This window comes from Streptomyces sp. NPDC053755, assembly GCF_040677675.1.
Classification (GTDB): domain Bacteria; phylum Actinomycetota; class Actinomycetes; order Streptomycetales; family Streptomycetaceae; genus Streptomyces.
This window is the reverse complement of record NZ_JBFASK010000004.1, coordinates 240806-298001: the sequence shown is the minus strand read 5'-3', so window position 1 is coordinate 298001 and position 57196 is coordinate 240806. Positions and strand designations below refer to the sequence as shown.

The following is a 57196-nucleotide window of genomic DNA, read 5'->3' as shown; positions in this document are numbered from 1 at the left end:
GTGCCGCCACAGGGGTTCATGCCCGTGCGGCCTCCGGACGGCGGGAACGCTGCGGTGTTCACCGTCGGGGCTGTGGCAATCGGGGCTGAGACCGTGATCGCCGCGCTGGTCGCCGTCCTGTACAGCTTGCGGTCCGAGTCCCACGGAGGCGAAGGCGGCCTCGGATGGCTGTTCGGCACCGTATTCGCGCTCGTGCTGGTGGCGGTCATTTCGGTGATCGCAGGGCTGGCCGGTTCGGCGATGGCGGTGCTTCCCCTCGTCTTCCTCGGGCGGGCGGTGGCCCGCCGTACCGGGCGGCGCGACAGCTGGCAGCTCACCCTGGCCACTGTGGCGGTCGTTGCCGCCGCCCTGGCGCTGCTCATCGGCTCCTGCATGCTCCTGGCCGGCTTCGACGGCCCCGGCGACCTGCTCGTTTATCCCGTCCTTGCCCTCAGCCTCATCGTCGGGCTGGCACCCGCGACCCTGTGCGCCCGGGCGGCGGGGAACCCCGGAAGGCCCGGGGCCCGATGGCGGGTGCTCGGGGGCGTGGCGCTGGGCGGTCTGGGGCTGCTCGCGGCGACGCTTGCGGTCGGGGTCGCGGCGTACAGCTCGGGGATCCTCAAGATCTACGAACCGCCCCGGCTCACCGAAGCCGACATGGTCGGCACCTGGACGGACGGCGACGGCGGAAGCCTCCGCTTCGAGGCGGACGGCACGGTGACGGCTAAGGGCGTCAACGAGCACGAGGCCACGGGTGAGCAGTCCGGTGCCTCCAACTGCACCGGGACATGGCAGCTGACCGAGAACGACGGTGTCGGTCGGCCGTTCGAGCTCGGCATCGCGGACTGCGAGAACCTGTCCTCCGGCTGGGACATCGGCGGTACGGAGGAACATCCGACGGTCTTCACCTGGATCGGCGAGCCGGATTCGGGTGAGCGGTACATCCTTACGCGGCAGCGGTAAGCCGTCCGGTGCTGAGGTCTCGGGCCCGGCCGGGTGTAGGTGTGCGGTCATGCCGCCCTCGATCCGTAGCCTCCACCGCCACACGGGTCCCAGCCGACTGCTCCGAAGCGACGCCGTAAGCACCACGCAGTACGCCAGGAACGCGGGAAACGATCTCCACCAACGTGGGATGGCCCTGGCTGTCGCAGCTCTCTCACCGCTCGTCAGCGACTTCCGCCGGTGCCCCCCGCAGCCGGCCGTGCAGTTCTTCGATCTGGGTGCGGAGGTCGCCGCCCATGGTCCGGGCGGTGTTCGCAGTCGCGTGACACTCTCGCGCATCTCGTAGGCGCCCTGATGGCCGCCGACCGAGCGGTGCCGGTCCTTCCACGCGGTGATCACCGGCTCGATCAACGCCCCCTGCTACTGCTCGTCCGATAAGTCGCCGGGGTACGGCTTGCGTTCGCTCGTATCATCACACCGGCAGACGGGCGGCTACGGACCGGCGGATTCTGTCCTGCCCCCACACCGTCAGGCGATGACAGAACCTGCCAAAGGCTCATGAACCGGCCTCTCACAGGGCGGGACTCTCCCGACACGGCCTAGGGCAGCAGCCCCGCCCTCCGCGCCGCGACCACCGCCTCCAGCCGGTTGTGCGCCCCCAGCTTCCGCATCGTCGAGCGGAGGTAGCCCTTCACCGTCTCCGGGCGCAGCCCGAGGCGGTGAGCCACCGCCGCGTTGGTCGCCCCGGAGGCCACCGCCGCCAGCACGTCCGTCTCGCGCGGCGTCAGCGTCACCCCCGCCGGCCGCCCCGGCCCGGCCGGCGCCGTCTCCAGGCGCCCGCACACCGCGAGGAGCCGCGCCCGCACCTCCGGGTCACCGATCAGCGGAGCCAGTTCCCGCAGCTCTCCGTGCGCCTGCCGCACCTCCTCCCACGCCGGCCCCGGGGCCGGGCCGCCGCCGGCGAGGAGCCGCGGCGCCTCGTCCCGTACCGCCAGCGCCTGTTCCACGTCGCGGGCCGCCGCCACCGCCGCGTCGAGGACCCGCTCGCCGATCGGAACGGCCTCGCGCAGCGCCCCGTACAGCACACCGCGCACCGTCCGGCGCACGACGACGGGCACGGCGACCACGGAGCGCAGCCCCTCCGCCGCCACCGGCACGTCGTACTCGTGCGTGATGTGGCGGGCGGAGGCGTAGTCCGTGACCGCGCACGGCCGCGACAGGGCCAGGCACCGTCCGCCCAGACCGTTCCCGGCCGTGATCGACAGACCGTGCAGGGCCGGTGTCACGGCGCCGTCCACCTCGGCGATGCGCAGCCGTCGGCCGTCATGGAGCAGGCCGCCGAAGACCACCTGCAGCCCGGTGGTCCGCCGCAGCCGCAGCAGGGCCGCGCGCATCTCCACCTCGTGCGTCCGCCGCGTCTGCTCGGGCACGGAACCACCCCTTCACCCCCGAACGGGGGTAGTGAGACCTGGGTCACCGATTACACGATGTCCCTGACCGGTCCCGCAACGAGGAGGACACATGACGGCCACCAGCGCGACGGAGAGGTTCCGGGCCGCCCGGGACTTCCTGCTGGAGCACCGCGAGGACTACGAGACGGCGTACGAGGGCTTCGCCTGGCCCCGCCCCGACCGTTTCAACTGGGCCCTCGAGTGGTTCGACGTCATCGCCGCCGGCAACGACAGGACGGCCCTGCACCTCGTCGAGGAGGACGGCTCCGAGACGAGGCTGAGCTTCGCCGAGATGTCCGACCGCTCCGCGCGGGCCGCCAACTGGCTGCGTGCGCAGGGCGTGCGCCCCGGCGATCGGATCATCGTCATGCTCGGCAACCAGGCCGAGCTGTGGGAGACGGCCCTCGCCGCCATGAAGCTCCGCGCCGTCGTCATCCCCGCGACCCCTCTGCTCGGCCCCGCCGACCTGCGCGACCGGGTCGAGCGCGGCCGCGCCCGGCACGTGATCGCCCGCGCCGAGGACACGGCCAAGTTCGACGAGGTGCCGGGGGACTACACCCGCGTCGTCGTCGGCGCCGGCGACGGGGAGGCGGGCCCCGACGGCGGCGACCGGCGCGGCCCCGTCGACGGATGGCTCCGCTACGAGCGGGCGTACGACGCCTCGGGGACGTTCGAGCCCGAAGGCGAGACGCTCGCCGACGACCCGTTGATGCTCTACTTCACCTCCGGTACGACCGCCCGCCCCAAACTCGTGGAGCACACCCACACCTCGTATCCGGTGGGCCATCTCGCCACCATGTTCTGGATCGGTCTCCGACCGGGCGACGTGCATCTCAACATCTCCTCGCCCGGCTGGGCCAAGCACGCCTGGTCGAACCTCTTCGCGCCGTGGAACGCCGAGGCGACCGTCTTCCTGCACAACTACACCCGCTTCGAGCCGGCCCGGCTCCTGGCCGAGATGGACCGGCACGGCGTGACCAGCTTCTGCGCGCCGCCCACCGTCTGGCGGATGCTGATCCAGGCCGACCTGACGCAGCTCGCGCACCCTCCGCGTGAGGTCGTCGCCGCCGGCGAGCCGCTCAACCCGGAGGTCATCGAGGCAGTCCGCCGGGCCTGGGGCGTCACCATCCGGGACGGCTTCGGTCAGACGGAGACCGCCGTCCAGGTCTCCAACAGCCCGGGCCAGCGGCTCAAGGAGGGCTCCATGGGCCGGCCGAGCCCCGGCTTCCGGGTCACGCTGGTCGACCCGGTCAGCGGGCGGCCGGACGTGGACGAGGGGGAGATCTGCATCGACCTCTCCAACGACCCGGTGGGCCTGATGACGGGGTACCACGGCGACCCGGAGCGCACGGCCGAGGCGATGGCGGGCGGCTTCTACCGCACCGGGGACATCGGATCGCGGGACGCGGAGGGGTACTTCACCTATGTCGGGCGGGCCGACGACGTCTTCAAGGCCAGTGACTACAAGATCTCCCCGTTCGAACTGGAGAGCGCCCTCCTGGAGCACGAGGCGGTCGTCGAGGCGGCGGTCGTCCCGGCCCCCGACCCGCTGAGGCTCGCGGTCCCCAAGGCCTACGTCGTCCTCGCCGAGGGCTGGGCTCCGGACGCCGAGACGGCGAAGGCGCTCTTCGCCCACTCCCGCGCCGTCCTCGCCCCCTACAAGCGGGTGCGGCGCATCGAGTTCGCCGAGCTGCCGAAGACCGTGTCGGGCAAGATCCGCCGGATCGAGCTGCGCGAGCGCACGGCCAAGGGCGAGGGCAGCGAGTTCACCGAGGGGGACGCGGCATGAGGCCGTCCACGACGCGGAGCCTGTCGTACGCCCACGGCGCGAGCACCACCGAGCTGCTCGGTGACACCATCGGCGCCAACCTGGACCGGACCGTCGCCGCCTGGCCGGACCGGGAGGCACTGGTCGACGTCCCCACCGGCCGCCGCTGGACGTACGCCGAACTCGGCGCGGACGTGGAGCGGCTGGCGGACGCGCTGCTGGGCAGCGGGGTCGCGAAGGGCGACCGGGTGGGGATCTGGGCGGTGAACTGCGCCGAGTGGGTGCTCGTGCAGTACGCGACGGCCCGCATCGGGGCCGTCATGGTGAACATCAACCCGGCCTATCGCGCCCACGAGTTGGCGTACGTCCTCCGGCAGGCCGGGATCTCGCTGCTCTTCGCCTCGGTGAGCCACAAGACGAGCGACTACCGCGCGATGGTCGAGCAGGTGCGTGCCCAGTGCCCGGAGCTGCGCGAGGCGGTGTACTTCGGGGACCCGAGCTGGGACACGCTGCTCGCCCGGCCGGCGGGGGACCGGCGGCCGGCGGAGCTGTCCTGCGACGAGCCGGTCAACATCCAGTACACGTCGGGCACGACGGGGTTCCCCAAGGGTGCCACCTTGTCCCACCACAACATCCTCAACAACGGCTATTTCGTGGGAGAGATGATCGGCTACACGGAGCGGGACCGCGTCTGCGTCCCCGTGCCGTTCTACCACTGCTTCGGCATGGTCATGGGAAACCTCGCGGCCACCTCACACGGCGCCTGTCTGGTCATCCCCGCCCCCTCGTTCGACCCCGGCGCCACCCTGCGCGCGGTCGAGCGGGAGCGGTGCACCTCGCTGTACGGCGTACCGACGATGTTCATCGCCGAGCTGAACCTCCCCGACTTCACGACGTACGACCTCTCGACGCTCCGCACCGGGATCATGGCGGGCTCGCCCTGTCCGGTGGAGGTGATGAAGCGGGTCGTGGCGGAGATGAACATGGCGGAGGTGTCGATCTGTTACGGCATGACCGAGACCTCGCCCGTCTCCACCCAGACCCGCCGTGAGGACGACCTGGAGCGCCGGACGGGGACCGTGGGCCGGGTCATGCCGCACGTCGAGGTGAAGATCGTCGACCCGGCCACCGGCGTCACGGTGCCGCGCGGGACGGCGGGCGAGCTGTGCACCAGGGGCTACAGCGTGATGCTCGGCTACTGGAACGAGCCCGGGAAGACCGCGGAGGCGATCGACGAGGGCCGCTGGATGCACACCGGAGACCTCGCGCTGATGCGGGAGGACGGGTACGTCCGGATCGTCGGCCGCATCAAGGACATGATCATCCGCGGCGGCGAGAACGTGTATCCGAGGGAGATCGAGGAGTTCCTCTACGGCCACGCGAAGATCGCCGACGTCCAGGTGGTGGGCGTCCCCGACGAGCGCTACGGCGAGGAGATCCTCGCCTGCGTGATCCCCCGCGACCCGGCGGACCCGCCCACCCTGGAGGACGTCACCGCCTTCTGCCGCGACCGGCTCGCGCACTACAAGATCCCGCGCCGGGTGGAGATCCTCGCGGAGTTCCCGATGACGGTGAGCGGGAAGGTGCGGAAGGTCGAGCTGCGCCGGAGGTACGGGGACGAGGGCTCGCAGGAGGGGTGACACGGGTATCCGGAGCGGGCTCCGTCGCCCCGGCATGGGGAGGTGAAGGAGGGCGGGGCATTCCCGGAGCGGGCTCCGTCCCCAGGTCCGCTCGTGGACGCGGCGCCGTCACCCGTCCGAGTGGCTCAGGCGGGGGCGGCGCTCAGTTCGCGGCGCATGCACACCCGCGGCCAGGTCGCCAGCCCGTGTGCCGCCTCGGCCCGCTGGATGGCGCGCAGTCCGGCGGTGAGGGCGGGGTCGGTGTCGGTGAGGGCGCGGAAGCCGAGGCGCGTGTAGTACGGGGCGTTCCACGGCACCTGGCTGAAGGTGGTCAGTGTCAGCGCGGTCAGGCCCTGCCGCGCCGCTCCGGTCGCCAGGTGCTCGATGAGCGAGCGTCCGATACCGCGGCGGGCGGCGGCCGGGTGCACCGAGACCTGTTCGATGTGGGCCGCCCCGTCGACGGTGTCGGTGAGCAGATAGCCCACCGGGAGGTCCGCCGCGTCGACCGCCACCCAGGCGCGGCCGGCCCGCCGGTAGGCGTCCAGGACGTCCAGGGGCAGGGGTTCGTCGTCGGCGACGACCGCCATGCCGAGGGAACGGAAGGGCTCGCCCGCGGCCCGCTCGATGTCCTGGAGCAACGGGAGCTCGGCCGGCGCGGCCGCTCGGATGCGCATACGGGAAGTATGGCGCGCGCGCTCACGGACTGTCCCGGGCGAGGAGGCCTCCGTCGCGGGAGAAGCGGGGGAGGAAGAGAGCCAGCGCGGGGTCGCCGTACAGGGCGACGTACAGCTGGACCAGCTCGCCGTCCGTGACCTCGGCGCGGTCCGCCGGCAGCGGGTGGCGCTCGCGCAGCCCCGCGAGAAGCCGGTGCGCGGCCCGCGACGTCGGCGGGAGCAGGAACAGGGCGGCCGCTCCCAGGAGCGGCAGGGTGCCCAGGCCGAGGGCGAGCGCGAGTGCCGCCCCGGACGGCCTGGCCGTCAGCAGCCCGGCGGCGACCGTGAGCGGTACGCAGCCGAGGAGGGCCCGCACGGCCGGTGTCCGTCCCGGCGGGCGCACCAGTCCGGCTCGCCCCAGCTCGGACCGGAGCGCGTCGACGGCCCGGCGCGCCGCCGGCCTGGTGGCCAACACCCTTATGTCCACGGCGCGTTGGAGTGAGCGGTGCACCCCGAGCTGCACCGGGTCGCGGGTCTGCCCGGGCCCGCCGTTGGCGCGAATGGTCCCCTTGCGCCCGGCGGCCACCGCGCCCCGCTGGTGCAGGGCGACGAGGGCCACGGTGACGGCGGCCCGCCGTCCTCCGCGCAGCAGGGCGAGCGCCTGCGGGGAGAGCTCCACCCCTTGCGGGCTGCGGTTTCGCGACAGAAAGGCCGCCAGGGCCAGCTGACCGCAGGCCGCGGCGAGGAACCACCACATCTCGATCGGCATCACGCCCACCCCCCAAGGGAGTTGTGCCCACGAGAAGCTTGATCGTCACGCGCCGCATGGCCGGAACCCATGGCCCGTCATGCCCGCATTTGCGGTGTTATCCACCTGTCCTGAGGTCGGAATCATTTATTCCAGGCACCGCACAACTTACCGGTAGCGTAATTGGGCTATCGCGGGTGGTTGACGGACGGCATTGCCGATCATTAGCTTGTCCGTGCCGCGCACACCATGCCCGGCCGCACTCATCGAAATACTGCTCGACTCCCCGCTGAGGATCACCCCTTCCTCGCAGGTCCGAATACGGTCACCCGCCAGCCGGAGGCAGTACGTTGTATGAACACCCGAAAACGGGTGGGTTTGCGCTCGTGGCGTTCCCCCCACCCGTTCAGTACGTCCTGCACTTTTCTCGCCCCCGCTGGGCTCCACTGATCTCCGCAGTGGCCTCTGAAGCGAACCAGTCGGCGGTGTTCTGAGGGTCGTCCCGAGAGACGGCCCTTCCCCTCTGCGGTCACGGACCTTCCGCGCGTCCGGCGTTTTTCGTGTGCCCTTTTCCGTGCGCCCGCATATGCCCTGAGGCGTGTCATGTCCATGCCCTTCGGGGTGTCTTTTTCCAAGCCTGTCCGCCGCGCTTCGCCCTGCCCGTGCACTCCCTCTCCGGCTAGCCGAATTCCCCTCACCCCTGCCTTGGTCCGGACCTTTTCCGGGCGCAAGTGAATTCAGGCTGCCCGCCCCACACGAGTCGAAAGGTCCCCGCCGAGATGACCCATGCCCCCACGAAGGTGCTCACCCGCAGACGCGTCCTGCCCATCGGCGAGAACGGATCCCTCTGGGCCGCGCGACCGTCCTTCGGGATCTTCGAGTTCCGCGGGAGGAAGCTCCGCATCGGCGTCAGCGACCCCTCCGAGGTGCTCTTCCCCACCGACTGCGGGCTCAGCCTGGTCGCCGCGCTCGACGGTGAGCACGCGCTGGACCTCGACGGCGTGCACGCGCTCGACGTGGGCTGCGGGTCCGGCCTCTACACCGTCGCGCTGCTCGCCGCCGGCGCCGCGCACGTGACCGCGCTGGACATCAACGCGGCCTCGGCCCCCGAGACCCGGTCCAACGTCGAGCTCAACGGCCTGGACACGGGCCGCCTGTCCTGCGTCACCGCCGACCTGGCGCAGTACACGCCGCCCAGGAGGTTCGACCTGGTCGTCACCAACCCGCCGCACCTGCCCCACGACCCGAGCTACGCCACCGACAACGGCCTCGAGACGGCGCTCGTCGCGGGCCGGAACGGCCGGGCCCTGTACGACGCGGTCGTCGCGCGGATGGACGATCTCCTCGCCCCCGGAGGCCGGCTGATCATGGCGCACTCCTCGCTGGCCGATGTCCCGCGCACCATCGCCGACCTCGAGATGCGGGGATACGAGTGGCGCACGCTCGAAGTGTGCGAGATGGACATTCCGCTGCTCGCCTATGCCGAACACAAGGAGACCATGCTCGGCATTCTGGAGGCGCAGCGGGCCGTCGGCAGCGCCGAATTCGAAGGTGAGCGGTTCTCGGTCCACGCACTCGAGTTCCGCCGCCCGGTCGACGCCACCCTGTGAGCCACTGACGTCCCCCCGGTGAAATCCGGGCCCGGACCCGGTATTCCGCACGCAGAGCTCCGCACCGCACACCACACCACGAGGGAAAACAGATGACCGCTGAGGGAAGCACGCTGCGCGTCACGGCAGCCGAGGTGAACGGGCTGCTCGGCCGCCATTTCACGGAGAATTTCGACGGCGAGGCCAAGACCGCGCTGCGCGAACAGTTCGCCTCGGAGCACATCGTCCCGCTCCGGCAGCTCTGTCCGCCCGAACTCTTCGCGCCCATCAAGGACGAGGCCTGCTCCATCATGGACAGGTACGGGGTGAATCACGATCTCGTCTTCGAAATCACCGACAACACCCCGCGCAGTATGACCACGGTCGGACAGCCGGTCATCAAGGACGAGGGTCCGCTGATCGACGCGTTCTACTTCTCCTCCGAACTCCTCGAATTCGTCTCCGGCATCGTGGGCGAACAGGTGCATTCCTGTCCGTACGCCGGCGAGCACTACGTCATCAGCCGTCTCGGGAAGTCGGGCGACACCCATGGCTGGCACTGGGACGACTACACCTACGGCATCATCCTGGTCCTCGAAGCGCCGCCCTACACCGAGGGCGGATTCGTCCAGGCCGTGCCCCACACCTCCTGGGACAAGGAGAATCCGGACGTCTACGGCGCCCTCATCAGCAGCCAGGTCCGCTCGTACGCGCTGGAGGCCGGCGACGCCTACGTCGTGAAGACGAACACCACGATGCACCGCGTGCACCCCATCCGGGGCGAGGGCCGCCGGACCATCGTCAACATGACGCTGGCCAGCACCGAGGACCTGACCAAGCCGATGACCCACGAGACCAACGACACCCTCTTCGGCGGCGTCCGGGACCCCCGAAGTGCCGGCTGACGCGATGCGGCCGTCCACCGAGGAGCCGTCGATGCCCCCACACGAGCACGAGCACGAGCAGACGCGGGCGCCCGAGCCGACACCGCCGGCGGAGGCGAAGGCCCGGGGGACCACGCCCCGTGGGACGACCCAGCCGCGCGAGACGATGCGCGGCCTGCCGCGCGCCCTCCAGCCCTTCCTGACCTGGGTGACCGGCGTCCCGCTGGCCGGGTCCCGGCCACGGGTGCTCTGGCACCCCACGCTGGCCCTGGCCGCCGGAGCCGTCCAGACCGCCTTCGGCATCGCCCTCGGCGTGTACGCGCTCGGCCGCCCCTGGTACGTCCTCGTCCCGCTGGTCCTGCTCTCCTGGCCCACCACGGCCGGCGGCATGCGCCGTCTGGACGTGGTGGTCGTCCACCAGACGCTGCACCGGATGTTCACCGGCTCCACCGCCGGGAACCGCGTCGTCAGCGAGATCGTCACCACCCTGCTGTGGCGCCCGCCCTACGACGGCAACCGTCAGGAGCACCTCACCCACCACGCCTTTCCCTGTTCCCTCAAGGACGGCGACACGCTCTACCTCCAGAGCACCGGCGCCGGCCCCGGCATGAGCCGGCGGGAGTTCCGCCGCTATCTGCTCAAGGCCGTCCTGTCCCCGGCCCACCACGGGGGCTTCCTCGCCGCCCGGATCCGCGCCAACTTCCTCACCAGGTCGCCGCTCTACCGCATGGTCATGGCGTACACCCACCTCGCGGGCACGGCCGTCCTCCTCGCGCTCACCGGCTGGTGGCTTCCCTGGCTGCTCTTCTGGTTCCTGCCCGCCACCTTCTTCTTCCAGAACCAGACGCTGCTCTACACCCTCAGCGAGCACCGCTGGTGGCTGCACGGCAACGCCGAACGGCTCACGAAGGCACAGCGCGACCAGCTCACCTTCGGCCGCTTCTGCGGCGCGCCCGTCCCGGACACCGCCGGCGCCGGGCCGCTCGCCCGCTGCGGCGCCTGGACCGGCTGGTGGCTGCGGATGGTGCTGCTCTACGCGCCGTACCGGATGTGGATCCTCGTCGGCGACACCGTGCAGCACGACCTGCACCACGTCCGCCCCAAGGTCGACTGGGCGAACTCCTCGTGGATACGCAACGAGGACCTGGCGACCGGCAACGCCGACCGCTACTTCGAGGCGTGGGGCGGCCTGCTCACCCACGTGTACGTCGGCAACGGCGTCCGCGACTGGACCGCCGTCCCCTCCGCTCCGCTCACCGCGACCAGGGCGGGGTGACCCGGTGACCCGGACACCCCACGCGGTCCTCGTGGTGGACGGCACCGGACGCGGCCACGCGATCTGCGAGCTGTTCACCCGCACCGACCCGCACGTGACCGTCCACTACGGCCCCGGATGCGACGTCGTCGACCACCCGCGCATCGTGCCCGCCGGATCGGTCCGCCTGGACGACCCGCGCACGGCCCTGGCCTACCTGGCCGTCCACCCCGTCGAGTTCGTCTTCGTCTCCCACATCGACGCCCTCTCCGTGGGGTACGTCGACGAGCTGCGCCGGGCCGGCCACCGGGTCATCGGCCCCACGGCGGCCGCGGCCGCCCTGGAGTCCAGCAAGACCCGCGGCAAGGAGTTCTGCCGCGACCACGGCATCCCGGTCGCCGAGTTCGAGGTGTTCACGGACGCGGCGAAGGCGAAGGAGTACGTCGCCTCACGGCCGTACCGCTGTGTCGTCAAGACGGACGGGCTGACCCCGGACGGCGACGGCTCGGTGGTCTGCGACTCCCCGGGCGAGGCCCTCGCCGCGATCGACCGGTTCGCGGCCGAGGCCGACCGGGCGGCCGGAACGGAACCGGGCGGCGGCGCCGGCTCCGGGCTGCGCCTCGTCGTCGAGGAGCGCCTGACCGGTCGCGAGATCTCGGTGTTCGCCCTCCTCGACGGCGACAGCGCACTCGTCTTCCCGACCGCCATGGACTACAAGCGGACCCTGGAGGCCGACGCCGGCAAGAACTGCGACGGCATGGGGTCCGTGGCCCCGCACCCGTGCGACAGCCCCGCGCTGCGCGAGGAGTTGCGCGCCACGCTGGTCGACCCGCTGGTGCGCGGACTGCGGGCGGAGGGCCTCGACTTCACGGGCTTCGTCTACGTCGGCGCCATGCTCACCCCCCGGGGCCCTGTCGCCATCGAGATCAACGCCCGGTTCGGCGACTCCGAGGCCGAGGTCGTCCTGCCGGGCGTCCGCGGCGACTTCACGCAGCTGTGCCGCGCCGTCCTCGCCCGCGACCTCGCCCGGCACCGGCTCGACACCGACGGGCTCGCCCGCTGCTCCGTCGCCCTCGTCCAGGGCTGCCTCGACCCGGCGGACCCGGACGCCCTGGTGGGCTGGCCCTTCGGCCCGTACGCCACCGGCCAGCCGGTCCACGGCCTCGACGGGCCCCCCACCGCCACCGCCCGGCCCGTCCACGGCCTGGACAGGCCCCCCACCGGCACCGGCCCCGACGGTCCCGACCGCACCTCCGGCCCCGCCGCGGGCGAGGAGGCCGGTCACGCCGGGCCCGGCGCGACCGCAGGCACGCTCGTCTTCTGCGCCAACGTCCGCCGCGACGCCTCCGGCGTCCCGCGGACCACCGGCGGCCGCGTCGTCCATGTCGTCGGCGCCGGACGGACGCCCGAGCAGGCCCGGCGCAGGGCCTACGCCCGCATCGAGCGCATCTCCTTCCCCGGCATGCGCTACCGCACCGACATCGGGACCGAACCGGCCACGGCCGCCGCGCCGCACGCCGACGCCGTCCCCACAGGGAAGTGAGAACGCCATGCCCCGCAGAAGAGCGTTCGTCCTCTTCGAGCTGATGAACGCCATGCTCCACACCGCGCAGGCGGCGAAGGCGCGCGGCTTCGACATCGTCGCCCTCAACCACAACCCGCTGTGCGCCACAGGACCCTTCACCGTCCCGGACGGACTCGTCGACGAACTCGTCCCGATCGCCTCCTGGGCCGACGCCCCCGCCCTCGACACCGTCCTCAAGGACCTGGCCGACCGCTACGACATCGCCGGCACGCACAGCATGTTCGAGCCGACCCTGCCCCACCAGGCCGCCCTGCGCCGGCTCGCCGGGCTCCCGACGACCGACCCCGGCACCCTGCTGGGCATCCTCGACAAGACCAGGGTCCGCGCGACGCTGTACGAGGCCGGGCTCTCCGCCCTGCGCGGGGTCCCGCTCGACGAGGCCCTGGCGTGGCAGGACTGGGAGTTCGCCGGAGCGGCCGTCCTGAAGCCCGCGAACGGCACGGGCAGCGCGCTGTGCTTCGAGGTCTCCACGCTCGCCGGGCTGCACGCCGTCGCGGAGCGCGTCCGTACCGCCGACGTCGTCAACCCGCTGATGCGCGACTACATCCGGGCGCACGGCGGCTTCGTCCTGGAGGAGAAGGCCGAAGGCGAGCTGCTCTCCGTCGAATCCGTGGTGCACCGGGGCGAGGTCGGCTTCGTCACCCTCACCGGGCGCTACGTCCTCGCCTCCGACCCGGTCGTCGAGCAGGGCATGCAGACCCCCTACCACCACCCCCGCCTGCCGCGGCTCGCCGAGACATCGCGGGCGGTCCACGCGTGCCTCGGCTTCCACCACGGCGGTACGCACCTGGAGTTCATGGTCGCCGACGACGGCACCGCCGAACTCATCGACTTCAACCCGCGCCCCGCCGGCTTCGCCTCCCCCGTCTCCATCGGGGAGGCGTACGGGCTCGACTACGCGAACGTGCTCGTGGACGTCGGCTGCGGCATCGCGCCGGACCTCGGCTTCACCGCCCGGCCGCCCCGTTACGCCGTCGAGATGGTGGTGCTGCCCCCGCCGGGCACCACCGAGTTCCGGAGCATCGAGTTCCCCGAGGGCACCATCGCCGCCCGCGCCACCAAGAGCCCGGGAGAGCGGCTCAGCGGCCGTGCCGACCAGCTCGACGCCGTCGGCATGTTCATCGTCACCGCGCCCACGGCCGCCGAGGCGCACCGGCTCGGCCTCGCGGCCCGCCGGGAGGTCGTCGTCAACGGCGTACGGCTCGGCGACAACCCGCACAACATCGTCGCCTTCTCCGAGTACATCGGCCGGGACCTGCCCGCGCCCGACGGACGGCGGCCGTGACCGCATCCGCACCCGCATGCGACAGAGAGGGAACCATGAACCAGGGCCCAGGCCTGGCCGAGGTGTTCGAGGACCGTGAATCGGCGGTCCGCTCGTACACGCGGTCCTTCCCCGCCACCTTCGAGACCGCCAGCGGGGAGTTCCTGGTCAGCGCGGACGGCACCCGCTACCTCGACTTCCTCGCCGGGGCGGGCGCGCTCAACTACGGCCACAACCCGCACTTCGCCAAGCGGGCCCTCATCGACCACATGGAGCGGGACGGGCTGACCCACGGGCTCGACCTGGCGACCACCGCCAAACAGGACTTCCTGGAGGTCTTCCGGGACCTGGTGCTCGCCCCGCGCGGCCTCGACCACAAGGTGCAGTTCTGCAGCCCGTCGGGGACCAACGCGGTGGAGGCGGCGCTGAAGGTCGCCCGCCTGGTCACCGGGCGGACGAACGTCATCGCCTTCGGCGGCGGCTTCCACGGGATGAGCGCCGGCGCGCTCGCCGCGGTCGGCTCCGACTTCTACAAGCAGGGCCTTCGCCCGACGCTGTCCGGCGTGACCCACGTGCCCTACCCGGACTCCCCGATGGGGCCGTTCGACAGCCTCGACCTCCTCGACCGGCTGGTGGGCGACACCAGCTCCGGGGTCGAGAAGCCGGCCGCCGTGCTCCTGGAGACCGTCCAGTGCGAGGGCGGCGTGTACGTCGCACCCGACGCGTTCCTGACCGGGCTGCGCCGCTGGTGCGACACCCACCGGGTGCTCCTCGTCGTCGACGACATCCAGGTCGGCTGCGGCCGTACCGGCTCCTTCTTCTCCTTCGAGCGGGCCGGGATCGAGCCGGACCTGATCACCCTCTCCAAGTCGATCAGCGGATTCGGGCTGCCGATGGCGCTGCTGCTGCTCAAGCCCGCGTACGACATCTGGAAGCCGGGCCAGCACAACGGCACCTTCCGCGGAAACCAGCTCGCGTTCGTCGCGGCCGCGGCCGCCGTCCGCACCCACTGGGCGGACGGCGCCGACCCGGCCTTCGGGGCGGAGGTGCGCCGCAAGGGCGAGCTGGTGGCCGACGTCCTCCGCCGGGAGGTCGTCGCACGGTTCGCAGCGCGGCTGCGGGGCCGCGGCCTCATCCAGGGCGTCGACCTGAGCGCCACGGGCATCTCCGGCGCCAAGGTCTCCCGCCGCTGCTTCGACCACGGACTGATCGTGGAGACCTGCGGCCGCGACAGCGAGGTGGTCAAGATCCTGCCCCCGCTCGTCGCGGAGGACAGCAGCCTGCTGCGGGGCCTGGAGATCCTTATCGAGGCCCTCTACGACGAGGCGGAAGGCGCCGGCCGGCGCCCCGCGACCGACGGACGCGCCGCGGTGGCGGCGACCTCATGACGAGCGAAGGAGCGGCCCCCATGGACACCGACACCCCCCACGCCCCCGGAAACGGCGGGAGCGACGCGCCCGCCACCATCCTCATCATCGGCGGACGCCTGGAGGCGCTGCGGAAGGCCAGGGAACTCGGTCTGCGGACCGTCTTCCTCCAGCACAAGGAGCGCCTGCTGCCCGGCCAGGCCGAGACGGCCGACGTGCTGCTGCTGGTCGACTACCTCGACTGGGAGGTGACCCGCCCGATCGTCCGCGCCGCCCACGAGGCGTACGGCTTCACCGCGGTCATGACCCTGGTGGAGCAGGCCACCGAACTGGCCGGCCGCATCAACGACATGCTGGGCTTCGACGGCACGTCGTACGAGGTGGCGCGCCGCTTCCACGACAAGCTGCGGATGCGCGAGTGGCTGCACAGCACCGGTTTCGAGTCGGTGGGCTGCGCCGAGGTCTCCTCGGCCGCCGACGTGCGCGACTTCGCCGGCCGGTACGGCTTCCCGGTGATCGTCAAGCCGCTCGACGGCACGGCGAGCCGGGGAATCGCCGTCATCCACGGCCCGGAGGAGACGGACCGGGCGTGGGCGGAGCTGACCGGGCTGCGCGGCCGCGACGACCTGCCGATGGCCACCTTCTACCCCGTGGACCGCTTCATCGCCGAGGAGTACATCGACGGGGTCGAGTACAGCGTCGAGAGCTTCTCCTTCGACGGCCGGCACGTCGTCGTCTCGATCACCGACAAGTTCCACGACGGCTGCGTCGAGATGGGGCACGCCCTGCCGGCGATCCTGAGCGACGAGGACGAGTCCGCCATCGTGGACCACGTCGTCGGCTTCCTCACGGCCATGGGTCTGCGGCACGGGGTCGGCCACACCGAGATCAAGCTCTCCTCGAAGGGCCCGCGGATCATCGAGGGCCACGACCGGGTGGCCGGCGACAGACTCCTGGACTTCATGGCCGTCACCCACGGCTTCGACATCGAGCGGTACGCCTCCGGCTGGCCGACGCGCGTCCTGCCCGCCCTCACCGACCGCCCGAGGCCCGTCCTCGGCGCCGCCACCAAGTGGGTCAACGGCGAGCCGGGGACGGTCGAGACCGTCGAAGGCGTCGAGGAACTACGCGCGCAGGAGGGGGTGTTCGGCGTCGACGTCCACGTCCGTCCCGGTGACGTGATCGAGCCGATGAGCGACAACTTCGGCCGCCACGTCCAGGTCCTGGTCACCGCCGACACCACCGCGGCCGCCATCGAGCGCATCGACACGCTCATCGGCCGGGTGCGGGTCGTCACCCGCCCCGCCGCGGGCTGAGCCCGCGACCCCCCACGAGCCGACGAGAGAGAGCCGGGACAGTGGCAACCACCCTCGCACCCGAGACGGTATGGCAGAGACTCGGCATACCCCGACTGAAGGGCAACGGAAGGTTCGTCTCCGCGAGCCTCATCGACAGCCTAGGCACCGGGCTGATCATGGCGTTCACCCTGGTGTACTTCGCCAGGACGACCTCGGTCTCGGTGACGGCGATCGGCGCCGCGATGACCGTCGCCCGGCTGATCGCCCTGCCCGCCTCGCTCGTCGTGGGGCCGCTGATCGACCGCTTCACCGCCCGCCGGACCGCCGCCTGGGGCAACCTCGTCTCGGTCGTCGGCTATCTCGGCTTCCTCATGGCCCACTCCGTCTGGCAGATCGTCGTCGTCGTCTTCCTGGTGCAGGTCGGCCACACCACCTACTGGACCTCCAGCAGCGGTCTGGTGGTGCTCGCCTCGCCGGAGGACCGGCGCACCACGTGGTTCGGCTTCATGACGGCCCTGCGCAACACGGCGATGGGCATCGGGGGCGCGCTCGCCGCCTTCGCCTTCACGCTGGGCGAGGGAACCGCCCTGCACGCCATCGTGGTGGGGAACGCGGTCAGCTACGTCCTGGCCGCCACCCTGCTCTTCCTGTGGAAGCCGGTGCGCCGGGAGCCTCGCGAGCCCACGACGGCCGCCGGCGCCGGGGGGCAGGCGGAGCAGGCCGGGGCGAGCTACGCCACCGTCCTGCGGGACGTCTCGTACACCCTGCTCATCGGGGTCAACGCCACCCTGGTCTTCGGGCAGATGCTGATCAAGGTGCTGCTCGCGATCTACATCGTCGACGCGCTGGACCTGCCCGCCTGGACCGCCGGCACCCTGATCGTGGTCAACGCCGTCCAGGTCTCCCTCACCCAGACCCTCGTCTCCAAGCGGACCGAAGGGTCCCGGATGACCCGGGTCATCATGCTGGCGGCGGTGCTCAACGCGGCCGCCTTCGGCCTCTTCGCGTTCCTCTACACGACGCCCGACGCCGTCACCTACGCGGGACTCCTCCTGGCGATGGTCGTCTTCACGCTTGCCGAGGTCATCGCGTTCCCCGCCGTCGAGACGCTCAGCGTGTCGATGGCCCCCGCCCACATCCGCGGCCGCTATCTGGCCACCTACCAGTTGTCCTGGACCGTCGGCGAGGTCGCCGCGCCAGGTCTGCTCACCTTCCTGCTGGCCAGGGGAGAGGTCCTGCCGATGCTCTTCCTGCTCGGGCTGAGCCTGCTGGCGATCCCGCTGCTGCTGGTGCTGGAACGCCGAGCGCACACCACGAAGACGATCGGAGAGAACGCATGAGGACAGTCGCAGTGATATCGACGCGTGGCTTCGGAGTCTTCCGCCACGACCTGCTGGTCGAGCCGGAGAAGGTCCGCTTCGTCGGGATCTTCTCCGAGCAGGACAGCGCCAACGTCTCGGACGCCGAGCGGGCCTACTTCCACCGGATCCACGTCGTCCCGTGCGGCCTGGAGGACCCGTCGTACACCGAGTCCTCGATCGTCGACCCCGCGGCCACGCGGAGGATCGTCCGGGAGCTGGCCGCCGGAGCCGGCCCCGGCGAGCTGACCCTGCACTGCTTCGACGAGCGCAACCTGCTGCTCACGGCCGAACTGCGCGAGGAACTCGGGCTCCCCGGGCCCACCTACGAGCAGCTGCTGCCCTACCGCGACAAGTGTCTGATGAAGGAGAAACTGGCCGGAACCGGCCTGCGCGTGCCCCGCTTCGGGCGCTTCGACCAGCGGGCCTTCCAGGACGACCCGGCCGCCTGCCTGGACCGTATCGTCGCCGACGTCGGCATGCCGTTCGTGCTCAAGCCGGTCGACGCCGCCTCCGCCGACGGCGTGTACAAGGTCTTCACGGCGGAGGAGTTCCTGGCCCTGCCGCGCGACCTCGGACGCAGCTACGAGTACGAGGAGCACATCGACGGCACCATGTTCAGCGTCAACCTCGTCGTCAAGGACGGGCTGACCGTCTTCGGCGGAGTGACGGAGTACCTGGTCAACTCCACCGAGGTGCAACGCGGCCGGGTCAACGCCGACATCAACCTGATCGACTCCGACCCGCGCGTCCCCCGCATGATCCGCTTCGCCGAGACGGTCCTCGACGCGCTCGGCAGGCTCGACGGCGCCTCCCACCTGGAGCTGTTCCACACCAAGGACGACGAGCTGGTCTTCCTGGAGGTGGGCGCCCGCTTCAAGGGACTCGCCGGGCTCGCCGCCATGCAGCAGAACTACGCCGTCGCCCTCCTCAACCTGGCCTTCGAGATCGAGGCCGGACTGGCGAGCCGCCCCTGGGACCAGGAGCAGATGTACTGCTTCGACGCGGTCATGCCCAAGCGGCCCGGGATCGTCGCCGAACTGATGGCCCCGGACGTGGAGAGCGAGGTCGAGATGAAGTGGAAGGTCCGGGTCGGCGAGGAGATCGGGCAGGGCGCCTCCCTCATCGACAACGGCGGAACGTTCCTCGTCCGCAACCACGACTACGCCACCCTCTACCGCGACTTCGAACGGCTCGCCTCCTACGAGCCCATCCGCTACGAGGACTGACCGTGCTCCGCAGACGACGTCACGACCCCGTCGACATCGAAGCGGTCCGCTCCGCGGTGAAACGCATTGTCGAATCGGACCGGTTCGACGGGTGGCTCACCGAGACGCCGGACCACGTCCTGGTCCAGATGTCCGCCCCGCTGGAGATGCTCGGATTCCACCACTTCCTGACGCCCCCGCAGGACCGTCTGCTGGTCAGGGCCGCGCGGGTGGTGTGGGACGCTGTCGCCGGCCTCCTGGACGACTGTCCGGACGATCTGGCCGCCGCCTTCGCCGCGCTCGGCGCGTCCCTCGCGGACCGTGCCCCCGAGCCGGACCCCGCCACGGCGGGCGGCCAGAGGTGAGCCGCCCACCCCCGGCCCCGGCCCTCGGCGGGGCGAGGAACGACAGGAGAATCTCCGTGCACTACACCGGACTCGACCTCGACCGGGCCGGCGGCCGACGCACCGACGCCGCGTGGATCACGGGCCTCGCCGCCCGGCCCGGCACCCGGGTCGTCCCGCTCTGGCGCGACCAGTGCCTGGTGCGGGGCGGCGCGCCGGTCACCCTCGGAACGGTCGAGGCCCGCGCGCTCCTCGACGCGGCCCCCGAACCGGTGTTCCTGGGCATGGACGGCGAGACCGCGATCCTCGCGGCCGACCTGTCCGGCCTGCCCCGGGAAGAGGCGCTCACCCTGGCGGTCGCGGACGCCGTCCAGGACGTGCGCGCCCTCGTGTCGACCATCGGGACGGCGGAGGCGGGTCTGTTCGCCTACGCCCGGGGCATCACGCACTGGATCCGCGAACAGCGGTTCTGCGGCGCCTGCGGCGGGCCGACCGACGGCCGCGACGGGGGACACGTGCGGGTCTGCCGGGACTGCGGCAAGCTCCTCTTCCCGCGCATCGAGCCCGCGGTGATCGTCCTGGTGGAAGGGTCCGGGGAGCCCCGGCGGTGCCTCCTGGGACGGCACGCCGGCTCCGCACCGGAGGCCTTCACCACCCTCGCCGGGTTCGTCGAGATCGGCGAGAGCCTGGAGGACGCCGTCCGTCGCGAGGTCTTCGAGGAGGCCGGAGCGGTGGTCGAGGACGTCGTCTACCAGGGCTCCCAGGCGTGGCCGTTCCCGGCCGGGCTGATGGTCGCCTTCCGTGCCGAGGCCGTCTCGGACGAGACGGCCGCCGACGGCGAGGAACTGGTCGAGACCCGCTGGTTCACCCCCGCCGAACTGCGCGAGCACATCGAGGCCGGCCACGGCTACCGGCCGGACTCCATCGGCAAATTCCTCATCGAGAGCTGGATTGCGGAGAACGGGAACGCGGATGAGAACACCACGGAGAACACGGCCCCAGGCGGTCCGGAGCGGTGACGACGATGCGGCGGGCGGGAACCCCCCTTCCGGGACTCCCGTCCCCGGGATGCCCGGCTCGCGCGTCCTGGGCGTCCCCGCCGCCGCTCCGGAGACGGCGCTCGGCTACTTCCTCACGGCGCGGCTCGCCTGCGAGACCGACCCCTACGACGTCCACCACGACCTGACGGCGGGGGTGACGGGTTTCGTCCTCGTCGACGCGCGGTCGACGGCCGCGTACGAGGAGGAGTGCCTGCCCGGCGCCCTCGGCCTGCCCCACGCCGACCTGACGGACGCCGTCCTGCGCGGGCTCGACCCCGGCCCGGTCTACGTCACCTACGGCTGGGGCCCCGCCTGCAACGCGGGCTCCAGGGCCGCCGCGACACTCGCGGCGGCCGGTTTCCGGGTCAAGGAGATGATCGGCGGCCTCGAGTACTGGAAACGGCAGAACCATCCCACGACGAAGGCGAGGCGGTAGCGGTGGTAGCGGTGTCGAACGAGATCAAGGCCGTCATCGACGAGGTCAACGAGATACGCCGCCGGATCGTCCCGGGAACGGACGTCACCGGACCCGTGTTCCTCGCCGAACTCCTGCGTCACCTGGAGGAGTCCGAGCACCTGCGCCACCAGCCCGCCGCACAGGCCTTCATGGACGACCTCCGTGAGGACCTGCGCGAGGGCCTGGCGGAGCGGCGGCTGAGCCGCACCAAGGAGCACATCAACATCGAGCGGGACCGGCACCTCTTCTCGCTCTTCAACGCCTCCTACTTTCCCCGCCTCTCCCTCGACTACCTCACCTACGAGACGCTGCCGACCCACCCCCATCTGGCCCGCCGCTACGGCAGCAACACCATGCCGGTGAACATCACGGCGTGCTCGGACGGCTTCGCGTCCCGGGTGGTCGTCGCGCTGTTCCCGGAGAACCACATCGACGGCCGGCAGGACCCCGACGACCTCATCTTCTACTTCATCGACAAGTTCGTGGAACGGCACAACCGCGTCACGCGGAAGATGATCGACGAGGTGATGGCGCCGGGCAGCTTCCCGCTCGTCCAGGGGGCCGACGACGACCTCGTCGAGGCGGCGTCGTCCTGGTGGGTGCGGCTGCACGAGTACCACCACCGGCAGGGCGACATGCCGATACCGGACTACCTCCACGCGAAGAAGCTGAAGCCCCTGGCCGGTCTCGAGGAGCTGCGGGTCGACGTCTCCTCGATGCTGGTGTGCCTGAACGACCCCGAGCTCCCGGCGGAGGAGGCCCGTCGGGCGTACGAGTACATGCTCGCCGAGCGGCTCCTGCGGTACGCGGTGGAGGGCATCCCGCGGCCCAACTACGACGCCGTCGCCTCCCAGCTGCTCTTCAACTACCTCTCACGGCACGGCGGGATCGCCCTGCGCGAGCAGAAGATCCACCTCCGGCCCGAGCTGCCCGACGTCCTCGCGGCCTTCCTGGGCGAGATCCAGGCCGTCGAGCGGCGGATCCACACCGCGTCGGTCGCCGAGGTGAAGACGGGCCTCCTGGACTTCACGAACCGGTACACCGACTACGACGAGGAGGCCGGGGACTACCGCCACATCCCCTTCTTCGCCGACGTCAAGCAGCGGCTCGGGGTCTGAGCGGCCGTGCGGTCGCTGCCGGCCGAGCTGGTGCTGCGGGCGAGCCACGACAGGGCCCTGCGGTCACCGCTGCGCAGGACGGAACTGGGCTACGCCACGGCGGGCGCGGCGCTGCACGAGCTGGCCCTGACGGGAAGGATCACCGCGGCGCCCGGCGGGATCCTCGTCTGCGGCGCGGAGCGCTGTCCCGACAGGGCGGTGGACCTGACCCTCGAACGCCTGCTCCTCGCGGAACGGGCCCGCGGCCCCCGGGCATGGGTCGAGCGGCTCGGCGCCGAGCTCCTCGACGCCACGCGGGGCGACCTGGTGGCCGGAGGGCTGCTGGTGCCGGTGCGGCGGCGGGTGATGGGCGTGGTGCCGGTACGGGAGTACGTGCCCGCGGGCGCACGGGAGCGGCAGGGCGAGGGGTGGCGGGGGCAGGTCCTCGCGGAGCTGCTGGACGCCGTCCGTCACCCGTGCCGGGGCCGCCCCGGCCCGGCGGCCACCGGGCCGATCACCGACGCGGTGGCCTCGGCGATGAAGGCGGCGACGTACCGGCTGGCCTTTCCCGGGTGACCGGGCCGGCGCGCCGCGCGTCACCGGCCTGCGCGCCGACCAGGTCTGCGGGTCAGCGTGCGGTGGCGGAGATCAGCTCCTCGGCGTGCGAGTTGACCGCTTGGGGTGTGCCGGTCAGGTCGAGGACGAAGAGCGGGACACCGAGGCCGTCGGCGCGGGAGCGTGCCTCGGGCGTGTAGCCCGCGAGGGAGAAGAAGACGCTCACGGCGGCGTTGCTGAGCCCGTTGAGCCAGAGGCACTCGACGGCTCGGAGCGTGGACGGACGGGTGCTCGGGTCGACCTGGGCGACCAGGCCCGGTCCCCGGAGGTCGACGCCCGAGACGGACCGCTCCTCGGGCTGGACCACGTCCCGGAATCCCAGCCACCGCAGATACCCGGCCGCCGCGGCGACGGCGTCGCGCGCCGTGCGGATGGTGACCGGCCGGAACACGTCCCGCCCTTCCGCGACCCTCGGCACGGTCCGGTGGCCCGGGCCCCGGCCCGCGGTGCCATCCCAGCCGGCGAGCGGCGCGGCGGGGAGCGGCGACTCCCGCGCCGGGGGCGCGTCCGCGCCGTCCCAGTCGTCGATCCGGCGGCCCGCGCCGCCCCGGCCGTCCGTCGGGATCCCGCCGCCGGGCCGGACCTCACCGCTCCCGCCCCGGGCGGTCGTGGCTCCGTCCCGCCCGCCGGCCTGCGGGCCCGTCTCGGGCAGCACGCCCGTGCCGCTCCGGCCGGCCGCCTGGACGTGGCCGTCGTGGCCGTCGTCGTCCGGACCGGCGGCGCGCGGCCCGGCATCGGGGCGTACGCCCGTGCCGTTCCCGCCGTCCGTCAGCGCCGGGCCGTCGTCGTCCCGGCGGCCCGCGTGCTCCGGCCGGGCCGTCGACCCGGCACCCTCGCCACGGGAGGCGTCCCACAGGCCGTCGTAGCCGTCGCCCGCACGGGCGGCGGCGCTCCCGAGGCCGTCGCCGGCCGGCCGGATCGCGTCCGGGGGACGGACCGGCACCCGCAGCACCGTGCCGCACGCGCAGCCCAGCTCCGGATGGGGCCACGCGTCCTCGCGGCCGCAGGCCGTGCACCGCACCAGGACCCACTCGTCGGTCCAGTTGCGGTGCGTGATCGGCTCCGCCGTCGCCCCCGCGATCACCGGCGGCTCGACCGGAGTGCCGCAGACACACGGAAAGACCGGTGGCGCGTAACTCTGCGTACAGAGGCATTCCGGACAGCGCACCGTTACCGATTCACCCACACCCACACCGAACCCCCTGTCGTCCGACCCCATCGTCCACCAATCCGGCCGTCCAGGGGAGGGAGTTCGGCCATCGGCCCCTCCGGCTCCCTTGACGGCTCTCGGCCCCTCGACCTACATTGCTTCCGTATAGCAGAACAATACTTCCGCATTACGGAAACAAGCTCGTCGAGTCGAGGAGCTTGGTTCCGCCTGGTCGAAGCAGGAGCCCTCCCATGCCTCGTATGACCGCCGCCGCAGCGGCCGTTGAGATCCTCAAGCGCGAAGGCGTCACCAACGCGTTCGGCGTGCCCGGCGCGGCGATCAACCCCTTCTACCGCGAGCTCAAGAACGTCGGCGGCATCAGCCACACCCTCGCCCGCCACGTCGAGGGGGCCTCGCACATGGCCGAGGGCTTCACCCGCGCCAAGGCCGGCAACATCGGTGTCTGCATCGGTACCTCCGGCCCCGCCGGCACCGACATGATCACCGGCCTGTACTCCGCGATCGCCGACTCGATCCCGATCCTGTGCATCACCGGCCAGGCCCCGGTCTCGAAGCTCCACAAGGAGGACTTCCAGGCCGTCGACATCGCCTCGATCGCCAAGCCGGTCACCAAGGCCGCCACCACGGTCCTGGAGGCCGCCCAGGTCCCGGGCGTCTTCCAGCAGGCCTTCCACCTGATGCGCTCCGGCCGTCCCGGCCCGGTCCTCATCGACCTGCCGATCGACGTCCAGCTGACCGAGATCGAGTTCGACCCGGAGACGTACCAGCCGCTGCCGGTCTACAAGCCGTCCGCGACCCGCGCGCAGGCCGAGAAGGCCCTGGGCTTCCTGCTGGAGTCCGAGCGCCCGCTCATCGTCGCCGGCGGCGGCATCATCAACGCCGACGCCTCCGACCTGCTGGTCGAGTTCGCCGAGCTGACCGGCATCCCCGTCATCTCCACCCTCATGGGCTGGGGCACCATCCCGGACGACCACGAGCTGGCCGCCGGCATGGTCGGTGTGCAGACCGCGCACCGCTACGGCAACGCGACGTTCCTCGAGTCGGACTTCGTCCTCGGCATCGGCAACCGCTGGGCCAACCGCCACACCGGTTACAACATGGAGGCCTACACCAAGGGCCGGAAGTTCGTCCACGTCGACATCGAGCCCACCCAGCTCGGCAAGATCTTCGCCCCGGACTTCGGCATCGCCTCCGACGCCAAGGCCGCCCTGGAGCTCTTCGTCGAGATCGCCAAGGAGTGGAAGGCCGCGGGCAAGCTGCCCGACTTCGGTGCCTGGGCCGCCTCCGCCCAGGAGCGCAAGGCCACGCTGCAGCGCCGTACGCACTTCGAGAACGTCCCGATCAAGCCGCAGCGCGTCTACGAGGAGATGAACAAGGCGTTCGGCCCGGAGACGCGCTACGTCACCACCATCGGCCTCTCCCAGATCGCCGCCGCGCAGTTCCTCCACGTCTACAAGCCGCGCCACTGGATCAACTGCGGCCAGGCGGGCCCGCTCGGCTGGACCATCCCGGCCGCGATCGGCGCCGCCACCGCGGACCCGGAGACCCCGATCGTCGCGCTCTCCGGCGACTACGACTTCCAGTTCATGATCGAGGAACTGGCCGTCGCCGCCCAGCACAAGGTCCCCTACGTCCACGTCCTGGTGAACAACGCCTACCTGGGCCTGATCCGTCAGGCGCAGGGCGGCCTGGGCATCAACTTCGAGGTCAACCTCGAGTTCGAGAACATCAACACCCCGGAGATCGGCGTCTACGGCGTCGACCACGTCAAGGTCGCCGAGGGTCTGGGCGTCAAGGCGATCCGGGTCACCGACCCGGAGAAGCTGGGCGAGGCGTTCGAGGAGGCCAAGAAGCTGGCCGTCGAGCACCAGGTCCCGGTCGTCGTCGAGGCCATCCTGGAGCGCGTCACCAACATCGCGATGAGCAAGACGGTCGACATGAGCGACGTCACCGAGTTCGAGGAGCTCGCGACCGAGCCCGGCCACGCGCCGACCGCGATCAAGGCCCTTGCGGTCTGATCCCCCTGGGGGGACGGCCCCCGCCCCGAGAGCACCGGGGCGGGGGCCGCGGCGTGTCCGCGATCCCCGAGCACGTCACCGGAGCACCGCCGGAGCGGCGCCGGAGCGGCGCCGGAGCACCGCCGGAGCACCGCCGGAGCACCGCCGGAGCGGCGCCGGAGCACCGCCGGAGCGGCGCCGGAGCACCGCCGGGACAGTCCGGAAGGCCGCCGGAAAACCGCCGGAAAACCGCCGGACGGTCCGGAAGACCGCACGACCGAGCCGACCGCGCAGGAAGTCACCACGCCCGCGCGGTCCTTCGGCATGCCCGCGGCCGACGACTCCCGGCGCGCCCGCCCGGCCGCCCTCACGTGCGCCGCCGCACGTCACCGCGGGGCCGGCGACCTCACCACGACCGTGTCCTCGCAGGGCCCGTCGGCCAGCGGCTTGAGCGCCTCGACCTCGTCCTTGTCCGCGGACAGGCCCCAGCGCAGCTTGGTGCCCACCCACTCGGCGGCGTAGCGGCAGTACTGGCTGGAGGCCGAGGGGATCCATTCGGCGGGGTCCCGGCCCGCCTTGTCCTTCTGGCTGCGGGCGGTCACCGCGACGAGCGTGGCGGCCGCTCCCTGGTCGTTGGCGTACTTCTCCCGGCGCGCCGCGCTCCAGCCGGACGCGCCCGACTCCCAGGCCTCGCCCAGCGGGACGATGTGGTCGACGCGGAGCGCGGCGGGGTCGGTGACGCTCTGACCGTCGTAGTACGACGTCCACCTGCCGCCCGTGAGCGTGCAGCCCGCGCCCGCCTTCGGAGCGTCGACGGCCTCCTCCAGGAGGACTTCGCCACGGGTGTCGCAGCCGTCGGCGGGGTCGAGCCCGCGGTTCCAGTGCCGGAAGGCGGACGCGCGGAAGCCGGCCGCGTCCTCGGTGGTCACCTCGAGTTCGCCGAGCGCGTCGGGGAGCAGCACGACGCCCGCGGAGAGGGCGGGGGAGGGGACGGCGAGCGGGGAGAGGATCAGGGCGAGCGGGGTGAGACCGCGCATCAGGTTCTTGATCATGAGGCCGTGGATAGCCGCGCGGCCGGGGCGCGCGCGGAGGAATCGTGGGGGCGTTCGCCCGTGCGGGTGTCGATCTTCACCGCAGAAACGATGCGCTGACGGCCGTGCGGGACAAGGGCCCCGACGTGCGGAGGCCCGGTCCTGGCCGGCGGGGACGGTCGTACGCGGGCGGGAGCGGGAGTGCACCGGTGGTGACGGGCGGGCGTACGCCGGCGGTGACGCGGGCGTGCACCGCCGCTTCGCGCCGCGCACGCGAAAGAGCGCGGAACCAGGGACCGTAAACCTGGTTCCGCGCTCTCGTCTGAAGCCCGCCCGACGGTGCGAGGCTGGCGCGACAGGACGTTCGCGCCGCCGGGCGGAGTCATGGGGTTGCGTGCCCCTGAGGGGCGTTGGGACCGCGGCGGCGGTGACGGGCGTCCCGGACAGCCTCTTCCTTCAGGTCAAGAAGAGGATCCTGACGTCCTTACCACCGCACTGGCTCACTCGCCGCCGCGGTCCTCACGCTGTCCGTACCGTCGGCCACCCCTCATCCGGGCCGCCGGTCCGGACGGCGTACGGCGGCTGACCTCCCGTCATCCGCCGCACGCGGTCTGGTACCGCGTGGGATCAGTCCTCGCGCAGGGCGCGGACCGCCTCCTCCACGCGCTTGCCGTACTCCGGGTCGGCCGCGGCGAAGTGCGCGATGTTCTTCTCGATGACGTCCTCGCGGGACACCTGGGACAGGCCGCCGGCGATGTTGGCGACCAGGCGGTTCTTCTCGTCCTCGGACATCAGGCGGTAGAGCTCCCCGGCCTGGAAGAAGTCGTCGTCCTTGGCGTGCTGCGGCGCCTCGTGCGTGCCGGTCCAGCCGTGGATGGCGAGCGGGGCGGAGAGCGCCGCGTCCGTCTGGGCCGGGCCCTGGTACGAGTTGGGCTCGTAGTTCTTGTCCGTGCGCGAGCCGTTGCGGGTGGCCATGAAGCCGTCGCGGCCGTAGTTCTCGGCCACGGTCGCCTTCGGCGCGTTCACCGGCAGCTGGGTGTGGTTGACACCGAGGCGGTAGCGGTGGGCGTCGGCGTAGGCGAAGAGGCGGCCCTGGAGCATCTTGTCCGGGGAGGGACCGATGCCCGGCACGAAGTTGTTCGGGGAGAACGCGGCCTGCTCGACCTCGGCGAAGACGTTGTCCGGGTTGCGGTCGAGGACCAGCCGGCCCACGCGCTGCAGCGGGTAGTCCGCGTGCGGCCACACCTTGGTGAGATCGAACGGGTTGAAGCGGTAGTCCACGGCCTCGGCGGCCGGCATGACCTGGACGTACAGGGTCCAGGAAGGGTTCACACCGCGCTCGATGGCCTGCAGCAGGTCGGTCTGGTGCGAGTTGGCGTCCTTGCCGACGACCTCGGCGGCCTGCTCGGCGGAGAGCGAGCGGATGCCCTGGTTCGTCTTGAAGTGGTACTTGACGAAGAAGGCCTCGCCCGCCTCGTTGGTCCACTGGTAGGTGTGGGAGCCGTAGCCGTTCATGTGGCGGTACGAGGCGGGGATGCCGCGGTCGCCCATCAGCCACGTGATCTGGTGCGTCGCCTCGGGGGCGTGCGCCCAGAAGTCCCAGACGTTGTCCGGCTCCTGCTTGCCCGTGAAGGGGTCGCGCTTCTGGGAGTGGATGAAGTCGGGGAACTTGATCGGGTCCTTGATGAAGAACACCGGGGTGTTGTTGCCGACGAGGTCGTAGTTGCCCTCTTCGGTGTAGAACTTCAGCGCGAAGCCGCGCGGGTCGCGGACGGCGTCCGCGCCGCCCAGCGAGTCGGCGACGGTCGAGAAGCGGATGAACGTCTCGGTCCGCTTGCCGACCTCGGAGAGGAAGGCGGCCTTCGTGAAGCCGGTGACGTCGTCGGTCACCTCGAAGTAGCCGTACGCGCCGGAGCCGCGGGCGTGGACCACGCGCTCCGGGATGCGCTCACGGTTGAAGCGCGCGAGCTTCTCCAGCAGGTGCTGGTCCTGCAGCAGGATGGGGCCACCGACGCCGGCGGTGGCGGAGTTCTGGTTGTCGGCGACAGGTGCGCCGGACTCGGTCGTAAGCACGCGCTTCGACATCGTGACCTTCCGTACGGGAGCTCTGCAGACGGTGCGAGGAGCGTAAATTCGCCTCGAACATCACGTCAACAGTTTGTTGAAGATGAAGGATGGTGTTCCGGTCGGCGGCGGCGCCTGGGCGCGACAGGACAGTTGTCAGCGCCGCCGCCGACCGGAAATCTGGGTCAGACCTGCTGGCCGGAGAGGCGCTCGACGGCGCGGAGCAGGGCCGAGTGGTCCAGGCCGCCGTCGCCCTGAGCGCGCAGGGAGGCGACGAGCTGGGCGACGACGGCGCCGACCGGGAGGGCCGCACCGACGTTGCGGGCGGCGTCGGTGACGATGCCCATGTCCTTGTGGTGCAGGTCGATCCGGAAGCCGGGCTTGAAGTCGCGGTTCAGGAAGTTGTCCTTCTTGCGGGTCAGGACCGTGGAGCCGGCGAGCCCGCCGTTGAGGACGTCCAGGGCGGCCTGGAGGTTCACGCCCGACTTCTCGAGGAAGACGACGGCCTCCGCGCAGGCCTGGATGTTGACCGCGACGATGAGCTGGTTGGCTGCCTTCACCGTCTGGCCGGAGCCGTGCGGACCGCACAGGACGATGGTCTTGCCGAGGGCCTCCAGGATCGGCAGCGCCGTGTCGAAGTCGGCCTGCTCGCCACCCACCATGATCGACAGGACGGCCTCGATGGCGCCGGCCTCGCCGCCGGACACCGGGGCGTCCAGGACGCGGATGCCCTTCTCGGCGGCGTTCTTCGCCAGGTCCACGGAGGTCTGCGGGGTGATCGACGACATGTCGACGATCAGCGCGCCCTGCTTCGCGTTCTCCAGGATGCCCTCCGGGCCGTAGGCGATGGCCTCGACCTGCGGGGAGGCGGGCACCATCGTGACGATCACGTCGGCGTCCTTGACGGCCTCGGCGATCGACGCGGCGGCGGTGCCGCCGGCCGCGGCGAGGCGGTCCAGCTTGTCCTGCTCCAGGGTGAAGCCGGTGACCGAGTAGCCCGCCTTGATCAGGTTCTCGGACATGGGGGAGCCCATGATGCCGAGGCCGATCCACGCGATCTTGGGAAGAGTGCTCATGGTGAGGGTGCCTCTCGAAACTGGTGGTACGGAAAGAAGTCAGCGGGCCGCGCGGGCCCCGGCGGGGAGCCAGTCGAAGGACGCGGCGGCGTCGGCGGCCTTGTACTCCAGGCCGACCCAGCCGTCGTAACCGGCCTTCGCGAGCTCGTCGAGGAGCTGCTCCAGGGGCAGGTCGCCGGTGCCCGGCGCGCCACGGCCCGGGTTGTCGGCGATCTGGACGTGGCCGGTCTTGTCGGCGTAGCGGGCGATGACCTCGCTGACGTTCTCGCCGTTCATCGACAGGTGGTAGATGTCGAGCAGGAACTTGGCGTTCCCGAGCCCGGTGGCGGCGTTGACCTTGTCCACGACCTCGATCGCGGCGGGCGCGCTCACCAGCGGATAGAGCGGCGACTCCGGCTTGTTCAGGGTCTCGACCAGCAGGACGGCGCCGATCCGGTCCGCCGCGCGGGCGGCCAGGACCAGGTTCTCCAGGGCGAGGGAGTCCTGGACCTGCGGGTCCACGCCGTCGACGCGGTTGCCGTACAGCGCGTTGAGCGCCTTGCAGCCGACCGAGGCGGCGAAGTCGGCCGCCACGTCGATGTTGGCGCGGAAGCGGTCCGACTCCTCACCGGGTACGGAGAGGGCGCCGCGGTCGGGGCCGGGCAGCTGCCCGGCGTAGAAGTTCAGGCCCACCAGCTGGGTGCCGGCGTCGTCCAGAGCCTTCTTGAGCGCGTCGAGCTCGCTCTGGTCGGGGGTGGCGGTGTCGATCCAGGGCCACCACAGCTCGACCGCGGTGAAGCCCGCCGCGGCGGCGGCCGCGGGGCGCTCCAGGAGCGGGAGTTCCGTGAAGAGGATCGACAGGTTCACATCGAAGCGCTGGTCCGTGTATCCCATGAGGGGCGGCGCTCCTTCCGTATTGCGGAAGTAAGTTTCTGTCTGACGGAATGTTGCACGGAGGGGCGCGGGGGTGTCAAGGGGCACCCCCGGCCCACCCCCGCCCGCACCCGGCCCCGCGCCGGTCGCCCGGCCCGGGACCCGGCGCCCGCGGCTCCCCCCGGCCTGACCTCCCGGGCGCGGCCCGCGCCCAGTAGCGTGGGGCCATGGTGCGTTTGAAAGTGGAGTTCACGACCGAGCCGTTCGACCTCGACGAGGCACCGGCTCACGCGGTCGTGGCGCGTGAGGTGATCCAGACGGCCGAACTGGACGCGGTGGACGTCGGCCCGTTCGGCAACACGGCGGAAGGCGCCGCCGACCGCGTGCTGACCGCCGTCGACGCGCTGCTGCGCCGATCCCTGGCGGCCGGTGCGACCCGTGTCTCCCTCCAGGTCAACGTCATCGGGGAGGACGAGAAGTGACCGAACACCCCTTGGTCGCCGCGGTGAAGCCGCTCGTCGACGCCATGGGCGCCGAGCTCCTGGTCCCCGAGCAGGCCGAGCCCGACGACGTGGTCCTCGCCTGGGAAGGCGAGGACGTGCTCGCCGTACGCCTGCCGCAGCTGTCCGACTCCCTCGACCACATCCTGGCCGCGATGGAACGGCGGCACGGGATGCCCCTCGCCGAGCTGGACCGCAAGGCCAAGCAGGAGGCCGTCCGGATGCTGGAGGCACGCGGTGCCTTCTCCGTGCGACACGGAGTGGAGACGGTGGCCGGCGCGCTGGGTGTCAGCCGCTTCACCGTGTACAACTACCTGAACCGGGAGACCGCCCTGAGCAGGGAAAAGGCCGCGAAGACCGACTAGCTCCCAGAGGTGACCGCCGGCCGCCGTCCGGATGTCGGGACGGCGGCTTTTGTGTGGCCGAGTTTTCAACAAAGTGTTGACGTGGTGTTGCGCCAGGGCGTTAGCTATCCGCAGCCCGTCCGACGCACAGCGAAAAACAGCCACGGAGGCTTCCCGTGACTTCAGGTACGACTCCGGGCCTCGCCCGGTTCAACACCTCGGCGGACAGCGACGCTGTCGCCGCGCTCCACGAGGTGTGCTCCAGCTCGGCGTGGGGGAGCAAGCTCGTCGCCCAGCGCCCGTACGCCACCGTCGAAGCCCTCTTCCTCGCCAGCGACGCCGCCATGGCCGAGCTGACCGCCGAGGATCTGGTTGAGGCGATGGCGGGCCACCCGCCGATCGGTCGTCCGAAGGCCGGGGACCCGACCTCCTCCCGCGAACAGAGCGGGATGTCCGGGGCCTCCGAGGAGCTCAAGGCGGAGATGCTCGAACTCAACCTGGCCTACCAGGAGAGGTTCGGCCATGTCTTCCTCATCTGCGCCACCGGGAAGACCGGAGAGCAGATGCGCGACGCGGTCCGCGAGCGGATCGAGCATGCGCCCGAGGAGGAGCGGGAGATCGTCCGCGCCGAACTGGGCAAGATCAACCGTATCCGCCTGACCCGTCTCGTAGAGGAAGAGAGCGCCGCATGAGCACCGACACCACCGCCTCGGTGTCCACCCACATCCTGGACACCAGTCTCGGCCGTCCCGCCGAGGGCGTGGCCATCACGCTCGCGGCCCGCGGCGGCTTCGACGCGCAGTGGGTCACGCTCGGCGGCTCGGCCACCGACGCGGACGGGCGTTGCAAGGACCTGCCGGCGCTGCCGGAGGGAACGACCCATGTACGTCTCGACTTCGAGACCGAGGCGTACTTCTCCAAGAAGCAAGCCGAGGCGCAGCAGGACGCCCCCCGCGTAAGGGACAGCGGTGCGTTCTTCCCGGAGGTGGCGATCACGTTCGCCGTCAAGCCGGGCGAGCACTACCACGTACCGCTGCTGCTCAACCCGTTCGGCTACTCCGTTTACCGAGGGAGCTAGCAGACATGCCCACGATTCTCGGCCAGAACCAGTACGGCAAAGCAGAGAACCGCGTCGTCAAGATCACGCGGGACGGCGACACCCACCACATCAAGGACCTGAACGTCTCCGTCGCCCTCTCCGGCGACCTCGACGACGTCCACCTCTCGGGCTCCAACGCCCACTGCCTGCCCACCGACACGACCAAGAACACCGTATTCGCCTTCGCCAAGGAGTACGGGATCGAGTCGGCCGAGCAGTTCGGCATCCACCTGGCGCGTCACTTCGTGACCAGCCAGGAGCCGATCCACCGGGCCCGGATCCGGATCGAGGAGTACTCCTGGGAGCGCATCGCGACCTCGGACGCCAACTCCAAGTTCATCGGCTCCGACGAGGTGAACCACTCCTTCGTCCGCAAGGGCCAGGAGACCCGGGTCACCCAGATCACGTACGACGGCCGGCAGTGGGAGGTCATCTCCGGCCTCAAGGACCTCGTCGTGATGAACTCCACCAACTCGGAGTTCTGGGGCTACATCAAGGACAAGTACACGACGCTCCAGGAGGCGTACGACCGCATCCTGGCCACGCAGGTGTCCGGCCGGTGGCGCTTCAACTGGAGCGACGACGAGCAGCGGATGCCCAACTGGGAGAAGTCGTACGCCGAGACGAAGAAGCACATGCTCCAGGCCTTCGCCGAGACGTACTCCCTCTCGCTCCAGCAGACGCTGTACCAGATGGCCTCGCGCATCATCAACCACCGTTCGGAGATCGACGAGGTCCGCTTCTCGCTCCCGAACAAGCACCACTTCCTGGTGGACCTGGAGCCCTTCGGGCTCAAGAACGACAACGAGGTCTACTACGCCGCCGACCGCATGTACGGCCTCATCGAGGCCACCGTGCTGCGTGACGGAGCCACGGCGCACATCCCGGTCGACATGACCAACCTCTAAGCGGCACTGCGTGGCCGCCCCCGCCCGTCCGCAGTCGGGCGGGGGCCGCCACCAGACCGGAGGGAACCTCCATGGCACAGCCTGCATCGGGGCCGGTATCAGCCGAAGGCCCGTGTTCCACCCCGCCGGACGACGTGACGACCGCCGTCCCGCCGGCGGCCGTCCACCCGGTGGACGAAAAGCTCTCCGCCTCGCGGCTCGTCCCCGCAGCGCTCCAGCACATCGCCGCCATGTACGCGGGTGTCGTCACCCCTCCGCTCATCATCGGCCAGGCGGTCGTCCTGGACGCCGCCGGAATGACCCGGCTCATCGCGGCGAGCCTGCTCATCGCGGGCTGCGCCACCATCCTGCAGACCGTCGGCTTCGGACGCTTCGCCGGAAACCGGCTCCCGTTCGTCAACGCCGCCTCCTCCGCCGGCATCGCGCCGATGCTGGCCATCGCCGAGACCAGCGCTCCCGGCCACCAGCTCCCCGCCATCTACGGCGCGGTGATGGTCGCCGGAGTGTTCTGCCTCGCCGTCGGCCCCTTCTTCGGCCGCCTGCTCCGCTTCTTCCCCCCGCTGGTCACCGGCGTCGTCATCACCCTCATCGGGGTCACCCTGATGCCCGTACCGGTGGGCTGGGCCCAGGGAGGCAACGCGGAGGCCGCCGACTTCGGCGCCCCCAGGTACCTCGCGCTGGCCGCCTTCACCCTCGTGGTGATCCTGCTCTTCCAGCGCTTCGGCAAGGGCTTCGTCAAGCAGATCGCCCTGCTGCTCGGCCTGTTCATCGGAACGCTCGCCGCGATCCCCTTCGGCCTGGCCGACTTCACCGCCCTGCGGGAGGCGCCCGTCGCCGCGCTGCCGGCCCCGTTCGCCTTCGGCGCCCCCGAGTTCCAGCCGGCCGCGATCCTCTCCCTGTGCATCGTGATGCTGGTCCTCATGACCGAGTCCAGCGCCGGCATGCTCGCCCTCGGCGAGATCTGCGAGCGCAGGAGCGACGGCGGGACGATCACCCGGGGCCTGCGGACCGACGGCATCGCCACCCTGCTCGGGCCCGTCTTCGGCGGCTTCCCCACCTCAGCCTTCGCCCAGAACGTCGGCGTCGTCTCGCTGACCCGGGTCCGCTCGCGCTACGTCGTCGCGGCCGCCGGCGGCGCCCTGCTCGTCCTCGGCGCCTTCCCCGTCCTCGGCGCGGTCGTCTCCATGGTCCCGATGCCCGTCCTCGGCGGCGCCGGCATCGTCCTCTTCGGCTCGATCGCCGTCTCCGGCATCCGTACCCTGTCCGAAGCGGGCCTCGACGACAGCTCCAACATCATCCTGGTGGCCGTCGCCCTCGGGGCGGGCATCATCCCGCTCGCCGCCCCCACCTTCTACGCCGACTTCCCGGCCTGGGCGCAGACCGTGCTCGGCTCGGGCATCAGCGCCGGCGCGCTCGTCGCGGTCACGCTCAACCTGTTCTTCCACCATCTCGGCACCCGGAGCCGTCACACGGCCCCGGCACTCAAATCCTCCTAGGGTCCTGCCGTGCCCGCCCCCTACGACTTCGTCGTGGTGGGACTCAACCCAGAGGAATGAAGGAACCACCGCCATGGCAGCACCTTCGGCAGCCCAGCGCATCGTCATCGAGAACTGTGCGATCGCGACCGTAGACGCCAACGACACCGAGTACGCCACCGGCCATCTCGTCGTCGCCGACAACAAGATCGAGTCCATCGGCGCCGGCAAGGCGCCGGAGGGCCTGGAGAACGTGGTCCGCAGGATCGACGCCACCGGACATCTGGTGACGCCCGGTCTGATCAACACGCACCACCACTTCTACCAGTGGATCACCCGGGGCCTGGCCACCGACCACAACCTCTTCAACTGGCTGGTCGCGCTCTACCCGACCTGGTCGCGCATCGACGAGTCGATGGTGCGCGTCGCCGCCCAGGGCTCGCTGGCGATGATGGCCCGTGGCGGTGTCACCACCGCCATGGACCACCACTACGTCTACCCGAAGAACTCCGGCGACCTGTCGGGCGCCATCATCGGCGCCGCCTCCGACATGGGGGTGCGCTTCACCCTCGCCCGAGGCTCCATGGACATGAGCGAGAAGGACGGCTTCCTGCCCCCGGACTTCGCCGTCGAGACGACCGAGGGCGCGCTCGCCGCGACCGAGGAGACGGTGCGGAAGTTCCACGACGCCTCCTTCGACTCGATGACCCAGGTCGCCGTCGCTCCCTGCTCGCCGTTCTCGATCTCCACCCAGCTGCTCAAGCAGGGCGCCGAACTGGCCCGCCGCCTCGGTGTGCGCATGCACACCCACGGCTCGGAGACCGTGGAGGAGGAGAAGTTCTGCCACGAGCTGTTCGGCATGGGCCCGACCGACTACTTCGAGTCGACCGGCTTCCTCGGCGAGGACGTGTGGATGGCCCACTGCGTCCACATGAACGACTCCGACATCGAGGCCTTCGCCCGTACGAAGACCGGTGTCGCGCACTGCCCCTCCTCCAACGCGCGCCTGGCCGCCGGCATCGCCCGCGTGCCCGACATGCTCAAGGCCGGCGTCCCGGTCGGTCTGGGCGTCGACGGCACCGCCTCCAACGAGTCGGGCGAGCTGCACACCGAACTGCGCAACGCGCTCCTCGTCAACCGCCTCGGCGCCCACCGCGAGGCCGCGCTCAACGCCCGCCAGGCCCTCCGCCTCGGTACGTACGGCGGAGCCCAGGTCCTCGGCCGGGCCGACTCGATCGGTTCGCTGGAGGCCGGCAAGCTCGCCGACTTCGTCCTGTGGAAGATCGACGGCCTGGGCCACTCCTCGATCGCCGACCCGGTGACCGCGATCGTCTTCGGCGCTGCCGCGCCGGTGACCGCCTCGTTCGTCAACGGCAAGCAGATCGTCGAGAACAACCGCCTGCTGTTCGCGGACGAGGAGTCCATCGCCCGCGACGCGCGCGCGGAGGCGCAGCGCCTGGCCCGCATCACGGCTCAGGCCTGACCCTCCCCAAGGAGTCCGACCGAGGGGGACGGCCCTCGGTCGGTCGCCATGGACCCGAGCGGGGTCCGTGGCCGGCCGGACGGGGGGTGCCCGTACGAAAAGAGGTACGGCACCCCCCGGACGGTCGCATCGTGTCCACTCCTCCCCGGACACACCGAGCGCGGCGCCCCCAGGCCGACGCGAGCACCTGTCCTCATGAGCCGCACTTCGTGAGGCGCCTTCCCGCACGACTGCACCACCTTGCACCACCTCCCTGACACCCGCGTCACCGCCGACGTGTACCCGACCGGAGGAACCGCCGTGGCCGCCAAGCCCAGGTTTCGCAATGATGCACAAGACGCAGGCGCCGACACCGAAGACCGGATCAAGCATCCGGTCGACGAGACTCTGCCGCCCCTGAAGATGTTCACCAGCGGTCTGCAGCATGTGGCCGCCATGTACGCGGGCGTGGTGGCCCCGCCTCTGATCGTCGGAGCGGCTGTCGGACTGTCCGGCACCGAACTGACCTTCCTCACCGGAGCCAGCCTCTTCACCGCCGGCCTCGCGACCTTCCTCCAGACACTCGGCGTCTGGAAGATCGGCGCCCGGCTGCCGTTCGTCAACGGCGTCACCTTCGCCGGTGTCGCCCCGATGCTCGCGATCGTCGACACGACCGACGACAAGGCCGACGCGCTGCCGCTCATCTTCGGCGCGATCATCGTCGCCGGAGTCCTCGGCTTCGTCGCCGCCCCGTACTTCTCCAAACTGGTCCGCTTCTTCCCGCCCGTCGTCACCGGCACCGTGATCACCCTCATCGGTGTCTCGCTGCTCCCGGTCGCGTTCGGCTGGGCGCAAGGGCCCAATCCAGGGGCGAAGGACTACGGCTCCACGACCTACCTCACCCTCGCCGGGCTCACGCTCGCGGTGGTCCTGGTGCTGCGCCGCTTCACCCGCGGCTTCCTGAAGCAGATCGCGGTCCTCGTCGGTCTGGTCATCGGGACCCTGATAGCGATCCCCTTCGGGGTCACGGACTTCAGCCCCGTGACGGAGGCGGACATCGTCGGCTTCCCGACGCCGTTCCACTTCGGCGCCCCGCAGTTCGCGCTCGCGGCGATCATCTCGATGTGCGTCGTCATGCTCGTGTCCATGACCGAGTCGACCGCCGACATGCTGGCGCTCGGCGAGATCGTCGACCGGCCGGCCGACGAGAAGACCATCGCGGCCGGACTGCGCGCCGACACCCTCGGCTCGGCGCTCAGCCCGCTGTTCAACGGCTTCATGTGCAGCGCGTTCGCCCAGAACATCGGGCTCGTCGCCATGACGAGGATCCGCAGCCGGTTCGTGGTCGCCTGCGGCGGCGGATTCCTGGTCCTGATGGGTCTGTCGCCGGTGATGGCCTCGCTGATCTCGGTCGTCCCGCGGCCGGTCCTCGGCGGCGCGGGGGTCGTCCTCTTCGGCTCGGTCGCCGCGAGCGGCATCCAGACCCTGGTCAAGGCCGGCCTGGAGAAGGACAACAACGTGCTGATCGTGGCGGTCTCGCTGGCCGTCGGCATCATCCCGATCACCGAGCCGGAGTTCTACCACGCCTTCCCGGAGACCGCGAAGATCATCCTGGACTCGGGCATCTCGACCGGCTGTGTCGCGGCCGTCCTGCTGAACCTGGTCTTCAACCACCTGGGCACGCACCGGGACGACGACACCGTCACCGCTCCCATGGAGCCGGGCGAGGAGATCTCCGAGGTCCGTACGACCAAGGCGGCGCACGTCCACTGAGCGCCCACCCGCCGTCCGACGAGCCGGCCCCCGCGTGCGACGCGGGGGCCGGCCGCGCGCGCTCGGTCGTGCTCGTCAACCCCAACACCCGCACCGCGACGACGGAGATGATGACCGCGATCGCCCGGCGGACGCTCGGGCCCCTGCTCCCCGTCCACGGTGTGACGGTGCGGCGCGGCCCGCGGATGCTCACCGACCCGTCCCACCTGCGGGCCGCCGCCCCCGAGGTCGTCGAGGCCGGCCGCCGCGCCCTGGCCGCCGGGGACTGCGCGGCCCTGATCGTGGCCGCCTTCGGCGACCCGGGACTGGAGGGCCTGCGTGCCGTGGCGGGGGAGGTCCCGGTCGTGGGCATCGGCGAGGCGTCCCTGCGGGAGGCCTCCGCCGCCGCCACCCGCTTCGGCATCGCGACGACGACCCCGCTCCTGGCCGGCCCCCTCGCGGACGGCGTCGGCCGGCTCGGGCTCGCCGGCCTCTTCACCGGCCTGCGCCTGACCGACGGCGACCCCGAGGCCCTGTCGGCCGACCCGACGGCGCTCCGTGAGAGCCTGGCGGGGGCGGTCCGGGAGTGCGTCGCGCACGACGGCGCCCGCGCCGTCGTCATCGGCGGCGGCCCGCTCGGCGACGCGGCGGAGGCCCTGCGTCCCCGCTTCGACATCCCCCTGATCGCCCCGATCCCGGCGGCCTGCCGCCGGGTGACGCGACTGCTCGCGCGCTGACGGCCGCTGTCCGCGCACTCGGGCCCCCCGGGGTCTTGCGACAGGGCGGGGCCCGGAACGTCCACCTGGGGCGTGTGGTGAAGGCACCGCCATCCGTTAGAAGGACGGACGCCGTTTGCGGACACTCCCTAAGCCCCTCCCTCCTCGGGTCGCCAGTCCGGGTGGCGGCCGCTCAGGCCGATCACACGGTCGAGGAGGGGCGCGTCCGGCGGGACCGGGACGACCGGGCCGAAGAAGCCGTCCTCGGGGGAGGCGCCCTCCTCGGGAGTCAGCAGGGCCTCCGACACGGCCAGTTCCTCCGCGTCCGGTTCGTACGCCTGACCCGTCGCGCGCGCCAGGTCCCACCCATGGATCAGCAGCTCGTCGAGGGCGACCCGGCCCATGACCGCGGCCGGCAGTGCGACGCCACCCGCCTGCGTGTCCCCCTCCCACGCGCCCGGCTCGCGCCAGGCCGCCACCAGCTCCTCCAGCGCCTGGGGCAGCTCGGTGCGCCAGCCGTCCCGCAGGACGGGCCGCACCGAGCCGGGCGGGGTGCCGGTCGCCGCCCCGAAGTCCTTGCGGGCCGCGTCTCGGAAGGCCACGCTCAGCGAGGCGACATGGGCGAGCACCTCCCGTACGGCGTACTGCGGACACGGCGTCGGATCCCCGAGCTGCCGGTCGTCGATGTGCTCCGCCAGCCGCGCCACGCGCGCCGCGGCCGCTCCCAGATCGATGTGCGTCGACTTGTCCATGCAGGGCAGACCGACCGGGGCGCAGGAAATCATCGCTCCGCCCCGATCCGCCGCCGGCACTCGCGCGCCAGGGCGGGGTAGGCCGCCGCGATCGCCTCGTACACGCGCAGCCGCAGCAGGCGTTCGGCCTCGGCCCGCCCCGTCGCGCCGTACAGGCCGTCGAGCAGCGTGTCGTACCGCGACAGGGCGTGGCGCAGATAGCTCACCTGCCATCGGACCAGCGCCCCGGCCGCCGCCTCGCCGGGGCCGCGCGCCCCGAGCAGGTGGCGGTGCCGGACCGCCCGGCGCTCCAGCTCCGCCGACGGGAGGCGCGGCACCTCGATGGGCTGCGCCCGGATGGCCGCCAGCACCGCCCGGCGGCGGCCCTCCGCCCCCGCCTCCGCCGCCGCCGAGGAGCGGCCGGCCGAGGCGGCGCACCGGCCGAACTCCGGTGTGCGCTCCACCGCCTCGACCCGCGCCAGGCGGTAGAGCCGCACCGGCGTGAGCGACCAGCGGCGTGGGTCGCGCCCCTGTACGTCGGGCGCGCCGAGCAGATCGCCCACCATCGCGTCGGTCCAGCCGCGCTCCCGCAGTCCTTCGAGCGTCAGATAAGTCGTACGATCCGTCATGATCCCCCCTCTGTCGTCACGGAGAGTGACGAATCCAGTGAAGCGCACCCCACTGACAACGACCCTCCGCCGCCCTCTTGCCGTGCCGCCCGGTCGGATGCCATAAAGGTCTGGACCATGTCGACGGACGGAGGCATTCCCGTGCAACGCCCGCCCGCCACAGCCCGGTTCACCCCAGCTCCGCGCACCCGGGCGTCGCGCATCCCGGCCCCGTTCGCCAGGGCGCCGCGCATCCCGGCCCCGTCCGCCAGGGGTCTGCGCGCCGCTGCCGTACTGGCCGCCGCACTCACTCTCGCCGCCTGCCAGGCCGGCCCTCCGGCGGACACCACCGGCCCCACCGCCCCCACCGGCGTGACCGCCGCCTCCGGCAGCGCCCGCACCGTCCACGTCATGTGGAGCGCGGCCACCGACGACCGAGGCGTCACCGGCTACGAGGTCTACCAGCAAGGCCGCAAGGTCAGGGACCTGCCCGCCACCACCCTCATGACCGACGTCCTCGGTCTCACCCCCGCCACCGTCTACACCTTCACCGTCCGCGCCCGCGACGCCGCCGGGAACCGCTCGCCGCACAGCGCCGTCGTCCCGGCCACCACCCTCGCGGCGACGGCCGAGGACCGCACGCCCCCGACCACCCCCCGGGACCTGCGCGCCACCCCCGACGGAGCCCGCGCGGCCACCCTGACCTGGAAACCGTCCCGGGACGACACCCGCGTCACGGCGTACGACGTCTATCAGGCCGACTCCCGCGTCCACACCGTCCCTGGCACCGCCACCACCGCCCGGATCACCGGCCTGCGCCCCGGCACGATCTACTCCTTCACCGTCCGCGCCCGCGACGCCGCCGAGAACTCCTCACCGGACGGCGCCCCCGCCGACCTGACCACCGCCCCGGCCGCGGGCGCCGCGGCGAGCACGGCCCCCACCGGCCTCAGGGCGACGGCCGCCAAGGGTTCGATCACCCTCACCTGGACCCCGCCCGCGACCGGCGCCCCGGTCACGTCCCACGAGCTCCACCTGAACGGGAAGTTCGCCACCACCATCGTCTGGGGCGCCGCACCGCCCCCCGGCCGCGCCACCTACACCTTCACCGTCCCCGACCCCCCGGGCACCCGCTTCAGCGTCAAACTCCGCGCCAAGCTCCCCGACGGCACCTGGGGTGACTTCTCCGCCCAGCGGACCGTTGTCGTCCCATGACGGCGCCGTCCCGCGCGTCGGCGTCCGGCCCCCGCCGGAACTACCCTGGGAAAGGTGGCTGGCACCGTGCTCACCAACACCGGGCTCGACGCGTTCCTCGACGGAACCCCGGAGTCCCGTAGCCCCGCGTACGCCCGCGCCGCCGACGCCGTGCTGGGTCTGCTGTCGCTGAGAGGGGCGGACCGGCGGACCGGGCTGCCCGAGCCGACCGTGGGGCTCGTACGGCACCTGCTCGTGGAGGACGTGCCGGCGTTCGTGTACGCGCTGCCCGAGGAGCTCACGGCCTACCCCGCCGTGCTCGCCGCCCTCACCGAGCGCGTCCGGCGCGCGGGCCGGCTCAACGGCAAGCGCCAGGCGCGGATCCTGGCGGCGATCGACGAGACGGTGCCCGACTTCGAACGGGCGATGAACGACCCGGGCAACCTCACCTGGCAGCGCTGGTACGCCTCCCTGCTGCGGGCCGACGGCACGGACCCCGCCGACGCCGGGGCCGTACACGCCTGGCTCGCCGCCCACCAGGGCGTGACGCCCCCGGACGGGCTGCACCGCGCCGACCTGATGAACCGGAGCGTCCTCGCCGACATGGTGCTCGCCGACGTGCTCACCGGAGCGTACGTGCGCGACGCGGAGACACCGTCGCCCGCCGGGCCGCTGCTGCCGGACGCGGACGTGTCCCACGGCGTGAGCCGGGTCGCGGGGCTCCTGGTCGACCGCTGGACCGCCGAAGGGCTCGCCGAAGCCCTCGCGGGCCCGTACGCCCATCTGGCCCCCGGCCCCGACGCCTTCCCGCACCTCGCCCTCGCCGACACCCTCGTGGACGAACACCTCGACTACTACGGCGACTCCTGGACCCCGCTGCCGCCCCCGCCCGTGGAGGCCCACGACCCCCAGCGGTCCGTGGAGGCCGCGGCGGACCGGCTGGCCGCGGCCGTCGACGAGATGAAGGGCGAGGACGGCGGCCTGTTCGACGGCGAGGCGGCGCACCTGCTCTACGCCCTCTACCAGCGCGGCTCCTGCGCCGAGTCCGTCGCCCGCAGGGCCGCCGAGTTCGAGGACTGGCCGGTCGACCCGCGCCAGGAGGACGCCCCGGTCCTGGTGCCCGCGGAGGCCCCCGAGACCTACGAGGTCCCCTCGGCGGAGGAGCTGTCCCGGCTGTGCGGCACCGCCGTCTCGGTCACCGAGGCCGACCGCGGCCGCCTCGAAGCCCCGGCTCGGGCCATGGCGGGGACCGTCGACCGGCTCGCGGAGACCGGCATGGTCTTCCGCACCGGCGACGCCTTCGGCCTCACCCCGGAGGGCATCGAGGTGGTCCGCTACCTCCTGCGGGTCGGCCGCGTCGCCGCCCCCGGCGCCGCCGAGGTCGCGGCCTGGGACGCCCCCGCCGTCGTCGCCGCCGCCGAGGGCTGGTCCGCCTCCGCCGCCGCGCGCGTGCTGGCCGACTGGCTCCACGCGCGCGGGGACGGTGCCGAGGCCTGGTCCGAGCTGCTTGCGGCCTTCGGCACCGTCAACGCCGGGACCTGGGAGGCGGCCGACACCCGCGCCCTCTTCGGCTTCCTGGACACCGGGGCCATGCCCGCCGAGGCCCTGCGCGAGGCGCTCGCGGACCCGGCGATGGGCGCCTACGCGTACGAGGTGCTGCACGCCCGGGGCGAGCCCGCCGACGAGGCGCGCGTTCCCCGCTCCGCCCAGGCCGTCCTGCTCCTGGACCGGCTGCGCGGAGCGGAGGCGCGCACGCTCCTCGACGCCGCCGCCGCGGACTGGCCGGGCGGTGCCCCCGCCCTCGTACGGGAGATGGCGGCGGCCGATCCGCACCGGGCCGACCGGGTCCTGCCCGCGCTCGGGATCGACGTCCCGGCACCGAGGAAGGGCCGGGCGCGCCGCCGCGGCCGCCGCCGTCCCCGCTGAGCGGGCGGGCGCCGGCAGGCGGGCCCGGAGCGGCGGGCGTCAGGAGGCGGGTGTCAGGTACATCCCCGAGGCGCCCGTACCCGCCGTGTTGCGGCAGCTGAAGTCGCCGGTCGGTCTGGCGTGGACCAGTGCGAGGCAGCGGCCGAGCGCGGCCTGGCCGTAGGCGTTGGGGTGCATGTTCTCCTGAATCGGCCCCTGGGTCTGGTTCTGGTCGATCCAGCGGGCCCACTCACTGGTGGCGGCCGACGCCGGCGCGGTGGCGCTGACCTGCTTGCTGGCCTTGGCGCACACCTCGCGGCCCTGGAGGACGTCGCGCAGATCCATGAACTGCGCGCCCTTGGCGGCGGCCACGGCCTTGAGGCGGTCCGCGAGCTGGGGGACGAGCGAGTCCCGCGCCCAGTCGGAGTCCCGGTTCCAGAACGGGCAGCCGCCCGTGTTCGTACGGCTCCAGCCGCTCTCCGCGTAGCGGTTGTCCGCGGCGCGCGGGATGGGGGAGGGGTACGACTGAAGGATGATCCGGTAGTCGGTCGAGGCGTAGCCGGCGGCCGTCATCACCGCGCGGATCTCGTCCACCGACGTGGCGACGTTCGCCATCACCCCGCCGATCCTGGCGTCGACGACCTCCTGCTGGTCGTCGTGGCAGTACGAGTACCAGACGATGTAGTCCGTCGCGCACTTGGTGACGATGTCGGCGAAGCCCAGGTCGTTTCCGCCGATGGACAGCACGATCGTGTCGACGTCGTGCGAGGCGGCGATGGCGGCGAGCTGGTCGGCCTGGGGAGCCTCGCCCTTGTACGGCAGGCCGCCGTTCGCGGCCCGGAAGACGTTCCGGGTGGTGGCGCCGGAGCAGGCGATGTTGATCAGTGCCGAGGCGATGCCGGCGGCGGCGCGGACCTCGGCCGAGTCCGAGCGGTGGCAGCCGTTGGCCGCCGTGGAGCCGTAGACCCGGCTCGGGTCGTACGTACTTCCGGTCCACGCGCGGTCGGTGCCGCTGCGGCTGCCGCTGGTGGTGAGGCTGTTGCCCTGCCATCGTCCCGCCTCGCCGGAGATGTAGCTGTCGCCCATGGAGACGACGGCGGTGGGCCCGGAGCCGGGACCGGCCGCGGCGGGGGAGGCGCCGGTGACGGAGAGGGCGGCGACGGCCAGCGAGAGGGAGAGGAGACCTCGGACAACGCGATGGGGGGTGCTGGGCATGGCGGTGTGCTCCTGCGTCGGTGCAGAGGAGTGGGGACAGCCGCCGGCCGGTGGCATGCGGAATTTCGCACGCCGTGGCTTGTTACCGCTAGGTAGCGTCGCGTCTCGGTTGCGTCACGTGGCCTGTGAAACGCACGGGAGCGAAATGGGGGACCAGGGAGCGGGGACGGGAAAGGCTCCGCCCCCGGTGCTGTGCGTACACCGGGGACGGAGCCTGTCCGAGGGGGCTGTTCGGCCGCTGTGCGGTCAGCCGGCCAGCCGATCACGGGTCAGCCGCGGCCGTTCAGCCGGCCAGCTGCTCGTACGCCGGCAGGGTCAGGAAGTCGGCGTAGTCGGCGTCGAGGGAGACGTGCAGCAGCAGGTCGTGGGCCTGCTGCCACTTGCCGGCCGCGAAGGCCTCCTCGCCGATCTCCTCGCGGATCGCGGCCAGTTCCCGCGCCGCCACCTCGCGGGCCAGCTCGGGAGTGGCCGTCAGGGTCTTCCCGTCGTGCTCGAAGACGACACCCGCGTTGATCCACTGCCAGATCTGCGAGCGCGAGATCTCGGCGGTCGCCGCGTCCTCCATGAGGTTGAAGATGGCGACGGCGCCGAGGCCGCGCAGCCACGCCTCGATGTAGCGGATGCCGACCTGGACGGCGTTGCGCAGGCCGTCGTAGGTGGGCCTGGCGTCCAGCGAGTCGATGGCGATCAGGTCGCCGGGGGCCACGGAGACGTCCTCGCGGAGGCGGTCCTTCTGGTTCGGCTTGTCGCCGAGGACCGCGTCGAAGGAGGCCATGGCGATCGGGACCAGGTCCGGATGGGCGACCCAGGAGCCGTCGAAGCCGTCGCCGGCCTCCCGGTCCTTGTCCGCCTTGACCTTCTCGAAGGCGACCTTGTTGACCTCGGCGTCGCGCCGCGAGGGGATGAAGGCCGCCATGCCGCCGATCGCGTGCGCGCCGCGCTTGTGGCAGGTGCGGACGAGGAGTTCGGTGTAGGCGCGCATGAACGGGGCCGTCATCGTGACCGCGTTGCGGTCCGGCAGGACGAACTTGCTGCCGCCGTCACGGAAGTTCTTCACGATGGAGAAGAGATAGTCCCAGCGGCCGGCGTTCAGGCCCGCGGCGTGGTCCCGGAGCTCGTAGAGGATCTCCTCCATCTCGTACGCGGCCGTGATCGTCTCGATCAGGACGGTGGCGCGCACGGTGCCCTGCGGGATGCCCACGTAGTCCTGGGCGAAGACGAAGATGTCGTTCCAGAGGCGGGCCTCCAGGTGCGACTCCGTCTTCGGCAGGTAGAAGTACGGGCCCTTGCCGAGGTCGATCAGCCGTTGGGCGTTGTGGAAGAAGTACAGGCCGAAGTCGACCAGCGCGCCCGGGACCGGGCGGCCCTCGACGGTCAGGTGACGCTCCTCCAAGTGCCAGCCGCGCGGCCGCATGACCACCGTGGCCAGCTCGCCGGCGGGCTTGAGGGCGTACGACTTGCCCGACCTCGGGTCCGTGAAGTCGATGTTCCGGGTGTACGCGTCGATCAGGTTGACCTGACCGAGGACGACGTTCTCCCAGGTCGGGGCCGAGGCGTCCTCGAAGTCGGCGAGCCACACCTTCGCGCCGGAGTTCAGCGCGTTGATCGTCATCTTGCGGTCGGTCGGGCCGGTGATCTCGACACGGCGGTCGTTCAGGGCCGCCGGGGCAGGCGCGACCCTCCAGGACTCGTCGGCGCGGACGGCCGCGGTCTCCGGGAGGAAGTCGAGCGTGGAGGTGCGGGCGATCTCGGCGCGGCGCTCCGCCCGGCGGGAGAGGAGCTCGTCCCGGCGCGGGGTGAACCGCCGGTGCAGCTCCGCCACGAAGGCGAGGGCCGCGTCGGTGAGCACCTCCTCCTGCCTCGGCAGGGGCGCGGCTTCGACGACGGCCAGAGTGGACGGCGCTGGTGCGGACATGAACTGTCACTTCCTTCAGCGGGCTTCACGAGCGGTGCCTTGCGGCCGCCGGGCGTCACGGTCGGCACGGAGTGCCGCAGGCGCCGAGATACGGCCACGAGCGCCGTCAGAGGTATCAGGCGCTTCTGAACAGTGGATATTAGTTTCCTCATAGTGGAAGTTCAAGGTGTGTCGATGTCGAGATTCTCCGGATCGACACAACGTGGCGCTCAGTGCCATCCCCTTCACTCCAGGTGGGCCAGGTCCGCCTCCGTGTCGATGTCGTAGGGCTCGGCCACATCCGAACAGTCCACCAGCGTGATCGCATCCCGGTGCACCCGCAGATAGTGGCGCGCCCCCTGGTCGCCGGTCGCGCCCGCCGCGATCTCCGCCCACCGGTCCGCGCCGAAGAGCACCGGATGGCCGCGCTTCCCCGCGTACGAGGCCGCGACGAGGGCGTCCCGGGAGCGGTAGGCCGCCCGCACCCGCGCCACCGCCTCGGCCCCGATCCCCGGCTGGTCCACCAGCGAGACCAGCGCCCCGTCCACGGGCAGTGCCTGCGCCGCGAGCGACGCGAGCCCCGCCCGCAACGACGACCCCATGCCCTCGGCCCACTCCGGGTTGTCGACCAGCACACACCCGGGGAGCCGGGCCCGCTCCCGTACGGCGTCGGCCGAGGCGCCCAGCACCACGTGGACCACCTCGCAGCCGCCCTCGCGCAGCACCCGCACCGCGTGTTCGACCAGCGGGCGGCCGCGGTGGGACAGCAGCGCCTTGGGCCGGCCGCCGAGCCGCCGCCCGCCGCCCGCGGCGAGCAGCAGCCCGGCCACCACCGGGGGCGAGGGGGCGGAGGGCGAAGGGGGATACGTCGCATGTGTCATGGTGACTGCATACCTCATGCCCCCGAGGGACACGGAAGCCTGAATTACGTCCACGGAGTGGCGCGCCGGGCGCGCGATGGCGTTAACTTGCCCGCGACCCACGGCGCCTGACCCTCGTTCGACGGCCGGTCCGGAGCCTGGAGATCGGCGCACAGAGTCGTGCGAGGGGGAGAACTTGTTGCGTAGCGTGGGGCAGAGGCGTGTGACGACAGGCAGCGACGAGGACCCGAGGGTGGCGGAGCTGCGTGCCGCCGTCTCGCGGCTTCGTCGTGAACTGGCGGGCCACCGGGTCGAGTTCGCCGACCGGGGCATCGCCGAGGACGAACTGGCCGCCCTGGACGCCATGGCGGCGGGAGGCGTCCCCGAGGTGCGCCGCCTGCGCCGTTCCCTGCTGCTCATCGCCGGCTCGATCGGCTCCGTCAGCGCCCTCGCGAACGGCCTCGCCGGAGTGCGCAAGGCCGTGGAGATGTTCGGCGAGCCGCCGCGGGACGTACGCTGACGCGTCGGGACGGGCCGGGCGTCGCCGCGGGGTCCGGCCCGAGCTGACGTGTCCGCCCCGGTGAGCGGCGGGCCCGCGCGGAGCCGCCGCTTGCGGGCCGGCGGTGGCTGTCCCATAGTCCGAGGTATGGACGCGCGCGAGAGGGCGCTCCGGCAGGCGTACGACCACGCCGTGAGCTGGCTGGCCGGCCTGGCCGACCGCCCGGTCCCCGCCCGCGCCTCGGTCGACGAGATCGTGCGCGCGCTCGGGCCCGCGCTGCCCGACGGCCCCAGCCGGCCCGCCGACGTGGTCGACCTCCTGGCCACGGCCTGTGAACCGGGACTCACCGCGTTTCCCGGCGGCCGCTTCTACGGCTTCGTGGTCGGCGGCGGTGAACCGGCCGCGCTGGCCGCGGACTGGCTGGTCAGCGCGTGGGACCAGAACTGCGTGATGCGCGCCGTCACCCCGGCGTACGCGGCGGCGGAGGAGATCGCCGGCGCCTGGCTGCTCGATCTGCTCCAGCTCCCCGGCGGCAGCTCCGTCGGCTTCACCACGGGCGCCACGATGGCGAACTTCACCTGCCTCGCCGCCGGGCGCGACGAACTCCTGCGGCGCGTCGGCCGGGACGTCGACCGGGAAGGTCTCGTGGGCGGGCCGGGCGTACGCGTCGTCGCCGGCCGGGACCGCCACATGGCCATCGACCTGGCGCTGCGCTACCTGGGGCTCGGCCGGCCCGAACTGGTGGAGGCGGACGATCAGGGGCGCATCCGGCCCGAGGCGCTGCGGCGCACCCTCGCGGCCGGGCCACGGCGCCCCACCCTGGTGATCCTCCAGGCCGGGGACATCCACTCCGGCGCATTCGACCCCTTCCCGGAGGCGATCCACGCCGCCCGCGAGGCGGACGCGTGGGTCCACGTCGACGGCGCCTTCGGCCTCTGGGCTGCGGCCTCCCCGCGGTACGCCGGGCTGACGGCGGGCTGCGAGAACGCCGACTCCTGGGCGACCGACGCGCACAAGACCCTGAACGTCCCCTACGACTGCGGCCTCGCGATCGTGCGCGACCCCACCGCGCTCCGGGCGGCGATGGGCCTGCACGGCGCCTACCTCATCCACGACGCGCTCGGCGACCCCATCGACAAGGTGCCGGAGCTGTCCCGGCGCGGCCGGGCCTTCCCCGTGTGGGCGGCCCTGCGGTCCTTCGGCCGGTCGGGCGTCGCCGACCTCGTCGAGCGGTTGTGCCGCCACGCGTCGGCGTTCGCCACCGGGATCGCCGAGATCGACGGCGCCACCGTCCTCAACGACGTGGTCTTCACCCAGGTCTGCGCGGACTTCGGCGGCGACGCGCGCACGGACCGCGTCCTCGCCCGCCTGCTCGCCGACGGCACGACCTGGATCAGCGGCTCCACCTGGCACGGCCGACGGGTGATGCGCATCTCGGTCAGCAACTGGTCCACGACCGACGACGACGTCACCCGCGCCCTCGACGCGATCCACCGCGCCTGCGCGGCGTGAGTTCGTGGGGCGTCGGGAGGGCTCCGGTCCGTGAGCTTCCGGGCCGCCGGGTGGTGCCGGGCCGGCGCGATCCGCCGCGCCTGCGTGGCGTCAGCCAGCGGGGGCGTCTGGAGAAACGCGGTCCCGAGCTTCCGGGCCGGCGCGATCCGCCGCGCCTGCGCGGCGTGAGTTCGTGGGGGCGGATGGAGGGCTGCCGTCTCCGGGCCGCCCGGAGGTACCGGGGCCGCCCGCAAGGGGGCCGGCGGCCCCGTGGGGTCCGGCGAGCCCCCAGGACGCACCGCCGGCCGGCGGGCCGCAGTCGCCCCCCGGCCCCGGGCGCGGTGTATGGGCCCCGGCACCCCGCCGGGGCCGCGCCGCACACCCCGCCACCGCCGCCGGCGAGGCGCGTCACCGCCGCCGGGCCGCGGCCCGGCGGCCCTCAGCGCCTGATCAGCCGTCGTGCCGTCGCCGTCGCCACCGCCGCCGTGCGGGAGTCCACGCCCAGTTTGGCGAAGACGTGCACCAGATGGGACTTCACCGTCGCCTGGCTCAGGAACAGCCGCTTGCTGATCTGCTGGTTCGACAGGCCCTCGCCCACCAGTTGCAGCACCTCCAGCTCCCGTCTCGTCAGCGCCTCCGACGGCGTCCGCATCCGATCCATCAGGCGGTGCGCGACCGCGGGCGCGAGGGCCGACTGGCCCGCCGCGGCCGTGCGGACCGCCGCCGCCAGTTCCTCCGGTGGAGCGTCCTTCAGCAGATAGCCGCAGGCTCCCGCCTCGACCGCGGCCAGGATGTCGGCGTCCGTGTCGTACGTGGTCAGCACCAGGACCCGCGGCCCGCCCGCCACCGCCGTGATCGCCGCCGTCGCCTCCGACCCGTGCATCCCCGCGCCGAACTGGAGATCCATCAGCACCACGTCCACGCCCCCCGCCGCGGCCAGCTCCACCGCCCGCTCGGCCGTGGCCGCCTCGCCGACCACGGCGAAGTCCGGCTCGGTGTCCAGGACCGCGCGCAGCCCCGCCCGTACGACCGGATGATCGTCGGCGAGCAGAAGACGGACCGTCATGCAGGCACCCCCACGGGAAGCGGGAGGGAGACGGCGACGGCCGTGCCCTGGCCGGGCGCGGACTCGACCGTGAACGTGCCGCCGAGCGAACGGGCCCGCGCCCGCATCGCCGGCAGTCCGAACCCGCCCTCCCCGGACGGCGACGGCGCCGCCGGATCGAAGCCCCGGCCGTCGTCGACCACGTCCAGCGTCACCGAGGCGCCCATGAACGACAGGGTGATCTCCGCGCGCTCCGCCCCCGCGTGCCGGACCGTGTTGGCCAAGGCGGACTGGGCGATCCGCAGCAGCGCCACCTCGTACGGCGTCGGCAGCTCCACCGCCGCCCCGCTCACCGTGAACCGGGCCCGCACCCCGACCCCCGGCCCCGGCTCGCACAAGCGCTCCAGTGCCGCCGCGAGCGAACCGTGCTCCAGGTCCGGCGGCGACAGCGCCCGCACGAACCGCCGGACCTCCGCCAGGTTGTCCTGCGCCGCCTGCCGGGCCCGCTCGATGTGCCCCGCCGCGGGCGAACGCTCGGGCAGCCCCCTCTCGGCAGCCCGCAGCAGCAGCTGGATCGAGGAGAGCCCCTGCGCGAGGGTGTCGTGGATCTCCCGCGCGAGCCGCTCGCGCTCCGCGAGCGTCCCGGCGTGGCGCTCGGCCGCCGCCAGCTCCGCCCGCGTCGCGACCAGCTCCTCCACCATCCGCCGCCGCCGTTCGCTCTCCCGGTACAGAGCCTGGTAGCCGAACACCGTCGCCACCGCGACCGCCGCGCCGAGCAGCGGCCCGATGAAGACGCCCGGGGTGGGCGGGGCGCCCTGGCGTACGTACGACAGGATCGCCGCGCCCGCCGTCAGCGCGACCGACGGCAGCGACCAGCGTGCGGGCAGCAGATGCAGCTGGAGGAAGTAGAGCGGGAACGCCACCCACAGGCCCTCCGGCGTCAGCCACAGCAGCGCCAGCCAGGAGGCGCCGAGCACCCCGAGCCACACCGCGGCCGCCCGCTGCGAACGGCGCACCGACGGCAGCAGGGAACCGGCGGCGTAGACCGCCGCCGTGAGCGCCGAGGCGGCCACACCCGCCGCGGAGGCCGACCGGATGGCCGCCAGCGCGAGCAGGCCCGCCGTCAGGAGGTGGAGACAGAGGCGCAGCGCGCGCAGGGCGGGGGTGAGGGCACGTGGATCCATGACCCGTCCAGCGTAGGCCGGTGCCGGCGATCCGGACTCAACCGAAAGTTTGACGGCGGAGCCATCCGTGGCGCGATGCCCGCCCCCGCGGCGGCCGAGCAGGCTTGGTCCCATGTTCGTGGCATGGAAAGACCTGCGTTTCGCCAAAGGGCGATTCACCCTGATGGGCACCGTGATCGTGCTGATCACCCTGCTCGTCGGACTGCTCTCCGGGCTGACCGCCGGACTCGCCCGCGAGAACATCTCGGCGATCACCGGTCTGCCCGCGGACCGGCTGGCCTTCGCCGCGCCGCCCTCCGGCCGGCCGGTCTCCTTCACCGGCTCCACGGTGACGGAGGGCCAGTGGCGCGCCTGGTCCGAGCGCCCCGGCGTGACGAGCGCCCGGCCGCTCGGCATCCGCACCGTCAACGCAGCCGCCGGGGACCGTACGGCCGCCGTCTCGGCGTTCGGTACGGAACCGGCGGCGGGCCTCGCCCCGGAGAGTGGACGGCTGGGGCCCGGCAGGACCGTCCTCTCCCGCTCCGCCGCGGCCGACCTGGGGGTCGCGGCCGGGGACACCGTACGGATCGGGCCGCTGGAGGCACGCGTCGAGGCGGTCGCCGGGGACGCCTCGTACAGCCACACCCCCGTCGTCTGGGCCTCGCTCGACGACTGGCAGAAGCTGGGCCACACCGGCACCACCGCCGGGAAGGAGGCCACCGTCATCGCGCTCACGACGACCGAGGGGGCGGACCCGGCCGCCGGGGATGAGGCGGCCGGCACCTCCTCGCGGACGATCACCGAGGCGCTCACCGCCATAGGGTCCTACCAGGCGGAGAACGGCTCGCTACAGCTGATGCGCGGCTTCCTCTTCGTCATCTCCGCGCTCGTCATAGGAGCCTTCTTCACCGTCTGGACGATCCAGCGCAGCGGGGACGTCGCCGTCCTCAAGGCGCTGGGCGCCTCCACCCCCTATCTGCTGAGGGACGCGCTCGGCCAGGCGGTGCTGATGCTCACCGCCGGGACCCTCGTCGGCACCGGCCTCGCGGTCGCCGTCGGCGCGCTGGTGAGCGGCGGGGACGTGCCCTTCGTCCTGGAACCGCCGACGGTGCTCGGCCCCGCCGCCGTGATGATCGTCCTCGGTGTCCTCGGCGCGGCCCTGTCCATCCGGCGGATCACCGCCGTCGACCCCCTGACCGCCCTCGGGAGCGCGCGATGACCCTGCTGCTCGACGATGTGACCCTGACCTACCCGGACGGCGACGGCCGGCTCACCGCACTCGACTCGGTCCGGCTCGAGGTGCCCGCCGGGTGCCTCGCCGCCGTCGTCGGCCCCTCCGGCTCCGGCAAGTCGAGCCTCCTCGCGGTGGCGGCGACGCTGGTGACGCCGGACCGGGGGCGGGTGATCGTGGCCGGTACGGACACCGGGACGCTGGACCGGGCGGGCAAGGCCGCCCTGCGGCGCGAGCGGATCGGGATCGTCTTCCAGCAGCCGAACCTGCTGCCGTCGCTGTCGGCGGTGGAGCAGCTCCAGGTGATGGCCCACCTCTCGGGCGTCAGGCCGAAGGCGGTACGGGCCAGGGCCATGGGCCTTCTCGACGCGGTCGGCCTCGCGGACCTGGCGGCCCGCCGCCCGCACCAGCTCTCCGGCGGCCAGCGGCAGCGCGTCAACATCGCCCGCGCCCTGATGAACGAGCCGTCCGTGCTCCTGGTCGACGAACCCACCAGCGCCCTCGACCACGAGCGGGGGGCGGCGGTGGTGGAGCTGCTCGCGTCGCTGACGCGGGAGCGGAGGACGGCGACGGTCCTGGTGACCCACGACAGGGCGCACGTGGCCGGCGTGGAGATGACCGTCCAGGTGCACGACGGCCGCGTGACGGAGCGGACGGCGGGCGTCTGACGGCTTCCGGGTCCGGGGAGGCGGGGCGGGGCCCTACCCCTGCGCCCCGCCGTTGCCCGCCGTGTTGGCGAGGGCCGTGGAGAGTTCCCTGGCGACCTCCTGGAGGATCGGCACGATCTTCTCCGTCGCCGCCTCCGTCACCCGGCCCGCCGGCCCCGAGATCGAGATGGCGGCCGCCGTGGGGGAGTCGGGGACCGACACGGCGAGGCAGCGGACCCCTATCTCCTGCTCGTTGTCGTCGACCGCGTACCCCGCGTCGCGGACCAGCGCGAGCGCGTCGAGGAATCCCTCGGGCGTGGTGATCGTCTTCTCGGTCGCGGCCGGCATGCCCGTACGGGCCAGCAGCGCGCGGACCTCGTCCGCCGGGGTGTAGGCCAGCAGCGCCTTGCCCACGCCCGTGGAGTGCGGCAGCACCCGCCGGCCCACCTCGGTGAACATGCGCATCGAGTGCTTGGAGGGGACCTGCGCGACGTAGACGATCTCGTCGCCGTCGAGCAGCGCCATGTTCGCCGTCTCACCCGTCTCCTCGACGAGCCGCGCCAGGTAGGGGCGCGCCCAGGTGCCGAGGAGCCGTGCGGCGGACTCGCCGAGCCGGATGAGCCGGGGCCCGAGCGCGTACCGGCGGTTGGGCTGCTGGCGTACGTACCCGCAGGCCACGAGGGTGCGCATCAGCCGGTGGATGGTGGGCAGCGGCAGTCCGCTGCTTGCCGACAGCTCGCTGAGCCCGACCTCGCCGCCGGCGTCGGCCATCCGCTCCAGGAGGTCGAAGGCTCGCTCAAGGGACTGGACGCCACCGCCGGCGGCGGCGGGCTTGGCGGCGTCGGTGGTGCTGGCGCTGGACGTCGGCACGTCAAGGTCCTTTCGAGGCAGGCGGGCAAGGCAGCAGCCTACCGGGCCGCCCCGTCGGACACACGGCCCCGGTGGCGGCGTACCAGCCGGTCAGGGGGGTGTTTGTCCGGTGTCGGCGGGCGCCGATCGGCGGCCGGGTCCGCCCTCCATGTGGGGAGCTACGTTCTACTGTACGAAATTTTCCTTCCACTTCATGGAAACGTCCAAGTGGACCACGCTCCGGGGGTTCCGTCGGGGGCATGCTGAAAGTGTGCCCTTGACGACATGTCGTCCTGAGTGAAGACTCCTTCAACAGTTCGTTGAATTTTCTGCTGGGTGGAAGAAGAAGGGGTACGGGTGGACGTCAACCTGGTACTGCGCTCGACAAGGGTCATCACCCCCGAGGGAACGCGCCCCGCGTCGATCGCCGTCTCCGGCGGGACCATCGCCGCGGTGCTGCCGTACGACGCGGAGGTTCCGGCCGGCGCCCGGCTGGAGGACGTCGGCGACGACGTCGTGCTCCCCGGCCTCGTCGACACCCACGTGCACGTGAACGACCCCGGCCGCACCGAGTGGGAGGGCTTCTGGACGGCCACCCGCGCCGCCGCCGCCGGCGGCATCACCACCCTGCTCGACATGCCGCTCAACTCGCTGCCGCCCACCACCACCGTCGAACACCTGCGGATCAAGCAGGAGGTCGCCCGCGCCAAGGCGCACATCGACGTCGGCTTCTGGGGCGGCGCGCTGCCCGACAACGTCAAGGACCTGCGGCCCCTCCACGACGCCGGAGTCTTCGGCTTCAAATGCTTCCTGTCACCGTCCGGCGTCGACGAGTTCCCCGAGCTCGACCAGGAACAACTGGCCTCCTCGCTCGCCGAGATCGCCGGCTTCGACGGCCTGATGATCGTGCACGCGGAGGACCCGCACCACCTGGCCGCGGCCCCGCAGCGCACCGGAGGGAAGTACGCCGACTTCCTGGCCTCCCGGCCGCGCGACGCCGAGAACACCGCCATCGAGAACCTCATCAACCAGGCCCGCCGCCTGAACGCCCGGGTCCACGTGCTCCACCTGTCGTCCTCGGACGCGCTGCCGATGATCGCCGCCGCCAAGGCCGAAGGCGTCAAGATCACGGTCGAGTCCTGCCCCCACTTCCTCACCCTCACCGCCGAGGAGGTGCCGGACGGCGCCACCGAGTTCAAGTGCTGCCCGCCCATCCGCGAGGCGTCCAACCAGGACGCCCTCTGGGACGGACTGGCCGACGGGACGATCGACTGCATCGTCTCCGACCACTCGCCCTCCACCGCGGACCTGAAGACCCCCGACTTCGCCTCCGCCTGGGGCGGCATCTCCTCCCTCCAGCTCGGCCTGCCGGCCGTCTGGACCGAGGCCCGGCGCCGCGGCCACGACCTCACCGACATCGTCCGCTGGATGTCCACCGGACCCGCCCGCCTCGCAGGCCTGGACCGCAAGGGCGCCATCGAGGCCGGGCGCGACGCCGACTTCGCGGTCCTCGACCCCGAGGCGACCTTCACCGTCGACCCCGCCGAACTCCAGCACCGCAACCGGGTCACCGCCTACGCGGGCAGGACCCTGCACGGTGTCGTCACCTCCACCTGGCTGCGGGGCGAGCGCATCGCCGACCGCGGCACCCTCGCCGAGCCCTCCGGCCGCCTCCTCGAAAGGAACAACTGACGTGTCCGCCATACCGAGCTTCACCGGTGACGCCAGCCCCTACGGCGGCGGTGACCCGTACGCGGACTACCGCACCGCGGACTTCCCCTTCACGCAGTACGCGGACCTCGCCGACCGCCGCCTCGGCGCCGGCGTCATCGCCGCCAACGACGAGTTCTTCGCCGAGCGCGAGAACATGCTCAAGCCGCAGGCCGCGGAGTTCGACCCCGAGCACTTCGGCCACAAGGGCAAGATCATGGACGGCTGGGAGACCCGCCGCCGCCGCGGCGTCTCCGCCGGGCAGCCCCACCCCACCGAGGACGACCACGACTGGGCGCTGGTCCGCCTCGGCGCCCCCGGCGTCATCCGCGGCATCGTCGTCGACACCGCGCACTTCCGCGGCAACTACCCGCAGGCCGTCTCGGTCGAGGCGACCTCCCTCCCCGGCTCGCCCTCCCCCGAGGACCTCCTCGCCGACGACGTGAAGTGGACGACCCTCGTCCCGCGCACCGCGATCGGCGGCCACGCCGCCAACGGCTTCCCCGTCGACATCGAACAGCGCTTCACCCACCTGCGCGTCAACCAGCACCCCGACGGCGGCATCGCACGCCTCCGCGTGTACGGCGAGGTGGCCCCGGACCCGGCGTGGCTCGGCGTCCTCGGCACCTTCGACCTCGCCGCGCTGGAGAACGGCGGACAGGTCGAGGACGCCTCGGACCGCTTCTACTCCCCGGCGACCAACACCATCCAGCCCGGCCGCTCGCACAAGATGGACGACGGCTGGGAGACGCGCCGCCGCCGCGACAAGGGCAACGACTGGATCCGCTACCAGCTGGTCGCCGAGTCCGAGATCCGCGCGCTCGAGATCGACACGGCGTACCTCAAGGGCAACAGCGCGGGCTGGGCCGCCCTCTCCGTCGCCGCCGAAGGCTCCGAGGACTGGACCGAGATCCTGCCCCGGACCCGCCTCCAGCCGGACACCAACCACCGCTTCGTGCTCGACACCCCGGCGGTCGGCTCCCGCGTCCGGATCGACATCTACCCCGACGGCGGCATCTCCCGCCTCCGCCTCTTCGGCTCCCTCACCGAAGCGGGCTCGGCGCGCCTGACGGCCCGCCACCAGGAACTGGGCGGGTAACGACACCCCGCCCGGCATGCGAGGGCGCACCGGCCCGACAGCACCGGTGCGCCCTCGCCATTCCCGCCTTCTTCCTTTGGGGGCTCG

Annotated in this window: 50 protein-coding genes and 2 pseudogenes; 35 read left to right on the top strand and 17 right to left on the bottom strand. The window is 72.1% G+C overall.

Annotated features, from left to right (window positions below; all coding sequences use genetic code 11):
- The first annotated feature begins 72 nt into the window (after positions 1 to 72).
- The gene (locus AB0K65_RS07480) at positions 73 to 942 is read left to right on the top strand and encodes a hypothetical protein (RefSeq protein ID WP_365714779.1); all 870 of its coding nucleotides are present in this window, start codon (positions 73 to 75) and stop codon (positions 940 to 942) included.
- Between the two features lie 303 nt (positions 943 to 1245).
- Here AB0K65_RS07480 and AB0K65_RS07475 read toward each other — a convergent pair.
- Positions 1246 to 1386: pseudogene (locus AB0K65_RS07475) on the bottom strand (IS5/IS1182 family transposase); the annotation flags it as partial.
- Between the two features lie 134 nt (positions 1387 to 1520).
- The gene (locus AB0K65_RS07470) at positions 1521 to 2315 is read right to left on the bottom strand and encodes a LuxR C-terminal-related transcriptional regulator (protein ID WP_365714824.1); all 795 of its coding nucleotides are present in this window, start codon (positions 2313 to 2315) and stop codon (positions 1521 to 1523) included.
- A 127-nt stretch (positions 2316 to 2442) separates the two neighbouring features.
- Here AB0K65_RS07470 and AB0K65_RS07465 point away from each other — a divergent pair, with 127 nt between their 5' ends.
- On the top strand, positions 2443 to 4161 hold the full coding sequence (locus tag AB0K65_RS07465) for an AMP-binding protein (protein ID WP_365714778.1): 1719 nt from the start codon (positions 2443 to 2445) through the stop codon (positions 4159 to 4161).
- Positions 4158 to 5780: an AMP-binding protein gene (locus tag AB0K65_RS07460; RefSeq protein WP_365714777.1), complete on the top strand. Its 1623-nt coding sequence runs from the start codon at positions 4158 to 4160 to the stop codon at positions 5778 to 5780. The genes AB0K65_RS07465 and AB0K65_RS07460 overlap by 4 nt, the downstream gene beginning before the upstream one ends.
- Positions 5781 to 5905: 125 nt before the next feature.
- Here AB0K65_RS07460 and AB0K65_RS07455 read toward each other — a convergent pair whose 3' ends face one another.
- Together AB0K65_RS07455 and AB0K65_RS07450 are read right to left on the bottom strand one after the other, a co-directional pair.
- Entirely contained in the window at positions 5906 to 6433 is a 528-nt protein-coding gene (locus AB0K65_RS07455) for a GNAT family N-acetyltransferase (RefSeq protein WP_365714776.1), read from the bottom strand.
- Between the two features lie 22 nt (positions 6434 to 6455).
- The gene (locus AB0K65_RS07450; RefSeq protein ID WP_365714775.1) at positions 6456 to 7181 is read right to left on the bottom strand and encodes a TIGR04222 domain-containing membrane protein; all 726 of its coding nucleotides are present in this window, start codon (positions 7179 to 7181) and stop codon (positions 6456 to 6458) included.
- Positions 7182 to 7939: 758 nt separating this feature from the next.
- Here AB0K65_RS07450 and AB0K65_RS07445 point away from each other — a divergent pair.
- The 14 genes from AB0K65_RS07445 to AB0K65_RS07380 all read left to right on the top strand — a co-directional run bounded on the left by AB0K65_RS07445 (position 7940) and on the right by AB0K65_RS07380 (position 22482).
- Positions 7940 to 8770, top strand: a complete 831-nt coding sequence (locus tag AB0K65_RS07445) for a methyltransferase (RefSeq protein ID WP_365714774.1) — start codon at positions 7940 to 7942, stop codon at positions 8768 to 8770.
- A 92-nt stretch (positions 8771 to 8862) separates the two neighbouring features.
- Complete coding sequence (locus AB0K65_RS07440) at positions 8863 to 9654, top strand: hypothetical protein (RefSeq protein ID WP_365714773.1); 792 nt, start codon at positions 8863 to 8865, stop codon at positions 9652 to 9654.
- A 31-nt stretch (positions 9655 to 9685) separates the two neighbouring features.
- Positions 9686 to 10909, top strand: a complete 1224-nt coding sequence (locus tag AB0K65_RS07435) for a fatty acid desaturase (protein ID WP_365714772.1) — start codon at positions 9686 to 9688, stop codon at positions 10907 to 10909.
- A 4-nt stretch (positions 10910 to 10913) separates the two neighbouring features.
- On the top strand, positions 10914 to 12431 hold the full coding sequence (locus AB0K65_RS07430) for a phosphoribosylglycinamide synthetase C domain-containing protein (protein WP_365714771.1): 1518 nt from the start codon (positions 10914 to 10916) through the stop codon (positions 12429 to 12431).
- 7 nt (positions 12432 to 12438) lie between these two features.
- Positions 12439 to 13758, top strand: coding sequence for an ATP-grasp domain-containing protein (locus tag AB0K65_RS07425; RefSeq protein WP_365714770.1), 1320 nt, complete (start codon positions 12439 to 12441; stop codon positions 13756 to 13758).
- A gap of 35 nt (positions 13759 to 13793) precedes the next feature.
- A complete protein-coding gene (locus AB0K65_RS07420; protein ID WP_365714769.1) occupies positions 13794 to 15125 on the top strand; it encodes a diaminobutyrate--2-oxoglutarate transaminase in 1332 nt (443 codons plus the stop codon).
- Between the two features lie 20 nt (positions 15126 to 15145).
- Positions 15146 to 16420, top strand: coding sequence for an ATP-grasp domain-containing protein (locus tag AB0K65_RS07415; RefSeq protein WP_365714768.1), 1275 nt, complete (start codon positions 15146 to 15148; stop codon positions 16418 to 16420).
- Between the two features lie 41 nt (positions 16421 to 16461).
- A complete protein-coding gene (locus AB0K65_RS07410) occupies positions 16462 to 17742 on the top strand; it encodes an MFS transporter (protein ID WP_365714767.1) in 1281 nt (426 codons plus the stop codon).
- Positions 17739 to 18989 carry an ATP-grasp domain-containing protein gene (locus AB0K65_RS07405; RefSeq protein ID WP_365714766.1) on the top strand — a complete coding sequence of 417 codons (1251 nt, stop codon included), beginning with the start codon at positions 17739 to 17741 and terminating at the stop codon, positions 18987 to 18989. Before AB0K65_RS07410 ends, AB0K65_RS07405 begins: the two co-directional genes overlap by 4 nt.
- 2 nt (positions 18990 to 18991) lie before the next feature.
- Positions 18992 to 19333, top strand: a complete 342-nt coding sequence (locus AB0K65_RS07400; RefSeq protein ID WP_365714765.1) for a hypothetical protein — start codon at positions 18992 to 18994, stop codon at positions 19331 to 19333.
- A gap of 56 nt (positions 19334 to 19389) precedes the next feature.
- On the top strand, positions 19390 to 20331 hold the full coding sequence (gene nudC, locus AB0K65_RS07395; protein WP_365714764.1) for an NAD(+) diphosphatase: 942 nt from the start codon (positions 19390 to 19392) through the stop codon (positions 20329 to 20331).
- A gap of 49 nt (positions 20332 to 20380) precedes the next feature.
- The gene (locus tag AB0K65_RS07390) at positions 20381 to 20788 is read left to right on the top strand and encodes a rhodanese-like domain-containing protein (protein ID WP_365714763.1); all 408 of its coding nucleotides are present in this window, start codon (positions 20381 to 20383) and stop codon (positions 20786 to 20788) included.
- Positions 20789 to 20799: 11 nt separating this feature from the next.
- On the top strand, positions 20800 to 21927 hold the full coding sequence (locus tag AB0K65_RS07385) for a DUF6421 family protein (protein WP_365714762.1): 1128 nt from the start codon (positions 20800 to 20802) through the stop codon (positions 21925 to 21927).
- Between the two features lie 6 nt (positions 21928 to 21933).
- Positions 21934 to 22482: a GPP34 family phosphoprotein gene (locus AB0K65_RS07380; RefSeq protein WP_365714761.1), complete on the top strand. Its 549-nt coding sequence runs from the start codon at positions 21934 to 21936 to the stop codon at positions 22480 to 22482.
- 52 nt (positions 22483 to 22534) lie between these two features.
- On the opposite strand, the pseudogene AB0K65_RS07375 reads toward AB0K65_RS07380, so the two are convergent.
- A pseudogene (locus AB0K65_RS07375) lies at positions 22535 to 22909 on the bottom strand (hypothetical protein); the annotation flags it as partial.
- A gap of 1022 nt (positions 22910 to 23931) precedes the next feature.
- On the opposite strand from AB0K65_RS07375, the gene gcl reads away from it, so the two are divergent.
- On the top strand, positions 23932 to 25710 hold the full coding sequence (gcl, locus tag AB0K65_RS07370) for a glyoxylate carboligase (RefSeq protein WP_365714823.1): 1779 nt from the start codon (positions 23932 to 23934) through the stop codon (positions 25708 to 25710).
- A 365-nt stretch (positions 25711 to 26075) separates the two neighbouring features.
- On the opposite strand, the gene AB0K65_RS07365 is transcribed toward gcl, so the two are convergent.
- From AB0K65_RS07365 to AB0K65_RS07350, 4 genes are all read right to left on the bottom strand, one after another.
- The gene (locus tag AB0K65_RS07365) at positions 26076 to 26741 is read right to left on the bottom strand and encodes a DUF1524 domain-containing protein (protein WP_365714760.1); all 666 of its coding nucleotides are present in this window, start codon (positions 26739 to 26741) and stop codon (positions 26076 to 26078) included.
- A 606-nt stretch (positions 26742 to 27347) separates the two neighbouring features.
- The gene (locus AB0K65_RS07360; protein WP_365714759.1) at positions 27348 to 28805 is read right to left on the bottom strand and encodes a catalase; all 1458 of its coding nucleotides are present in this window, start codon (positions 28803 to 28805) and stop codon (positions 27348 to 27350) included.
- Between the two features lie 164 nt (positions 28806 to 28969).
- Positions 28970 to 29860, bottom strand: coding sequence for a 2-hydroxy-3-oxopropionate reductase (locus AB0K65_RS07355; RefSeq protein WP_365714758.1), 891 nt, complete (start codon positions 29858 to 29860; stop codon positions 28970 to 28972).
- Positions 29861 to 29899: 39 nt separating this feature from the next.
- The gene (locus AB0K65_RS07350) at positions 29900 to 30733 is read right to left on the bottom strand and encodes a TIM barrel protein (protein WP_365714757.1); all 834 of its coding nucleotides are present in this window, start codon (positions 30731 to 30733) and stop codon (positions 29900 to 29902) included.
- Between the two features lie 209 nt (positions 30734 to 30942).
- On the opposite strand from AB0K65_RS07350, the gene AB0K65_RS07345 reads away from it, so the two are divergent.
- From AB0K65_RS07345 to AB0K65_RS07305, 9 genes are all read left to right on the top strand, one after another.
- A complete protein-coding gene (locus AB0K65_RS07345; RefSeq protein WP_365714822.1) occupies positions 30943 to 31194 on the top strand; it encodes a hypothetical protein in 252 nt (83 codons plus the stop codon).
- A gap of 44 nt (positions 31195 to 31238) precedes the next feature.
- The gene (locus AB0K65_RS07340; RefSeq protein ID WP_365714821.1) at positions 31239 to 31577 is read left to right on the top strand and encodes a helix-turn-helix domain-containing protein; all 339 of its coding nucleotides are present in this window, start codon (positions 31239 to 31241) and stop codon (positions 31575 to 31577) included.
- A gap of 155 nt (positions 31578 to 31732) precedes the next feature.
- Positions 31733 to 32248 (top strand): 2-oxo-4-hydroxy-4-carboxy-5-ureidoimidazoline decarboxylase, encoded by a 516-nt coding sequence (gene uraD / locus AB0K65_RS07335; RefSeq protein ID WP_365714756.1) that lies wholly within the window; start codon positions 31733 to 31735, stop codon positions 32246 to 32248.
- Positions 32245 to 32634: a hydroxyisourate hydrolase gene (gene uraH, locus AB0K65_RS07330; protein ID WP_365714755.1), complete on the top strand. Its 390-nt coding sequence runs from the start codon at positions 32245 to 32247 to the stop codon at positions 32632 to 32634. The genes uraD and uraH overlap by 4 nt, the downstream gene beginning before the upstream one ends.
- Before the next feature lie 5 nt (positions 32635 to 32639).
- The gene (pucL, locus tag AB0K65_RS07325) at positions 32640 to 33563 is read left to right on the top strand and encodes a factor-independent urate hydroxylase (RefSeq protein ID WP_365714754.1); all 924 of its coding nucleotides are present in this window, start codon (positions 32640 to 32642) and stop codon (positions 33561 to 33563) included.
- A gap of 71 nt (positions 33564 to 33634) precedes the next feature.
- On the top strand, positions 33635 to 35059 hold the full coding sequence (locus AB0K65_RS07320; protein WP_365714753.1) for a nucleobase:cation symporter-2 family protein: 1425 nt from the start codon (positions 33635 to 33637) through the stop codon (positions 35057 to 35059).
- A 73-nt stretch (positions 35060 to 35132) separates the two neighbouring features.
- Positions 35133 to 36521: an 8-oxoguanine deaminase gene (locus tag AB0K65_RS07315; protein ID WP_365714752.1), complete on the top strand. Its 1389-nt coding sequence runs from the start codon at positions 35133 to 35135 to the stop codon at positions 36519 to 36521.
- A gap of 402 nt (positions 36522 to 36923) precedes the next feature.
- Complete coding sequence (locus tag AB0K65_RS07310) at positions 36924 to 38273, top strand: nucleobase:cation symporter-2 family protein (RefSeq protein WP_365714820.1); 1350 nt, start codon at positions 36924 to 36926, stop codon at positions 38271 to 38273.
- A gap of 68 nt (positions 38274 to 38341) precedes the next feature.
- Positions 38342 to 38989, top strand: coding sequence for an aspartate/glutamate racemase family protein (locus AB0K65_RS07305; protein WP_365714751.1), 648 nt, complete (start codon positions 38342 to 38344; stop codon positions 38987 to 38989).
- Positions 38990 to 39117: 128 nt separating this feature from the next.
- Here AB0K65_RS07305 and AB0K65_RS07300 read toward each other — a convergent pair whose 3' ends face one another.
- Both AB0K65_RS07300 and AB0K65_RS07295 read right to left on the bottom strand, forming a co-directional pair.
- Entirely contained in the window at positions 39118 to 39720 is a 603-nt protein-coding gene (locus AB0K65_RS07300; protein ID WP_365714750.1) for a TIGR03086 family metal-binding protein, read from the bottom strand.
- 29 nt (positions 39721 to 39749) lie between these two features.
- Positions 39750 to 40328, bottom strand: coding sequence for a hypothetical protein (locus AB0K65_RS07295; RefSeq protein WP_365714749.1), 579 nt, complete (start codon positions 40326 to 40328; stop codon positions 39750 to 39752).
- Positions 40329 to 40445: 117 nt separating this feature from the next.
- Here AB0K65_RS07295 and AB0K65_RS07290 point away from each other — a divergent pair, with 117 nt between their 5' ends.
- Positions 40446 to 41522 carry a fibronectin type III domain-containing protein gene (locus AB0K65_RS07290; protein WP_365714748.1) on the top strand — a complete coding sequence of 359 codons (1077 nt, stop codon included), beginning with the start codon at positions 40446 to 40448 and terminating at the stop codon, positions 41520 to 41522.
- Positions 41523 to 41576: 54 nt separating this feature from the next.
- On the top strand, positions 41577 to 43427 hold the full coding sequence (locus tag AB0K65_RS07285) for a hypothetical protein (RefSeq protein ID WP_365714747.1): 1851 nt from the start codon (positions 41577 to 41579) through the stop codon (positions 43425 to 43427).
- Between the two features lie 39 nt (positions 43428 to 43466).
- On the opposite strand, the gene AB0K65_RS07280 is transcribed toward AB0K65_RS07285, so the two are convergent.
- The 3 genes from AB0K65_RS07280 to AB0K65_RS07270 all read right to left on the bottom strand — a co-directional run bounded on the left by AB0K65_RS07280 (position 43467) and on the right by AB0K65_RS07270 (position 47396).
- Positions 43467 to 44621 carry a GDSL-type esterase/lipase family protein gene (locus AB0K65_RS07280; protein WP_365714746.1) on the bottom strand — a complete coding sequence of 385 codons (1155 nt, stop codon included), beginning with the start codon at positions 44619 to 44621 and terminating at the stop codon, positions 43467 to 43469.
- Between the two features lie 283 nt (positions 44622 to 44904).
- Positions 44905 to 46536: a malate synthase A gene (gene aceB / locus AB0K65_RS07275; protein ID WP_365714745.1), complete on the bottom strand. Its 1632-nt coding sequence runs from the start codon at positions 46534 to 46536 to the stop codon at positions 44905 to 44907.
- A 224-nt stretch (positions 46537 to 46760) separates the two neighbouring features.
- Entirely contained in the window at positions 46761 to 47396 is a 636-nt protein-coding gene (locus AB0K65_RS07270) for a nucleotidyltransferase family protein (protein WP_365714744.1), read from the bottom strand.
- Between the two features lie 175 nt (positions 47397 to 47571).
- Between AB0K65_RS07270 and AB0K65_RS07265 the strand changes: the two genes are divergently transcribed.
- Both AB0K65_RS07265 and AB0K65_RS07260 read left to right on the top strand, forming a co-directional pair.
- Positions 47572 to 47895, top strand: coding sequence for a DUF5955 family protein (locus AB0K65_RS07265; RefSeq protein WP_365714743.1), 324 nt, complete (start codon positions 47572 to 47574; stop codon positions 47893 to 47895).
- A gap of 126 nt (positions 47896 to 48021) precedes the next feature.
- Entirely contained in the window at positions 48022 to 49386 is a 1365-nt protein-coding gene (locus tag AB0K65_RS07260) for a pyridoxal-dependent decarboxylase (RefSeq protein ID WP_365714742.1), read from the top strand.
- A 418-nt stretch (positions 49387 to 49804) separates the two neighbouring features.
- On the opposite strand, the gene AB0K65_RS07255 is transcribed toward AB0K65_RS07260, so the two are convergent.
- Both AB0K65_RS07255 and AB0K65_RS07250 read right to left on the bottom strand, forming a co-directional pair.
- A complete protein-coding gene (locus AB0K65_RS07255) occupies positions 49805 to 50431 on the bottom strand; it encodes a response regulator transcription factor (RefSeq protein WP_365714741.1) in 627 nt (208 codons plus the stop codon).
- On the bottom strand, positions 50428 to 51594 hold the full coding sequence (locus AB0K65_RS07250) for a sensor histidine kinase (RefSeq protein ID WP_365714740.1): 1167 nt from the start codon (positions 51592 to 51594) through the stop codon (positions 50428 to 50430). The genes AB0K65_RS07255 and AB0K65_RS07250 overlap by 4 nt, the downstream gene beginning before the upstream one ends.
- A 112-nt stretch (positions 51595 to 51706) precedes the next feature.
- Here AB0K65_RS07250 and AB0K65_RS07245 point away from each other — a divergent pair, with 112 nt between their 5' ends.
- A complete protein-coding gene (locus AB0K65_RS07245; RefSeq protein WP_365714739.1) occupies positions 51707 to 52792 on the top strand; it encodes an ABC transporter permease in 1086 nt (361 codons plus the stop codon).
- The gene (locus AB0K65_RS07240; RefSeq protein ID WP_365714738.1) at positions 52789 to 53472 is read left to right on the top strand and encodes an ABC transporter ATP-binding protein; all 684 of its coding nucleotides are present in this window, start codon (positions 52789 to 52791) and stop codon (positions 53470 to 53472) included. Before AB0K65_RS07245 ends, AB0K65_RS07240 begins: the two co-directional genes overlap by 4 nt.
- Before the next feature lie 33 nt (positions 53473 to 53505).
- Here AB0K65_RS07240 and AB0K65_RS07235 read toward each other — a convergent pair whose 3' ends face one another.
- A complete protein-coding gene (locus AB0K65_RS07235) occupies positions 53506 to 54321 on the bottom strand; it encodes an IclR family transcriptional regulator (RefSeq protein ID WP_365714737.1) in 816 nt (271 codons plus the stop codon).
- A 336-nt stretch (positions 54322 to 54657) separates the two neighbouring features.
- Here AB0K65_RS07235 and allB point away from each other — a divergent pair, with 336 nt between their 5' ends.
- Positions 54658 to 55992 carry an allantoinase AllB gene (gene allB / locus AB0K65_RS07230; RefSeq protein ID WP_365714736.1) on the top strand — a complete coding sequence of 445 codons (1335 nt, stop codon included), beginning with the start codon at positions 54658 to 54660 and terminating at the stop codon, positions 55990 to 55992.
- 1 nt (position 55993) lies between these two features.
- A complete protein-coding gene (alc, locus tag AB0K65_RS07225; protein ID WP_365714735.1) occupies positions 55994 to 57109 on the top strand; it encodes an allantoicase in 1116 nt (371 codons plus the stop codon).
- Positions 57110 to 57196 lie beyond the last annotated feature (87 nt).

Bases quoted from the DNA above. Each gene is read 5' to 3' on its own strand.
- pucL (WP_365714754.1), top strand. From the start codon at position 32,640: ATGCCCACGATTCTCGGCCAGAACCAGTACGGCAAAGCAGAGAACCGC.
- AB0K65_RS07435 (WP_365714772.1), top strand. From the start codon at position 9,686: ATGCCCCCACACGAGCACGAGCACGAGCAGACGCGGGCGCCCGAGCCG.
- AB0K65_RS07245 (WP_365714739.1), top strand. From the start codon at position 51,707: ATGTTCGTGGCATGGAAAGACCTGCGTTTCGCCAAAGGGCGATTCACC.
- AB0K65_RS07350 (WP_365714757.1), bottom strand. From the start codon at position 30,733: ATGGGATACACGGACCAGCGCTTCGATGTGAACCTGTCGATCCTCTTC.
- AB0K65_RS07295 (WP_365714749.1), bottom strand. From the start codon at position 40,328: ATGACGGATCGTACGACTTATCTGACGCTCGAAGGACTGCGGGAGCGC.
- AB0K65_RS07355 (WP_365714758.1), bottom strand. From the start codon at position 29,860: ATGAGCACTCTTCCCAAGATCGCGTGGATCGGCCTCGGCATCATGGGC.
- AB0K65_RS07250 (WP_365714740.1), bottom strand. From the start codon at position 51,594: ATGGATCCACGTGCCCTCACCCCCGCCCTGCGCGCGCTGCGCCTCTGT.
- AB0K65_RS07280 (WP_365714746.1), bottom strand. From the start codon at position 44,621: ATGCCCAGCACCCCCCATCGCGTTGTCCGAGGTCTCCTCTCCCTCTCG.
- AB0K65_RS07320 (WP_365714753.1), top strand. From the start codon at position 33,635: ATGGCACAGCCTGCATCGGGGCCGGTATCAGCCGAAGGCCCGTGTTCC.
- AB0K65_RS07340 (WP_365714821.1), top strand. From the start codon at position 31,239: ATGGGCGCCGAGCTCCTGGTCCCCGAGCAGGCCGAGCCCGACGACGTG.
- AB0K65_RS07365 (WP_365714760.1), bottom strand. From the start codon at position 26,741: ATGATCAAGAACCTGATGCGCGGTCTCACCCCGCTCGCCCTGATCCTC.
- aceB (WP_365714745.1), bottom strand. From the start codon at position 46,536: ATGTCCGCACCAGCGCCGTCCACTCTGGCCGTCGTCGAAGCCGCGCCC.
- AB0K65_RS07255 (WP_365714741.1), bottom strand. From the start codon at position 50,431: ATGACGGTCCGTCTTCTGCTCGCCGACGATCATCCGGTCGTACGGGCG.
- AB0K65_RS07260 (WP_365714742.1), top strand. From the start codon at position 48,022: ATGGACGCGCGCGAGAGGGCGCTCCGGCAGGCGTACGACCACGCCGTG.
- AB0K65_RS07270 (WP_365714744.1), bottom strand. From the start codon at position 47,396: ATGACACATGCGACGTATCCCCCTTCGCCCTCCGCCCCCTCGCCCCCG.
- AB0K65_RS07290 (WP_365714748.1), top strand. From the start codon at position 40,446: ATGTCGACGGACGGAGGCATTCCCGTGCAACGCCCGCCCGCCACAGCC.
- AB0K65_RS07425 (WP_365714770.1), top strand. From the start codon at position 12,439: ATGCCCCGCAGAAGAGCGTTCGTCCTCTTCGAGCTGATGAACGCCATG.
- AB0K65_RS07420 (WP_365714769.1), top strand. From the start codon at position 13,794: ATGAACCAGGGCCCAGGCCTGGCCGAGGTGTTCGAGGACCGTGAATCG.
- AB0K65_RS07455 (WP_365714776.1), bottom strand. From the start codon at position 6,433: ATGCGCATCCGAGCGGCCGCGCCGGCCGAGCTCCCGTTGCTCCAGGAC.
- AB0K65_RS07415 (WP_365714768.1), top strand. From the start codon at position 15,146: ATGGACACCGACACCCCCCACGCCCCCGGAAACGGCGGGAGCGACGCG.
- gcl (WP_365714823.1), top strand. From the start codon at position 23,932: ATGACCGCCGCCGCAGCGGCCGTTGAGATCCTCAAGCGCGAAGGCGTC.
- AB0K65_RS07315 (WP_365714752.1), top strand. From the start codon at position 35,133: ATGGCAGCACCTTCGGCAGCCCAGCGCATCGTCATCGAGAACTGTGCG.
- AB0K65_RS07470 (WP_365714824.1), bottom strand. From the start codon at position 2,315: ATGCGCGCGGCCCTGCTGCGGCTGCGGCGGACCACCGGGCTGCAGGTG.
- AB0K65_RS07460 (WP_365714777.1), top strand. From the start codon at position 4,158: ATGAGGCCGTCCACGACGCGGAGCCTGTCGTACGCCCACGGCGCGAGC.
- AB0K65_RS07240 (WP_365714738.1), top strand. From the start codon at position 52,789: ATGACCCTGCTGCTCGACGATGTGACCCTGACCTACCCGGACGGCGAC.
- AB0K65_RS07390 (WP_365714763.1), top strand. From the start codon at position 20,381: ATGCCCGGCTCGCGCGTCCTGGGCGTCCCCGCCGCCGCTCCGGAGACG.
- AB0K65_RS07405 (WP_365714766.1), top strand. From the start codon at position 17,739: ATGAGGACAGTCGCAGTGATATCGACGCGTGGCTTCGGAGTCTTCCGC.
- AB0K65_RS07440 (WP_365714773.1), top strand. From the start codon at position 8,863: ATGACCGCTGAGGGAAGCACGCTGCGCGTCACGGCAGCCGAGGTGAAC.
- AB0K65_RS07445 (WP_365714774.1), top strand. From the start codon at position 7,940: ATGACCCATGCCCCCACGAAGGTGCTCACCCGCAGACGCGTCCTGCCC.
- AB0K65_RS07360 (WP_365714759.1), bottom strand. From the start codon at position 28,805: ATGTCGAAGCGCGTGCTTACGACCGAGTCCGGCGCACCTGTCGCCGAC.
- AB0K65_RS07450 (WP_365714775.1), bottom strand. From the start codon at position 7,181: ATGCCGATCGAGATGTGGTGGTTCCTCGCCGCGGCCTGCGGTCAGCTG.
- AB0K65_RS07300 (WP_365714750.1), bottom strand. From the start codon at position 39,720: ATGGACAAGTCGACGCACATCGATCTGGGAGCGGCCGCGGCGCGCGTG.
- AB0K65_RS07465 (WP_365714778.1), top strand. From the start codon at position 2,443: ATGACGGCCACCAGCGCGACGGAGAGGTTCCGGGCCGCCCGGGACTTC.
- uraH (WP_365714755.1), top strand. From the start codon at position 32,245: ATGAGCACCGACACCACCGCCTCGGTGTCCACCCACATCCTGGACACC.
- AB0K65_RS07310 (WP_365714820.1), top strand. From the start codon at position 36,924: ATGTTCACCAGCGGTCTGCAGCATGTGGCCGCCATGTACGCGGGCGTG.